Consider the following 55,143-nt stretch of genomic DNA (forward strand, 5'->3'; position numbering starts at 1 on the left):
TCTTCCAGTCGGAAGTTCTGTTTCCCGTTGGTGGTGCCGATCTCGATGAGGCGGGCCGCGCTGAAATGGACAAGCTTGCCTCTGCCATTATCGAGCTGTCGCAGGAAATTCCGCCGGAAATCAATTGGGTTCTGCGTGTGGATGGTCATACGGACAATGCACCGCTGTCGGGCACTGGCCGTTATCGCGACAACTGGGAGCTTTCCTCGGCGCGTGCGACCTCCGTGGTCAAATGGCTGATCCAGCGCGGCGTGCCGGCCAACCGGCTTGTGGCTGCGGGCTTTGGCGAGTTCCAGCCGATTGCCGATGGCGACACGCCAGAGGTGCGCGCGCAGAACCGCCGCATCGAGTTGAAGCTGACAGAGCGCTAGGACCGATCGACATTCACGGTTTGGGGATGCAGCCTTTTTCGGTGCCGGATCGCCGGACGCGATGTCGTAACGTCCTGATGCGCCAAACACATCCCCCTTCGCCGGGAAGGGGGATGCAAGGTCAAACAAGGATCAATCCATCTGCACGTTGGCGTTTTTCACCACGGGCGTCCATTTGGCGATTTCGACCTTCACATGCGTGGCGAGCTCTTCCGGTGAGGAGGCGACGATGGTGGCGCTGAATTCCTTCATGCGTTCGGCCACGACCGGATCGGCCATCGCCACCTTGGCGGCGGCATTCAGCCGGGCCACGATCGGCTGCGGTGTCTTGGCCGGCGCAAACAGGGCGTTCCACGTATAGGTCTCATAGCCCGGAATGCCGGATTCGGCGATGGTCGGCACATCCGGGAAGGACGGTGCGCGTTGCGGCGTGGTGACGGCCAGTGCCCGCAGCGTGCCGGCCTTGATATGGCCGGAGGAGGAGGGCAGGTTATCGAACATGATCGGCACCTGGTTGCCGATCACATCGTTCAGCGCCGGGCCGGAGCCCTTGTACGGCACGTGCTGCATGCTGACGCCGGCCATGATCTTGAACAATTCGCCCGACAGATGCAGCGGTGTGCCATTGCCGGATGAGGCATAGGCATATTTATCCGGATTGGCCTTCAGAAGCGCCAGAAGTTCTGCCACGTTCTTTGCCGGCAATTGCGGATTGACGACCAGCACATTCGGCACGACGACGAGCAGCGACACCGGAGCGAAATCCTTTTCCGCATCATAGGGCTTCTGCTTCAGAATCAGCGGATTGAGCGCATGGGTGGCAACCGTGCCCATGAGGATCGTATAGCCATCGGGCTGCGCATTCGCCACATTTCCAGCCCCCAGGCTGCCGCCGGCACCGGCGACATTCTGCACGATGACCTGCTGGCCAAGATCGGTGGACATGCGCTGTGCGATGATGCGCGCCACGACATCGGTGGAGCCGCCGGCGGCAAAGGGCACGACGAGCGTGATCATCCGCTCGGGAAATTCCGCGCGCGCGGCACCGGCAGTCAGAAGGCCGGCAAAGACGGCGGCTGCGGCAATGGATTTAAACGGTGACATGAAAACTCCTCCCAGAGATGACGACATGCTGTCATCTCACAATGGAGGTAAAATGCGCCGCGCACAACGTCTCGATGCCGAGAAGCACGCCAAGATTGTCCGGCGATGTGTCTGGCTTAGCCTGTTACTGCGCCGCCATGAAGCCTTGCGTGCCCGGTTCGAACTGCAGGCGGGCAAGGCTGGCATAAAGCCCGCCGCGCGCCACCAGCTGCGCATGTGTGCCTTCTTCGACGATGCGGCCGGCATCGACCACCAGAATGCGGTCGGCCTTCAGCACGGTTGCCAGACGGTGGGCAATCACGATTGTCGTGCGATCCTGCATCAGCCCATCGAGTGCCGTCTGCACCAGCGTTTCGCTTTCGGCATCGAGCGCCGAGGTTGCCTCGTCGAGCAGCAGCACCGGTGCATTCTTCAGGATGGCGCGGGCAATGGCGATGCGCTGGCGCTGACCGCCCGAAAGTGTCACGCCGCGTTCGCCGGCCAGCGTGTCATAGCCCTTGTCGAGGCGGGAAATGAACTCATCGGCCTGGGCGGCAATCGCCGCCTGGCGCACCTGTTCGCGGCTGGCATGCGGCATGCTGAAGGCGATATTGTCATGGATCGAGGCGGCGAAGATCGTTACATCCTGCGGCACGATGGCAAGCCGGGCGCGCAGATCCGCCACCCGCACCTGGCGCAGATCGACGCCATCCAGCAGGATTGCGCCGGCTGTCGGATCATAAAAGCGCATCAGCAGCGACAGAACCGTGCTTTTGCCGGCCCCCGATGGGCCGACAATGGCCACGGTCTCACCGGCCTTGACGGTGAAAGACAGGCTATCGAGCGTTACGGCGCTTGTGCGTGACGGATAGACGAAGGAGACAGCATCGAAGCTCACCTCGCCACGGGCGGGAGAGGGCAGGGCGACGGGATGTTCCGGATCGCGGATGGCCGGCACTTCGCGCAGCAGTTCGGTCAGGCGCTCTGCAGCGCCGCCGGCCTGCGACAGCTCACCCCAGACTTCCGAGAGCTGGCCGAGTGAGCTTGCGGCAATGACGGAGTAGAGCACGAATTGGCTGAGCGTGCCGGCGCTGATCGTGCCGGCGAGAACGCCCTGCGCGCCATACCAGAGAACGCCGACAATGCTGCCGAAGACCATCAGAATGGCAAAGCCGGTCAGAAATGCGCGCGAGCGGATGGCGGATTTGGCTGCCATATAGGCGGTTTCCACCGTTGCGCCATAGCGGGCTTCTGCCGCCTTTTCGCCGCCAAAGGCCTGCACGGTGCGGCTTGCACCAATGGTTTCGGAGGCAAAGGCCGAGGTTGCCGCCAGCGTATCCTGGGCGGCGCGGGCACGGGCACGCACGGAGCGGCCAAAGCCCACCAGCGGAAAGACGATGAGCGGGATGGCGCCCAGCACCAAAGCCGAAAGCTTAGGGCTTGTGAGGATCATCATGCCCATGGCGCCGAAACAGAGAATGAGGTTGCGCAGCGCCTGCGATGCGGCCGAGCCGAAGGCGGATTTGATCTGCGTCGTATCGGCCGTCAGCCGCGAGACGATCTCGCCCGACTGGTTCACATCAAAGAAGGCCGGCGAAAGAGAGGTGACGCGGGCAAACACTTCGCGCCTGAGATCTGCGACGACCCGCTCGCCAATAGTGATGACATAGAAATAGCGCATAGCGCTGGAGACGGCCAGAAGTCCGGCAAGCGCCAGCAACATGGCGAAATAGGTGTTGATGAAACTGCCATCGGCTGCGGCAAAGCCATGGTCTATCATCCGGCGCACGGCCAGTGGCAGTGCAAGCGTCGTGGCAGCCGCGAGCGAGAGAAAACAGATGGCGGCAGCCACCAGACGCTTGTAGCGCAACACATAGGGCATCAGGCGCAAGAGGGGCTGCGGCGAGCGGCGGGTCTTTTCGGTCGTCATTTGGCTGTCTGTCACGCTTGCACCGTTTTGAAGCCCCGTTTGAGCCCGTGGAACTCTCGGGCGCGGGTACTTGTGCTTTCAGAGACCTTCCTGTATAGGCTCCGCATCGAATTGGGAAGCCGTGGCCGGGTCCGGTGCACGGCTTCATTTACGGACTAGGGTCGCTCGCTGCAATTGCGACAAAAAGACCCCGCACAGCAGGAAGAGTTGTCATGAAGGCCAGCATCCATCCCGACTATCACATGATCAAAGTCGTCATGACCGACGGCACCGAATACGAAACCTTCTCGACCTGGGGTTCGGAAGGTGCAGTCATGAACCTGGAAATCGATTCCAAGTCGCACCCGGCCTGGACCGGCGGCAACCAGCAGCTGATGGACCGTGGCGGCCGCGTTTCCAAGTTCAACAAGCGCTTCGGCGGCCTCGGCCTCTGATCGTTTGGGGCTTGCGCCCGGCGACCGTGTCGTTATGAATTCAAACCGCTCGTGACCTTGGGTCACGGGCGGTTTTCTGTTGCGTTGTTTTCCAGCGTTTCCATCATCCGTTTCCCCGAGTGCTGCATGTCTAGTCTCTCCCGCTCCGTTTCTCGCCTGGTCCTTGCCGCCGGCCTCATCGCCATGACTGCGCTGCCCGCCTGGTCCGGCCATGCCACCTTCCTGATCGATGCCCGCACCGGCAAGGTGCTGGAGGCCGAGAGCCCGCAGGAGCTGAATTTTCCCGCATCGCTCACCAAGATGATGACGCTCTATATGACCTTCGAGGCGCTGCATGATGGCCGCTTCACCTGGGACAAGCGTCTGACAATCTCGGAAAATGCCAATGGCAAGGAGCCTTTCAAATTCGCCATCGGTGCCGGAAACACGATCAGCGTGCGCGAGGCCGTCACCGGCATGATCGTGCTATCGACCAATGATGCAGCGACCGCCGTTGCCGAAACGCTCGGCGGTTCGGAAGCCCGCTTCGGCGAAATGATGACGGCAAAGGCACATGCGCTGGGCATGTCGCGCACGGTGTTTCGCAATCCAGCTGGCCTTCCCGACCCTGCGCAGGTGACGACGGCGGAAGATATGGCCGTGCTCGGGCTGGCGCTGATGCGCGACTTCCCGGAAGAGTTCAAGCTTTTCTCGCAAAAGAGCATGGTGTTTCGCGGCATGAAACTGCGCGGCCACAATGGCGTGCTGAATTCCTATCCCGGAGCAACCGGCCTTAAGACCGGCTTTACCAATGCATCCGGCTATAATCTCGTGACCTCGGTGGACCGTGACGGCCACCGGCTGGTCGGTGTCGTGCTCGGCGGCAAGAGCGGCCATGAACGCGACGAGGAAATGAAGGCGATGCTCGACCGCCACCTGCCGGCGGCAAAGCCCGTGGTGAAGGCGCAGCCGGCCAAGGCCGCCGGCATGGCTGCCAATCCGTGAGGGGGGAGGGGCAATCCACAATGGGTTGCCTCTGCCGCGCCATCTGCTACAGCGCAGGTCCAAATCCAGATTTTTAAAAGTGACGCCCAGAAAGCGACAGGAGTGACCCATGAGCGAACCGACCGTAGCCGAGGCGACAGACCATATCTACCAGTCACTCCAGGCCAATAATGCCGATATCGACCTGCATATCGCCACGCTGAAGTCAGCGCTTGCTCGCGCCGGCCAGAAGCAAGCCGTGTTTGACCCGGCAAAGCTCGTGCAGAACAACCGCTCCGGCCGAAAGCTGATGCAGGCCTATTTCCGCCAGCGCGGCGTGACGGTGGTGTTTGAGGGGTGATGGGGGCGAGGGGGCAAAGGTCGCTCACTCCTCTAGGTTTCGCTGGAAGAATGCGACGACCTCAGTATTAAACTCCCTGTGAAAGGCGGCGCGGTCGAAGCCCGGAGCGTCGAGACACACTTCCGAAGACCGTCGGCTTTCAGGGCACATCGTCAAAAAAGACATATGGACAGCGTTGGGGACAACCCGAAACTCGGGCTTTCCCAGCAAGACATGCGCAAGTGTTGCAACATCTTTCGGCGATGCGCCGCTGGCCCCTCCCAGTTCCGATCCCCAGAGCTGAAGCGGAATAGTGACATTTTCCACGCTCTCTGTCGTTTGAAAGAAGATGCTCAGTGGATCGGCGAGCACCATCGCCCTGATGCGGGGGTCGTGCGTTAGAGTCTGAGGCAATGGTGAGTTCTGCGTCGGGCGGGTTTGATCCGCCAGCGAGCAGCCGGCTGATTTCGGGTCGGCACAGCGCGGCGGCAATTTGTTGAAATCGGGATTGGCACCAGCAATAACTAGCCCCGTATAGCCGCCCTGAGAGAAACCATAGAAACCGATCCGTTCTGGGGCGATCTTGGCGGAATCCGGGAAGTCTGTGAGCATCAAATCAAGAGTTCGTTTGATATCGGTGGGTCGCCCGACAAGGGCAGCCAGCCCATTTGCGCGGCTCATATCGGCATAGTTCGCGTGTGGATGATTAATGGCGACCACGAGGAAGCCGGAATCGGCCAGTGCTTCAGCCGTGTCGTGATGGCCAAGATACCAACCGCCATAGCCGTGCGAAATGATCACGAGTGGCAACCTTTCTCCCGCAATCGGGCAATCCAGAACCGCTGGAATCGTGAACGCTTTGACCTGTATGTCTTCAGGCGCTTCTGCACAGGGCGACCACATCGCCGCATCGATTGCCGGTCCATCCTGCCCGCCGGGGATGTGAAGGAATTTCAGGCCTGCGGCCTGTACGGGCGACATTGCGAAGCAGAAAGCGGCTGCGAGAGCCAAGTGTAGGCGTGTCATGGTGAATGCTCCAGCTGGTTAGAAATACCTGGCAGCAGTCTTGCTCTGCTACCTTGCAATAACAGGTAGCGTGCTATAAACAGTTTGTAAACATGAGGAATGGAATGGCCGAATCGATCCAGATCCAACTGAGAAAAGGCGCTCTTGATCTATGCGTCTTGGCCGTGCTGTCACGGGGTGAGAGCTATGGCTATGAGATTGCCAGCACCTTGGTCGCGGCAGTGGGAATGGGTGAGGGCACGATCTATCCCCTGATGCGCCGCATGCAGAATGATGGTCTTGTGGCCACACGCCTTGTCGAATCCAGCAGCGGTCCACCCCGCAAATACTATCGGCTCACGCCGCTCGGCCAAACCGTTTTCGAGACACATCGCAGCGACTGGCGTTCCTTCGCGGCCGCGGTCGATAAACTTCTTAAGGATTTATCATGAGCAAGGATGCCTTTCTGAAGACGTTGCGGGGCGGGCTTGGCGGTCTTCCAAATGAAGAGATCGAAGAAATCATATCCGACTATTCGGCCCACTTTGCCGAATCGGTGAGCCGGGGACGCAGTGAAGCTGAGGTCGTGCTGGCACTCGGTGACCCCGGCAGGATTGCGCGGGAATTGCTGGCAGACATAGGCCTGAAGCGTTTTGAAACGCATGGGAGCCTCTCGAACCTTGTCGCTGCGACCATTGCGCTTGCCGGGCTGGCCATCGTCGATCTCTTTCTTCTGCTGCCCTTGTTGATACTCACAATTCTGTTGGCGCTGGGATTTGCGACTGGACTGGTGGCGATTGGTGCGGCCGGATTGAATGTCATTGTTACGGCTTTGCTCTTTAACCCAGGTGATACGTTGAGGGTGCTGCTGGCCCGCTTGTGTATCGGTGCGGGACTTGTGAGCGGCTTTCTCGGAGGTGGGGCTTTGCTTCTGCTGGGCCTCGGAGGCGGTATCCGCATTCTTGGCAATTATGCACGACTGCATTTCCGCCTGGTCGGGCCGGATCGGCTCGGCAACTGAGAATTTCAACCAAATCTATCGAAGGGATGAGACATGAACCGCAAACTGGCATTCATGGCGACAGCAGGATTAATCGGCGCTGCTGGCCTCCTGACGCTCGGAACCGCTCTTTCCGGGTCTGGTTGGGCGAGCGCAGCCTATGTATGGAACAGAGGATCGACTTGCGAGCCTGCAAGCGGTACGCAGCAGCAGATTACGTTGCCTTTCGTTTCGGGCGACAGGCTGGTGATCGACTTGCCCGGCTCCGTACACTATCGGCCGGGTGAAAAGGCAGAGGTTATCGTCAGCGGAGACCCGGCACTGGTCAGTCACGTGCGTATTGAATCCGGCCGACTGGGCCTGGATTGCGCGCCTGGTTGGTCTGCAACGCCGCTTGATGTCAAGATATCGGGTCCATCCATCACCCGATGGGATTTGCTCGGTAACAGCGACCTGAGCCTTTCGCACATCAACCAGCCGGAGCTTTATGTGGACATCAAGGGCAGTGGAAATGCCACGGCAACCGGAGTTGTCGGTACGGTGACCCTCGGCATATTCGGCTCTGGCGAAGCCCGGTTTAAGGACCTCACTGCGCAATCGGCGTCAGTCCAAATTCGTGGGAGCGGCGATGCGACGTTAACCGCAAAGGTTGACGCGGATGTTTCTATTGCCGGGAGCGGCAATGTCGAATTGTCGGGGCATCCGGCGATGCGGCGCGCAGAGATCAATGGTAACGGTCGCATCGTTCAGGTGCCGTGAAACGCGAGGCCGCTATTCTGGCTGAGCATTTCAACGGTGGCAACATCCTGCAACATGCATCTGCCCGTCACGCCATATCGGCGCACCGCCACAATCGCGCCCCACCACCCCCACCAACGAAAAAAGCGGGCACATGGCCCGCTTTCCCAATTCTACAATGATCGTGTCGCTCAGTTGCCGGTAAAGGCCGTGCGCAACAGGTCGAGCTGGGCGCGCACGCCGTTCTCGTTGTCGGGCACGATGGTTTCCTGTGGGCGGTAGATTTCCCGGTCCAGCAGCGCCACGCGGTTCTGCAGACGCAACGAGCGTTCGACCAGTTCGCGGAAGGCTTCCGGCAGGTCGCCCCAGCCCGGTGCCATGCGGTCGACATTGAAGCCGTCGAGGCGCACCTTGTTCTTTTCCGCCAGCACCTGATCGTAGCTCATCTCGCCATTGTTGACGGCGCGCTGCAGCAGCAGCCAGGAGGCCATCTGCATCAGGCGGGTGGTGAGCCGCATGGATTCAGCCGCGTAAAGCACGGTGGCAAGGCGCGGCAACACTTTGGCAGCCGTGCGACCGGGACCATCGAGATAGGCAGCTGTTTCTTCCACGAGAGACATGCCCTCGGTATAGAGTGCCTTGAACTGCGACGAGTTAGCGGCGCGGCCGGCGAAACTGACGGTATTCAATACCTGTTCTGACATCGAGATTATCCTGCTAACGCACCAACTTGATCAGGCAATCGCGGAGCCAAGGAAAAGTTCCTGTCTCCGCAGTTCATGTCTGAGAAGATGGTACCACTAGACGAATTCCGCAAGGCAATTCTTAAAGAAGGGTTAATTCCCACAGTTTACACAGGGGTCGAAAAAAAAGAGCCGCAAAAGCGGCTCTCAAGGTAAAACAGGGAGAAATCAGACCAAAATCGCCGACTGGAGAAGCCGTCTGAGCCCGGAAGACCGGACAAATTCATCATTACCGAAAATGCCTAACGTAAGGTTAACTCTTGCTCGCGAAGTATAAAATCTGCGCGATCTTGTGTTTCATTTCGATTTTCAGCTCTTGAACAGGCTTTCTGCTGCCTTACGACCGGCGTTCTTTGCTACGCGCTCGTCCTGAAGGCGCTGAATTTCCGCCTCCAGCAGAGTGATTCGCTGGTCGATTTCGGCCACCGAAATCATCGAAAGATCGCAGCCGATCTCGTGTGCCACCGGCTTTTTCGGTCTGTCATCGTCAAACAGGCTCATGCCGGCCCTCTCCCTATCAGCGCCAGAATTCGGGAATTGTTTCAGAAAGGCGCGGGCCGATGCGCAAAGGCGCGATCTTTTCGGCAAGACCCGTTGCATCGGAAATCTCCACGCCGACGCCGCAGATCGTGGCCGGCCCGCTGGCAGCCTCGAAACGGCCCTTCGGCATTTTGGAAATGAAGCGGTTGAGCGGCTCTTCCTTTTCCATGCCGAGCGAGGAATCATAATCTCCGCACATGCCGGCATCTGACATATAGGCCGTGCCGCCATTGAGGATCTGGTGATCGGCGGTCGGTACATGCGTGTGGGTGCCCACGACAAAGCTTGCGCGCCCATCCACGAAATGGCCAAAGCACTGCTTTTCGCTGGTGGCTTCGGCGTGGAAATCGAAGATGATCGCGTCAGCCTGTTCCTTCAGCGGACAGGCGCCGAGAATGGCCTCGGCGCTCTTGAAGGGGTCGTCGAGTTCCGGATGCATGAAGACGCGGCCCATGATATTGGCCACCAGAATGCGGGCGCCATTGCGGGCATAGAAGAGGCCCGATCCGCGACCTGGCGTGCCGGCGGGATAGTTTGCCGGGCGCAGGAACTGGTCGTGGCGGCTGGCGAATGTCACCGCTTCCTTCTGGTCCCACACATGGTTGCCGGTGGTCACCACATCGGCGCCGGCATTGATGGTTTCGAGGAAAATGTCTTCGGTAATGCCAAAGCCGCCGGCGGCGTTTTCACCATTGACGATGACGAAGTCGAGCTTGAGGTCGGAGATGAGGCCCGGCAGTTTGTCCCAGACGGTGGTCCGTCCCGTCTTGCCTACCATGTCGCCGAGAAACAGAAGTCGCATGCCTATCCGATCAAGTGTTAGAAACGCCTGAAGCCGCTTTCCGTCAGGATGGCATGCAGGCGCATATCGTGGATTTCTGCCGGCACAGATGCCACCTCCTGGCAATCGAAGGCAATGCCGATGAGCTGCGGTGCCGAGCCTTTTTTGTGCATTCGGTCAATGGCGCGGTCATAATAGCCGCCGCCATAGCCGATCCGCTGGCCGTGTGCATCAAAGGCTGCCAGCGGCATCAGCATCAGATCGGGTTCCAGCACCTGCGCCTCAGGGCCCGGGCCGAAGGTGCCAAAGCCCATGGGCACGAGCTCGGCGCCGGCGACCAGTTCGCGAAACACGATGGTTTCCTTGTCGAGAATGACGGGAAGGCATAGGCGCGCGCCGCGTGCCTTGAGCGCGGCCATCAGCGGCCTGATATCGGCTTCGGAGCGGATGGGCGAAAAGCCGGAGACCACGGCGCCGGGCGGACATGTCAGCGCCTCTTGCCCGTGCTCGGCCATCAATAGGCTTTTCTCAATGCGGTCTGCGGGGGGAATGGCATCGCGCGCGGCCAGTCGTTCGGCCCTCAGCCGGGCCTTTTCAACCGCCGCCCCGCTCATGCCCTGTCGGCCAGCTTGTGCACGAGAAGCTTGTCAATGCGCCGGCCGTCCAGATCTATGACCTCGAAATTCCAGCCGTTCCAGACAAAGCTTTCGCCAAGTTCCGGCAGGCGCTTCAATTCATCCAGCACGAAACCGGCGACAGTTTCGTAATCCGGGTCTTCCTTCATGGTAAAGCCCATCTGATGGCCGAATTCATCGACAGGCATCCAGCCCGCCACCAGATAGCTGCCATCGTCCCGCAGCACGATGGCCGGTTCATCGACATTGTCCTCCTCGAACACGCCGGTGATCGCTTCAAGAATATCGCCGGAGGTGATGACGCCTTCGAAATGGCCGTATTCATCATAGACCAGCACCATCTGGGCCGAGGTGCGGCGCAGGCCCTGGATGACGTCAATGGCGCCGGTGAGGTCGGATACGACGGGCGCTTCGCGCATGCGGTTGCGGATATCGAGATCGAGGCCCTGGACGATGGCCTCATAGGCATCTTTCACGAAGAGAACGCCGAGGATTTCATCGGAAGCGCCATTGCGCACCGGCAGGCGAGAGCGCTGCGTATTGCGCAGCTGCTCGCGGATTTCTGCAAAATCGTCTTCGATATCGATGACTTCGACATCGCGTCGCGGCGTCATAAGGCCACGCGCCGTGCGATCGGCCAGCCGCATGACGCCGGAGATCATCGCCGATTCTTCCGATTCGATCACGCCGGCGCTATGGGCTTCGGCCAGAACGCTGCGGATTTCCTCATCCGTGACGCGCTCTTCCGATTGACCCTGCTGGCCCAGCAGGCGCAGGACCGCACGCCCGGATGCATCGAGCAGCCAGACAAGCGGCAGCGAGACTTTGGAGAGAACCACCATGGCCGGCGCCACTCGCGCTGCAACAGCTTCGGGGGCCTTCAGGGCGATCTGCTTGGGAACCAGTTCGCCGACAATCAGCGACAGATAGGTAATGGCCACAACGACGGTGCCGACGCCGAAGCCGTCCGCCATGGCTGGCGACAGGCCCTGCAGTTCCAGCCACTCGGCCAGGCGCGCACCCAGCGTTGCGCCGGAAAAGGCGCCGGACAGCACGCCGACAAGGGTAATGCCGATCTGGACCGTGGACAGGAAACGACCGGGATGTTCGGCCAGGCGCATGGCAAGCGCTGCGCCTCTGCTGCCCTGATCGGCCATCATTTTCAAACGGATGGGACGCGACGAGACAACCGCCAGCTCTGACATGGCAAGAACGCCGTTCAGAATGGTGAAGGAGACGACAATCAGAATTTCGATTAACAAAACAATCTCATGAGTTGCCGTCAGGGAAAGGCGCTCGCGCGTTTCCAAGCGAGCATTCCCGGACCCGCACGACCTGCCGGCAGATCCTGCCGCACCACATCGCAGGCGGAATCGGGTTCCATTCGACGGGACGGCTGACGTTGAGGGGCATGATAATGTCAGGCCGCACCGTTTGCAACAGCCGCATTCTTCCAGATTGACAGCCGGTGTCTGTCGCAGACCTTTTCAGGGCTGACAAAATGTCTGCAATCCGGGCGAGCTGCTGCATAGTTGAGGGGAAGGGTGCGATCCACGACGACCGATGGATGTTTACGATCCTGGGTGCCTACAAACGTAGGTGGGCGCCATATGTCCAAGCCCACGGGCCTGGTCAGGGACAGCTCCCTTTGGATCGAGTATGGCCCCAGGGATTGTGGTTCCTGTCGGGAAGCGCAGACCGCATTTCATATATAGGATAGCTTGCCGCCTGCCGCCAGTGGGAAAACGCTAATTGGTTTCGACCTTCGGACGCGCGGTAAGTTTTGCGGTAATGCCGTTGAGGCGCGATGCCAACTGGCTAAGCGCATCGACGACAGCTTCCTCTGAGCGCTGGTGTTCCTGCACGGCACCATCGCGCCGGCTGCGCAGCGTTTCGATTTCACCTTCCAGGCTTGCGGCCTTGCGGGTGACCTCGGCCAGTTCGTCCATCACCATGATGCCGGCCATGACCGTGACGCGCAGATCGCCGATCTCGCCGAACTGGCTCTTCAGGTGTCCGACATAGCGGTCGAAGCGGGAGGCGAGTTCCTCCAGATGTCCTTGCTGGCCTTCTTCGCAGGCCATGCGGTAGGCCTTGCCGTCGATCGTTACCGTTACCTGCGCCATGCGCTCACTGATCCCTTCGTGTCCGCTTGGACTACCGGTCGAGCACGGCGCGGATGGTCTCCATCGCCGTGACCAGTCGGCGCGAAACCTCCCGGTTGACTTCTTCCAGGCGGTTGGCGCGGAATTCCGACTGGTCGAGCTCCTGTGCCAAGCGCTGCCTGTCGGCATGCACCCGTCGAACCTCGCCCTCCACGTCGGCTGCCTCGCGCTGCCGCTCTATCCGCATATCAATGGCGTTCTCCAGGCTGGTCATTGAAGCCCAGAGATCGGATATGGCTGCGTCTAAGGTTTTTTCCACCGGCATCCTGCTGGCACTCGGTCTGCAAGGGCATGTGCGAATCGCGCTTGCCCTTTTTCTCATATGCCCGGTACCCTATGCGGGGCCGTGTGGCCGGTCAATAAAGCGACCCCTGCCGAAGGTTGCCTAAGCTGTGGATCGCGCTGCAGCATGCCCCTTTACCTAGCCTGTGAAAGGTCTATGTGAGGGTAACAGCAAAGACATCGACAGCAACCTTGCGGCGGTCCATTTTGTTGACTTGGCCGTCGCAGCTGATAAGGATCAGCCGCGCCTCATTTGGTCCCGCCAGGGACCGTGATTGACACTGCAAACCAGCGGACCCGCCATGACCTCTCCCGAAAAACATAACCGGATGGCGAATGCGATCCGTTTCCTCTCCATGGATGCCGTCGAGAAGGCCAATTCCGGCCATCCCGGCCTGCCGATGGGGGCAGCCGACATTGCGACAGTGCTTTTCAGCCGCTATTTGAAGTTCGATCCGAAGAACCCGCTCTGGCCTGACCGCGACCGCTTCGTGCTGTCGGCCGGCCATGGCTCCATGCTTCTCTATTCGCTTCTCTATCTAACCGGATATGAGGACATCTCGATCGAGGACATCAAGCAGTTCCGCCAGCTGGGATCCAAGACCGCCGGACATCCGGAATACGGCCATATTTCCGGCATCGAAACGACCACCGGTCCGCTCGGCCAGGGCATTGCCAATGCCGTCGGCATGGCAATTGCGGAAAAGAAGCTCGCTACGGAATTCGGTTCCGAGTTGCAGAGCCACTTCACCTATGCGCTGGTCGGTGACGGTTGCCTGATGGAGGGCATCAGCCAGGAAGCCATTGCGCTGGCCGGTCACCTGAAACTGAACAAGCTGATCGTCTTCTGGGACGATAACAAGATCACTATCGACGGTGCGGTATCGCTGTCGGATTCGACGGATCAGATCGCCCGCTTCAAGGCGGTACACTGGAACACGATCGAAGTGGACGGCCACGATCAGGACGCGATTGCCGCGGCCATCGAGGCTGCACAGAAATCCGACCGCCCGACCCTGATTGCCGCCAAGACCATCATCGGCTTTGGCGCGCCCAACAAGCAGGGGACGCACAAGGTACACGGCTCGCCGCTGGGTGCCGAAGAAATCGCCGCGGCCCGCAAGTCGCTCAACTGGGAATCGGAAGCCTTCGTGGTTCCAGCCGACGTGCTGGACGCCTGGCGTCTGGCCGGCCTGCGCTCCACCAAGGCCCGCAAGGAATGGGAAGAGCGCCTGGCCGCAGCCCCGGCCGAGCAGCGCGCCGAATTCGTGCGTCGTTTCGCCGGTGACCTGCCGGGTGGATTCGATAGCGCCATCGATGCCTTCAAGCAGAAGATTGCCGCCAACCCACCGACCGTTGCCACCCGCAAGGCTTCGGAAGATACGCTGGAAGTGATCAATGGCCTGTTGCCGGAAACCCTTGGCGGTTCGGCCGATCTGACGCCGTCCAACAATACCAAGACCAGCCAGATGACGTCGATCACCCCGACGGATTTCTCCGGTCGCTATATGCACTGGGGCATTCGCGAGCATGCAACGGCAGCCGCCATGAACGGCATTGCGCTGCATGGCGGCCTGATCCCGTATTCCGGCGGCTTCCTGATCTTCTCGGATTACTGCCGCCCGTCGGTGCGTCTCGCGGCCCTCATGGGCATCCGCGTCGTGCATGTCTGGACGCATGACTCCATCGGTGTTGGCGAAGACGGCCCGACCCACCAGCCGGTCGAGCATGTGGCCTCCCTGCGCGCCATTCCGAATCTTCTGGTCTTCCGCCCGGCGGACGAGACCGAAACGGCGGAATGCTGGCAACTGGCTCTCAACGAAAAGCATCGCCCCTCTGGTCTGGCGCTGACCCGCCAGAACCTGATGCCGGTGCGCACCGAATACGAAGAGAAGAACCTGTGTGCCCAGGGTGCCTATGAGCTGATCTCGTCGAGCGATGCCAAGGTCACGATCTTTGCCTCCGGTTCGGAAGTCGAGATTGCGGTGAAATCGGCGCAGGCGCTGGAAGCCAAGGGTATCGCCACCCGCGTCGTGTCCGTGCCCTGCTTCGAACTGTTCTTCGAACAGTCCGACGATTACCGCGAAGCCATTATCGGTACTTCGCCGGTCAAGATCGGCGTCGAAGCCGCCATCCGCCAGGGCTGGGATGCGTTTATCGGCAATGACGGCGCCTTTATCGGCATGAAGTCCTTCGGTGCATCCGGCCAGGCCAAGGACCTCTACAAACATTTCGGCATCACCGTGGAAGCGGTCGTTGCTGCGGCGGAAGCCAAGCTCTGAACGGCTTGGGGCGCTTTTGGGCGCCCCATCTGACCATCAAAAGCCCAATTTCCAAGGGAGTGAATGCACATGACTGTCAAGGTTGCCATCAATGGCTTCGGTCGTATCGGCCGTAACGTTCTGCGAGCCATCGTCGAATCGGGTCGCACCGATATCGAAGTGGTTGCGATCAACGATCTCGGCCCGGTCGAGACGAACGCGCATCTGCTGCGCTACGATTCGATCCACGGCAAGTTCCCGGCCAGCGTCAAGGTCGAGGGCGACACCATCATCGTGGGCGGCGGCAAGCCGATCAAGGTGACGGCGGTGCGCAACCCCGCTGAACTGCCGCATGCCGAACTCGGCATCGACATCGCCATGGAATGCACAGGCATCTTCACTTCGCGTGACAAGGCTGCCGCCCACCTGACGGCTGGCGCCAAGCGCGTCATCGTTTCGGCTCCGGCCGATGGCGCTGATCTGACCGTCGTTTTCGGCGTCAACCACGATCAGCTGACCAAGGACCACCTGGTCATCTCGAATGCATCCTGCACGACCAATTGCCTGGTTCCGGTCGTCAAGGTGCTGAACGATGCGATCGGCATCGATCATGGCTTTATGACCACGATCCATTCCTACACGGGCGACCAGCCGACGCTCGACACCATGCACAAGGATCTCTACCGCGCCCGCGCGGCAGCGCTTTCCATGATCCCGACCTCGACCGGTGCTGCAAAGGCCGTTGGCCTCGTCCTGCCGGAACTGAAGGGCAAGCTGGACGGCACCTCGATCCGCGTGCCGACCCCGAATGTCTCGGTTGTCGATTTCAAGTTCGTTGCCAAGAAGAACACCACGGTTCAGGAAGTCAACGATGCCATCATCGCCGCCTCCAATGGCGCGCTGAAGGGCATTCTGGGCTATACGGATGAGCCGCTGGTCAGCCGCGACTTCAACCACGACAGCCATTCGTCGATCTTCGCGCTCGACCAGACCAAGGTTCTGGAGGGCAATTTCGTGCGCATCCTGACCTGGTACGACAATGAATGGGGCTTCTCCAACCGCATGTCGGACACGGCTGTTGCCATGGCAAAGCTCATCTGATCTCGCCTAACGCGACAGATCTGTAAGACAGAAGGGCGGTCGGGATATATCCCGGTCGCCCTTTTTTTATGTGTGATGAACGGGCTTTGCATCAGCGCAGCAGGCGCACCGATTGCGTGCTGGTTTGGTTGGAGCCGGCGCCGCCCGCCAAGGGTTCCACGTTCCAGTTGGCCGAGTTCATGATCATCGTGTTGACGACCATGCTGATCCGGCTCGTCTGGTTGGTGGTGGAATTGTAGGTCACATCGCGGTTCGGCAAGTAGATAATGCCTTCCAGCGTCTCGCCCATTGATCCATTGAACACATACTGGCGTTTTGCCCCATTGCTGTCGGTCGGCTCAAACATCAGGATGCCCTTGTAGGGACCGTTGGTCGGTGCCGTTGCCGTCAAGCTCAGCCCGCCATTGGCACGCAGTTCGCTATCCACGTCAGGGAAGTAAAAGGTCACGCCATTGGCGATGATCGTCGAACCGGAATTGGCGATCATCCGGCCTTTAATGATGTGCAGGCCAGGTTTGAAGGTGATTGTCGGGCTGCCGTTGAAGGTCAGGTTGCAGTGGATGCCGGGCTCCAGTGTGATGTTCTTGCCATCGCGCGTTCCGGAATTGGCGCAGACGCCGGATGTGTTCGGCTGCGGCAGGTTGCCCGCATAGGGATCGGGAGGGACCAAGCATCCGACTTCCAGATTCGCCAGCGTGCCGCCATTCTTGATATAACTCGTGCCCCGCACGCAGAACTTCGCGGTCTCGATGTGGGCGCCGGCATTCATGATGAAGGCGGGTGCGGCTGTCGATTCGACATTGATGCGACAGGCCTTCGACCTGAGGTTTGCGCCTGAATTGATCAACACCGCTTGGTTCTGTTTGCCAAGCACATGGATGCAAGCGGGGGCTTCGGCTGTCCCTTCGGTGCCATTGGCAATGGCCGTCGCGCGCACCTCGATCGGGATGGTGGAAATGCCGATCAAGCCTAGAAAATCCGTATTGTGTTTCTGTTGGTATTCCGCACTCAGACTTCCGTCGCTGTTTGTCTCGACGGCAAGCCGCAGTTTGAGAGCATCTTCCGCCTGCGGCGCTGTTGTCGAGTCGTAAGTGCTGATGAAACTTGTCACGGTATTAGAACGTACCGTCTCATCCTTCTGGTGAGCCGCTGCCAGCACGGCCGCATCCAGTGTTGCCTGCATGTCGAGCTTCTGGCTATAGGCAGCGTAGAGATCGACTGTGCCGCCAGCTGCTGCCAAGAGCACAGGCAAAAGTATTGCGGTGATGATGCCGAAATTTCCGCCGCAATCATGCATGATTCGGCCTATAGGCGATTCAGTGTTACGTTGACTGGAATGCTCCAACATCTTTCCCTCGATGTTTCAGTTTCTTCTACTTTAGGTGCCATAGGCGCACTCCTGTCCGGTTAAGGAAACAGTTCAAATGCCGCGGAGTCTCCGAATCAATCACTTGAGGCGCGGCTGCATTGCGTGAAAATGCAGCCGGGAGAGGGTAATGCTGGGTCATTGCCGGTATTTGCCCTTCTCTTGCCGGATTTGATGCGGCCTAATAGCTCGTCGTCTGATTCCTGCCGGTGAAACGCCGGACCTGCATTGTTTTCCTGCTTTCCGCTCAAAGATGAGCGGTCGCGCGGCACGCTTTCCAGCGGGTGCCGCGACGGGAAAGCCGTCTGCAATCAGCGACATGAATAGTGGCCGCCGGCTGACGCTTGCCGGTTGGTGTCGAAGTTGAAAAGGGGACACGCAAATTGGATGCGTTCTACATCATTTTGCTGGTCGGTACGATTTTGGTGCTGGCGGCAGCGTTTTCCAGTCTGCTGGCCTTTCGCTTCGGCGCGCCTCTGCTTCTCGTCTTCCTGCTGATCGGCCTGGTGGCCGGTGTCGATGGCATCGGCATCAATTTCAGCAACTATCCCATGGCCTATATGTTAGGCTCGCTGGCACTTGCGGTAATCCTGTTTGATAGCGGCTTTGGCACCTCGCTGCATTCCTTCCGCATTGCCGCTGCACCGGCGCTGACCATGGCTTCGCTTGGCGTTCTGCTGACTGCCTCGATCTTTGCCTTTGCCGCCTCGCTGTTTCTCGGCGTCAGCTGGATGGAAGGCCTCCTGCTCGGCTCCATCGTCGCCTCCACCGATGCGGCGGCTGTGTTCTTCTTGCTGCGCATCGGTGGCATCCATATCCGTGACAAGGTGCGATCCTCACTTGAGGTGGAATCCGGCACCAATGATCCGATGGCGGTTTTCCTCACCATCGCGCTTGTCGAACTGATCTCGTCAGGGCAAGGGGCGTCCGGTTTCAACCTTGATCTGCTGGCCATGTTCGTCAAGCAGATGGGCCTTGGCGGCCTGATGGGTGCGCTTGGCGGCATCATGATCGTCACAGTGCTGAACCGCCTGCCGGTTGATCGGGGGCTTGCGCCCATCTTCGTGCTGGCACTGGCCATGCTGGTTTTTTCCTTCACCGGTGCCGTTGGCGGTAGCGGTTTTCTCGCCGTCTATGTGGCGGGCATCTATGCCGGCAACCGCAAGATTTACGGTAAGGAAGCGATCAAGCGCTTTCAGGATGGCCTGACCTGGTTGGCGCAGATCATCATGTTTCTGCTGCTGGGGCTTCTTGCCACGCCCTCGCAATTTCCCTCGATTCTGCTGCCGGCGGTGGGGCTGGCCCTGTTCCTCATCTTCGTTGCGCGGCCCATTGCCGTGTGGCTGAGCCTTCTGCCCTTTGATTTCACCCAGCAGGAAATCGGCTTCGTTGCCTGGGTGGGACTGCGCGGCGCTGTCTCCATTCTGCTCGGCATCATGCCGATCCTCGGCGGGATCGACGCGAACCATGTCTATTTCAACACGGCCTTCATCATCGTGCTGGTCTCGCTTTTGCTTCAGGGCTGGACGATCCGGCCGGTGGCGGAAAAGCTCGGCCTGATCACGCCGCCGCGCATGGGCGAGGTGGACAAGGTGGAACTCGACCTGCCCGGCCGCGCCAATCACGAGTTGATCTCCTACCGAGTCATCAAGGACAGCCCAGTGCTGCGCGGTGAGCGCATTCCGCGCTGGGCAACGCCGTCGCTGGTGGTGCGTGATGGCCGCAGCATGCGCTATCAATATGCCGGGCGGCTGCGCGAGAAGGATTACGTCTACCTGTTTGTCGCGCCAAACTATTCGAGACTGCTCGACCGGCTGTTTGCCTCGCGCGTGCCGGTGGATGAAGACGACGCGGATTTCTTCGGCGCCTTTGCCATCTCGCCCTCGCGTCCAGCCAAGGAACTGGATGCCGCCTATGGGCCGGGGCTTCTGTCTGTAGCCGAGCAGGCCATGACGATTGGCGACATGATGGCCTATCGGCTGGGTGGCAAGGCGGATTTTGCCGACCGGGTGCGTCTGGGCTCAATCATCCTCATCGTGCGCGAACTTGACGAGCACGAGCATATCCGCTCGGTCGGCATTTCGCTGGAGCCTGTCGAGCCGGCGATCTCGCTGCCGATCTTCATCAATATGCGCGAAATCGCCCATCGCCTGCGCGATACGCTGCGTCGTTACCGTGGACGCGGCCAGCCTCCCATCGCGCCGGCCACGGTCGCTGCGCCGTCGCTTCCAGCTTCCGAAGCCGCAGCCGGGAAGGGCGAAAATCAGGTGTGACTGCCTTGCGTCCCCGGTCAGGTCGGCTATGGTCCGCTTCAAAATTCAACGAGCAGAACGGATACCTATCATGCCGGCATTCAAGACCCTTGACGACCTTTCCGATATTGCGGGCAAGCGCGTTCTCGTGCGCGTCGATCTCAATGTTCCGGTTTCGGACGGGAAGGTCACCGATGCGACCCGCATAGAGCGCGTCGCGCCTACCATTCTGGAACTGTCGGGCAAGGGCGCCAAGGTGATCCTGCTCGCCCATTTCGGTCGCCCGAAGGGTGCGCCGGTTGCAGATATGTCGTTGAAGCTGATTGTACCTTCCGTGGAAGACGTGCTGGATCATGCGGTGCTGTTTGCCGATGACTGCATCGGCGAGGTGGCAGGCTCTGCCATTGCCGGCATGGCCAATGGCGATATCCTGCTTCTGGAAAATACCCGTTTCCACAAGGGCGAAGAAAAGAACGATCCGGATTTCACCAAGGCGCTGGCCGCCAATGGCGATATCTATGTGAATGATGCCTTCTCTGCCGCCCACCGCGCGCATGCCTCGACGGAAGGTCTTGCCCATCACATGCCGGCCTATGCCGGGCGCACCATGCAGCAGGAACTCGAGGCTCTGGAAAAGGGTCTCGGCAAGCCGAACCGCCCGGTGGTCGCCATTGTCGGTGGCGCCAAGGTTTCCACCAAGATCGATCTCCTGATGAACCTCGTCAAGAAGGTCGATGCGCTGGTGATCGGCGGCGGCATGGCCAATACGTTTATTGCAGCCCGCGGCACCGATGTCGGCAAGTCGCTTTGCGAACATGATCTTGCCGAAACCGCCAAGCAGATCATGATCGAGGCGGCCAGCGCCCAATGCGCCATCGTGCTGCCGATCGACGGCGTGATTGCCCGCGAATTCAAGGCTGGTGCCGCAAACGAGGTTGTCGATATCGAGGCAATCCCGGCCGATGCCATGGTGCTTGACGTGGGCCCGAAGTCGATCGAGGCGATCAATGGCTGGATCAGCCGCGCCCAGACGCTGGTGTGGAACGGTCCGCTCGGCGCGTTTGAAATCTCGCCCTTCGATACGGCAACCGTGGCAGTTGCCAAGCATGCCGCCGAACAGACCAAGGCCGGCAAACTAGTATCGGTCGCCGGTGGCGGCGATACGGTCTCGGCGCTCAACCATGCCGGCGTTGCCGATGACTTTTCCTATATCTCGACTGCCGGCGGCGCCTTCCTGGAATGGATGGAAGGTAAGGAACTGCCGGGCGTTGCCGTCCTGATCCACGGCTGATCGATCACAACCAGATAGCGCATGCGGAGTTTTCGCCAAGGGCTCCGCATGCGGATACGAACAGATTTAAATTATTTTAGATATTTTAAACGATTGAAATGAATTCAATCGTTTCAATGATTTAGCCAAGGATTTCCCCGCCAAAAAACTTCTGTTATCCGCGAATGCTATAGAACGCGATAGCAACGCGTTGTGCACCGACTTTAGGGACAGGAGTGAAAGCATGGGGTACGCCAAGATGTTGGACAAGATGAGTTCCGCGCCCGGATTTATTGCGGCGCTGGATCAGAGCGGCGGTTCAACGCCTACAGCCTTGAGCCTCTATGGTGTGTCTGAAGCCGATTATCAGGGCGACGAGGAAATGTTCCGCCTGATGCATGCTATGCGCGTGCGCATCATGCGGGCACCGGCCTTTTCGGGTGACAAGGTTATCGGTGCAATCCTGTTCGAACGCACGATGGACGGCGATGTCGACGGTCAGGCTGTTCCCTCCTATCTCTGGGAAAAGCGCGGCGTTGTGCCCTTCCTGAAGGTCGACAAGGGGCTGAACGGCGAGGACAACGGCGTTCAGACCATGAAGCCGATGCCCGATCTTGACGCTTTGCTGATCCGTGCTCGCGAAAAAGGTATTTTCGGCACCAAGATGCGCTCCGTGATTGCCCATGCCGACAGAGCCGGCATAGCTGCTGTCGTTGAGCAGCAGTTCGCGGTTGCGCGCCAGATCATTGGCCAGGGTCTCATGCCCATCATCGAGCCGGAAGTGTCGATCAAGAGCCCGACCAAAGTAGAAGCAGAAGCCATTCTGCGCGACGAGATCGCCCAGCAGCTCGACAAGCTTCCCGCCGGCGTGACCGTCATGCTCAAATTGACGATCCCGACGGTTGCCGATTTCTACGCGCCATTGATTGCCCATAGCTCGGTCGTGCGCGTCGTCGCCCTGTCCGGCGGCTACAGCACCGCACATGCCTGCGAAAAACTGACGCATAACCATGGCATGATCGCCAGTTTTTCACGCGGACTGACGGAAGGCCTGCGCGTTTCGATGAGTGACGCCGAGTTCAATGCCAGCCTGGGCACAACGATCGATCAGATCTACGCGGCCAGCGTCAACAAGGCTTGATCCAACCGATTTTCGCAGAAGATGAAGGGTCGCACTGTTGCTGGGCGGCCCTTCACAGTTTCTGATGGTTTGCGTCAAAACCTTTGGCTGGTGGCGAAGGCCGGGCTGCGATAGCCGTGTTGCTTCAAACTCTGGAGGAGCAGGCATGCGCAAAGCAGAATTCGTTACAGTGGATGTCTTTACGCAGGAGCGTTTCACCGGCAATCCGCTTGCGGTTTTTCCCGATGCGCGCGGCATCAGCGACGCGGCCATGCAGAAGATTGCCGCTGAGTTCGGCTATTCTGAAATCACCTTCGTGCTTCCGCCGGAAAATCCGGCTCATCATGCGCAAGTGCGGATCTTCACCCCCGTGGCGGAAGTCCCGTTTGCCGGCCATCCGAATGTCGGCACGGCCTATGTGATCGGCCAGATGGCCGAGATTTTCGGCAAAAGCGTCGATGACCGGCTGATCTTCGAGGAGAAGGCGGGATTGGTCGAAGTCCTGCTGCAAAGGCATGAGGGGCGCGTCACGGGTGCGGCCATCCGCGCGCCGCGCGCGCTTGAGCTTGGCCCTGTCATCCCGCTGGAACTTGCCGCCGCCTGTGTCTCGCTCGATCCGGCGCAGATCCGCACCACCGGACATATGCCCTGCACTGCCTCCGTCGGGCTTGCCTTTGTCATGGTGGAACTGGCCGATCTGGCAGCGCTTGCCGCAGCGCGCACGGATATTGCGCTGTTTCGACAGGCGCGCGACGGTTATGCGACGCCTGAGAATGATTTTCCGATGTTCCTCTATGTGCGCGATACCGCCGATCCATCCAAGCTTCGGGCACGCATGTTTGCGCCGCTCGACAATGTGGCCGAAGATCCAGCCACCGGCAGCGCCTCGGGCGCGTTGTCGGCGCTGCTTGCTCGTCTCGATCCGCGCCGCGATGGCGTGTTCGACATGACAATCGAGCAGGGTGTGGAAATGGGCCGCCGCAGCCTCATCCATGTGCGTGTGGAAAAGCAGGCGAGCGAGCCGGTCTCGGTTACCATTGCAGGCGCCAGCGCGCCGGTGATGCAAGGATCGATCCTCTACTGAGGCATGCTTTGTTGTTGTCGCTCAGGTGAAATCGCGCGCGAGCAGCGTGATGGCCCAGAGCACGAAGGCGAGCACCGCCAGCTTCCAGAAATCGGCACGCAGCTGCAAGCCGGGAAGCCCGATGGGCTTGATGATCTGCACGATCATGGCCAGGAGGAGCAGTAGGCCGATCAGTTTGGTCATGATTTTCCTGCAGGCATCGGACGGTCAGCCACAGGCTGGACATGATTTCCCTGCACTACAGATAGGCCGCCGGGCTCAGATTCGGAACCATTTCTTTTGCAGGTTTCGGGCCGATCCCCACGACCGAGGCCATTGAGACGCGAAATATTCGCAGATCCTGCGCTTTCTGGGCGGAGCAATTAACGATTGTCGTGCTTTCCTGTGCGGCGAAACCTGAACCGGAACGCCCACGGTCCATCATCATGCCGCGCAATCTCCTGCCTGTCCTCAGCCTCCTTCTCGGCACCCTCTTCCTGTTCCTCGGCAATGGCCTGCAAGGCCTGCTTTTGCCCGTGCGTGGAACGATGGAAGGCTATTCCAACGAGGTGCTCGGTCTTCTCGGCACCACCTGGGCCGGCGGTTTCGTGCTGGGCTGCTTCGTTGCGCCGCAGTTGGTGCGCCGCATCGGCCATGTGCGCGCCTTTTCCGGCTTCGGTGCCGTTATCTGCCTCAATGTCCTGGTGACGGGCATCGTAGTGGATGATGTGGCCTGGTTGACGCTGCGGGCCGTGACCGGATTCTGCACGGCCGGCACCTCGATGATTATCGAAAGCTGGCTCAACGAGCGCGCGACGAATGAGAGCCGCGGGGCGATCTTCTCGCTTTATATTTCCATCACGCTGATGGGCGTCGTCGGTGGTCAGTTGCTGGTCGGCGTCATCGATGTGTCGACGCCGCTGCTCTTCATGGTTTGCGGCATACTCTATTGCGTCGCCATCCTGCCGACCACGCTGTCGACGGCGGCTTCCCCGCAACCGCTCAAACGCGTCAGTCTGGATCTGCCGGCGCTGTACCGGAATTCACCCGTCTCCTTTGTCGGCATCCTGATGATCGGTATCGCAAATGGCGCCTATGGCACACTGGTTGCGGTGTTTGCCGCGCAGGCCGGCATGCATCAGGCGACGATTGCCGTCATGGTGTCGATCACCCTCTTTGCCGGTGCCATCATGCAGTTTCCCGCCGGCCGCCTGTCCGATCGCATGGATCGCCGCTATGTGCTGGCGGCACTTTCGGGCTTGTCTGCGGTGGCGGGCCTGGCACTGGTGCTGTTTGAGCCGCTGAATGTCTATGTCATCATCGCTCTGGTTGCCGTCTATGGCGCGGCCGCCAATGCGCTCTATCCGATCGCCGTTGCGCATGCCAATGACTTTGCCTCCTCGGAGGACTTCGTGAAGATCTCGGGCGGTCTGCTTTTGCTGTTTGGTATCGGCACGATTATCGGCCCGACGCTGGGTGGTCCGGTGATGACGCATTTCGGCCCCTATGCGCTGTTCGGCGTCACGGCATTCGCACATGTGGTGGTGGTGGCGCATGCCATTTTCCGCAGCCGCCGCCGCGCACCGATTTCCAGTGCGCAAAAGGACAATTACACCACGGCACCATCGGCCATGGCGCCGCTTGCCACGCCGGAAAGCCTGATGCTCGATCCGCGTGCGCCGGCCGATGGCGAGGCGCGCTGACGGCGCCCCTGTGGGCTCGTGATGACAAGATTGTGAGGCCGGCTGTCATAGTTCCGGCTGGACGGCATTTGGTGCATGGCTCATCTTCGTCCGCAGAACGGTCGAGGGAGTGGCATGATGCTGCGGACTATCGCATTCGCTCTGTTATCTGCGGTGGCGACCGCGTCGAGCGCCTGGGCGCAGGGTGCGCAAATGCCTGCCAGCCAGTGCCAGGCAATTGCCGAGGCCATTCCCAAGGTGACATTCGCCAGTTTCAAGCCGTTTGAGACGGCGCAGAGCAAAACCCTTTCGGAACGCGAAGAGGTGAAGATCACCTTTGTCGGCCATTCCACCTACCAGATCGAGAGCCCGGACGGTGTGGTGATCGCCACCGACTACAGCGGCGTCTACCGCCCGCCGCTTTCACCCGATGTGGTGACGATGAACAAGGCGCATTCCACCCATTACACACTGTCGCCCGATCCCGGCATAGAGCATGTCCTGCCGGGCTGGAGCGATGTGCCCGGCCAGAAGGCCGAGCATCGGGTGATGGTCGGTGACAGCTATATCCGCAATGTGGCGACCGATATCCGCGCCTATGGCGGCTTTGAGGAAAACGGCAATTCCATCTTCATCTTCGAGATTGCCGGTCTGTGCATCGGGCATCTGGGCCATCTGCATCATGAACTGACCGATGGGCATTATGCCGAGATTGGCCGGCTGGACGTGCTGATGGTACCGACCGATGGCGGGTTGACCATGGGGGCGGACAGTATGAGCCGGGTGGTGCAGCGGCTGCGCTCATCGTTGATCCTGCCGATGCATCGCGGCGGGCCGCCGCTTGAGCGGTTCCTTGCCATGTTCGACGGTCGCTTCGAGATCGCCTATGCGCAGGAGCCAGTGATTACCGTGACCATGCGCAACCTGCCGAAAAAGCCGCGCATTCTCGTGCCGCTCGGGCTTTGACTGCCCCTACCATGTCGCTTTGGTCTTGGAACGATGAGCTGCCTGTGGCCGGAAAGCGGGTCAGGCAAGCCGGGCGTACGGCTGCACCGGTCTGCCGGTTCAGCGCTGGTCTGCTTTTTTCTTGAACATCTGCCGCTTTCGTGGCTATAAGCCGGCCATTCCAGACATTTTACGCGATGAAGGGGTGCCATGGCCGGCCATTCACAGTTCAAGAACATCATGCACCGCAAAGGCCGGCAGGATTCCATCCGCTCGAAGATGTTCTCCAAGCTCGCACGCGAAATCACCGTTGCCGCTAAAACCGGTCTGCCTGATCCCTCGATGAACGCTGCCCTGCGTCTGGCGATCCAGAACGCCAAGGCACAATCCATGCCGAAGGACAATATCGACCGGGCCATCAAGAAGGCTTCCGGCGCCGATGCCGAAAGCTATGACGCAATCCGCTACGAAGGCTATGGCCCCGGCGGCACGGCTGTTATCGTTGAAGCGCTGACCGACAATCGCAATCGCACCGCCTCGAACGTGCGCTCGATCTTCGCCAAGGCCGGCGGTGCGCTGGGCGAAACCGGTTCGGTGTCCTTCTCCTTCGATCACCTGGGCGAAATCGTCTACAAGCTCTCGGTCGGCAATGCCGATGCGGTGATGGAAGCAGCCATCGAAGCCGGTGCCGATGATGTGATTTCCGATGAAGACGGTCACACGATCCTGTGCGCCTTTGAAAGCATGGGCGAAGTATCGAAGGCGCTGGAAGCAGCGCTTGGCGAAGCGGAAACCGTGAAAGCCATCTGGAAGCCGCAGAACACGGTGCCGGTGGACGAGGAAAAAGCCCAATCGCTGATGAAGCTTATCGACAATCTGGAAGATGACGACGACGTGCAGACCGTCTATTCCAATTTTGAAATGTCGGACGAGATCATGGCGAAACTTTCTGCCTGATTGATCCTTGACTGCAATGCGGATGTTGCGCCGACCCTGTGATAAGGGTCGGCGTTTTCCGTTCTGCGATGCAAAAATAGGTTTCCTTTTCTTTTGCCGGTCTGACATTTCTTGTAGCTCTTGCCGCAACAGCGACGGAGCGCACTGAATGTTTGATTTTGTCTGGACCGATTTTCTAACCTTCGTCGCAATCGGGTTTTTCGCGCAGATCGTCGATGGGGCGCTCGGCATGGCGTTTGGCGTATTGTGTACCACGGCACTGTTGTCGATTGGCATGCCGCCGGCCGTTGCCAGCGCCATGACGCATCTCACGGAATGTTTTACCTCTGCCGCGTCCGGGATCTCGCATGCCTATCACCGCAATGTCGATTGGCGTCTGGTGGCGCGGCTTGCGCCGGCCGGCATGCTGGGTGGCGCGATTGGCGCTTATCTCCTGTCCAGTATCGATGGCAGCGTGATCTCGCCGTTCATTTCGGTCTATCTGATCTGTATCGGTCTGTTCATTCTCTACAAGGCGTTTCGCCCGGTCTGGCCGCGTGACGTGCGTGACTGGATCGTGCCCTATGTCGGCGGCTTCGGTGGCTTGATGGATGCCATTGGCGGCGGCGGCTGGGGCCCGGTTGTCACCAGCACGCTGCTCGGTCGCGGTCATGATGCCAAGAAGGTCATCGGCTCAACGAATTTCACCGAATTCTCGGTCACCTTCGTCATTTCGCTGACCTTCATCGTGACGCTGGGCTGGACACAGCTGAGCGCTGCGGCGGGCCTCATCGTCGGTGGCGTGCTGGCCGCACCTGTCGGCGCCATCATCGTCAAGAACGTGCCGGTTCGGCCACTGATGGTGGCCGTGTCAATTGTCATCGTCGCCAGTGCCGTTATCCGGCTGATCTGAGACGGCGGCGGTATCAGGCGGCCATGTTCTCGCGGATTGGCTGCATTAGGGGCAGGGCGGCAAACAGTTCCGCAGAGCGCAACCGTGCCTCGATATCATGGATTGGCATGGAGATGATCAGTTCGTCGGCGCCTGTTTCGGCAAGGAAGCCAGCGAGCTTGCGCTCCACTGTTTGCGGCGAGCCGACGGCGGCAAACCGCAGCGTATGCTCCACATTCACGCGCTCCATATCATTCCAGATACTCTCCATGCTTTTTGCGGGCTTGGGGAACTGCGTGCGGACATTGCGGCGCAGGTTGACGAATTGCTGCTGGGCCGAGGTAAACAGGTAATCGGCCTCCTCATCCGTCGGAGCCGCGACCCCCATGACGCCGACCATGACATAGGGTTTGGCCAGCGTTGCCGACGGCTGGAACCTTTCGCGGTAGATGGCTAGCGCGTCCATCAGCATGTCTGGGGCGAAATGCGAGGCAAAGGCGTAAGGCAGTCCGAGCGCTGCGGCCAGATGCGCGCTGTAATGGCTGGAGCCCAGGAGCCAGATCGGTACCTGCGCATTCATGCCCGGTACCGCAAGAATGGCCTGGTCCTGGCGCGGGTGGCCAAGCAGGTGATGAAGCTCGATCACGTCATTGGGAAAATTCTCGGCGCCGGCATCCAGATTGCGACGCAGCGCGCGTGCGGTGCGCATATCCGTTCCCGGTGCCCGCCCAAGCCCGAGATCAACGCGGCCGGGAAACAGCGCTTCCAGCGTGCCGAACTGTTCGGCAATCACCAGCGGTGAATGATTGGGCAGCATGATACCGCCCGAACCGATGCGGATGCGCTTTGTTGCCGCACCAATATGGCCGATGACGACGGCGGTGGCCGCACTGGCAATGCCCGGCATGCCATGGTGCTCGGCAAGCCAGATCCGGTGATAGCCGAGCTCCTCCGCCTTCTGCGCCAGCCGCCGTGACTGGTTGAGTGCTTCGCGGGCATTGCCACCTTCGGCGATCGGGGAGAGGTCGAGAATGGAAAAATGTATCATGGCGCAATGCTCTACATGGATCGGATCCTGTCAATACATGTAGGTCTCTGGCGGCCGGTTTCGAAGGGCAGGGCCGCGATTTCTCGATCGTCGGCCCTACCGGCACTTGCTTTGTCCTGATGTGGAGCGATCTTTTCAGGTGACGCAGCGCAGATGGGACTTGGCGCTAGCTGCGGTGCGCGCCGGCTCTTCATGGGCCTTTTGCGCAAATAGCGATAGTCTGGTCTCCATCAGCGAGGCCTCTCCCATCATGCGGATCATTGCACCTTCCGTGGCAGCAACGATATCGCGGCTGCGCTCCAGCACGCCTTCGGTTTCCGTGGTCGCAAGATGCGCCAGAGAAATGCGTTGCAGTTCCAGCTCGCTGCTGCGGGCCATGCGCTCTGCGGGTTCCGTCAGCAATTGGAAGGTCGAGCCGAGGCTGCCGGCTTCCAGGGCAAGACCGCGTGCCGCCCGTGTGCCATCGGAAAGGCTGTTTTCCGCCTCCCGGCACTGCGCGAGAAAGGATCGAGCTGCAGCCATGCATTCATCGGCCAGTTCGCGGCACAGCCGGCTTGCCTCGGTGCTGTCGCTGCGTCTGCTATCGGCGCCATTGCCGGACGAGGCCGCCTGCGCATTTTGCAGGCTCACCGACAGATGCTCGGCCTTGATGGCGAGGCTGCCGATGGTGTGCCCAAGCGTCGACAATGCGTCCAGAGACAGGTTCGCCGCGTCATTGGCGGCAATGATCCGTTCGGCGCGATCTTTTAGACGCAGGTCGCAGCCCTCGGCGCTTTTCAGCCGGTGTGTCACCAATTGCGCATCTTCGCTGCGCAGCCGTGCCGAGCGATATAGGACATCGATGGCGCCAGCCGCCTTGTGCGCGGTTGGCAGTGCCGCCGTCAGCCGCTCGCCGATGACGGCAAGATCCGCCTGGCTGCTGCGGGCCTGTTCGCGCAGATTGGCAATACTGCCATGCGAAGCCGTGATGTTGACGCTCAGCATCGACACCAGCCGATTGAATTGGGCGCGTACACCTTGCAGTTGAGGCGGAAAGTCCTGCGTGACGAGGCAGTTCATGTCGCCGTTCGACAGCCGCCGCATGGAATCTTCCAGGCCTGCAACGCTTGCTGCCTGCTCGCTGCCACGGGCACGGATATCATCCTTCATCTGCGTCATGCCACGCGCGATCACGCCAATATCATCGTGCCGCTGCTGGTCGGCAATGTCGAAGGCGCTGACGAAGGCTTCCGTGTCGGAGGATTGATAGGCGAGCCTTGCAAGCGGTTCGCCGATTTTGGTTGCGATCTTGATGACCGCCAGGATGGCGGCCAGGGCCGCCGCGATGCTGAAGCCCAGGATCTCCGGCGAAATCCGAGCCGCCTTGATGGCGATCAGGATGACGGCGACGAGATTGAACGTCACGAAAAGCAGGATCGCCTCGATCGGTCTGTGCTTCAAGCGGGTGAACATCATCATGATGGACCTCCAGTCTTGGGTTCCCGCTCCCTTTAGAGCGATTCGAGCCAGTGAGCTGCCTATGTTTAACGGTACGCGTCAGGATCGAAATCCTAAGCTTAACTCTTGGTTAACGTCATTCGATATCTGTTTCTATTTCGTTCACATTGCGACTGGTGGATGCCAGGCCAAAGGGAGTACAATTTTTCCCATGAGCAACACGATTCGTATTATTGGCATTGATCCGGGCCTGCGCCGCACCGGCTGGGGCGTCATCGAGACCATCGGCAACAGCCTGCGGTTCGTGGCCTCCGGCACCGTGACATCCGATGGGGATATGGATCTCGCCTCGCGTCTGTGCCAGTTGCATGACGGACTGGCCGAGGTGGTGCACAGCTATCAGCCGGATGAGGCAGCCGTGGAGCAGACCTTCGTCAACAAGGATGCGGTGGCGACGCTGAAGCTCGGCCAGGCGCGTGGCGTGGTGATGTTGGTGCCGGCACGTGCCGGCCTGCCTGTTTCCGAATACGCCCCGAATGCGGTGAAGAAAGCCGTCATCGGCGTGGGCCATGGCGAGAAACAGCAGATCCACATGATGCTGAAGATCCTCATGCCGAAGGCCGAGTTCAAGGGCAATGATGCCGCCGATGCTTTGGCCATCGCCATTTGCCATGCGCACAACCGGGGCGGTCACCGGATGCGCCAGATCCTTGCCAGCGCCTGATTTGTTCTTGACTTGTTCTCTTGAGCTCGATAAGTAATACCTCGGAGGTATTACTTATGCGAGTCACTGAAAAAGGCCAGGTCACCATTCCAAAGGACATACGCGATCGCCTGGGCATCACGCCCGGATCGGATGTGGAGTTCGTCGTGGCCGATGAAGGCGTCATGCTCGTCAAGGTCGGCGATGCCAGGGATGCGTTCCAGAGCTTTGATGACTGGGCGAAAAGCGTCGAGGGACGCTTCGATCTGAACGGACTGTCGGTCGATGAGCATATGGACTGGTTGCGAGGGCCGCGTGATGACCTCGACCGTCATTGACACGAATGTCCTGATCGATGTGCTCGGTCCCGCCAGCCCGTCTCGGATCTGGTCGCTTGCTGCGTTGAAGCAGTGCTTTCATGATGGGGAGCTGGTTCTCAATCCTGTCATCTGGTCTGAATTGTCGGCATCGTCGCTTAGTGAACAGGAGATCAGCCTCGCTTTCGGCTGGCTTGATCTGAAGCGGGAGCAACTGTCGTATGACGTCGCGTTTCGTGCCGGAAAAGCGCATTTTGCCTATCGAAAGGCAGGTGGATTGCGGGAGCGGACTTTGCCGGATTTCCTGATCGGCGCGCATGCTACTGTTCGAGGCCATCGTCTGCTGACCCGAGATCCGCAGCGTTACCGCAACTACTTCCCCGATATCGTTCTCATCTCTCCCGAAACCCATCCCTGACGGACCCCATTCATGATCGGCAAGCTCAAAGGCACCATTGACGAGATCGGCGACGATTATGTGCTCGTGGATGTGCATGGCGTCTGTTACGTCGTCTATTGCGCATCCCGCACGCTGGGCCGCCTCGGTTCCGCGGGTGAAGCTATCGTGCTGTTCATCGAGACCTATGTGCGAGAAGACCAGCTGAAACTCTTCGGCTTCATGAGCGCGCTGGAGCGCGAATGGTTCAACCTGCTGCAGAGCGTGCAAGGGGTCGGTGCCAAGGTGGCGCTTGGGGTATTGTCGACCCTGACCCCGTCTGAGCTTGCCAATGCGATTGCCCTGCAGGACAAGGCCGCCGTTTCACGCGCGCCGGGCGTTGGCCCTAAGGTTGCGGTGCGCATCGTCACGGAGTTGAAGAACAAGGCGCCAGCTTTTGCCGGTGATGCTAGCGCCAATATCGGCCTCAAGCAGGAACTGGGCGAGGGCGTTGCCGCAGCGCCTGTGGCCGATGCAGTCTCCGCCCTCACCAATCTCGGTTATTCGCGCGACCAGGCGGCCAATGCTGTGGCTGCCGCGCTGAAGAATGGCGGCGAGGGGGCCGACAGCGCTAAGCTGATCCGGTTGGGGCTGAGGGAGCTTTCGCAGTAATTCCGCTATTTTTGCATATTTCCATCCAGACTGGTAGAGTTTGCCAAATTGAAAAACGGAGGAAGACAATGACGATGTGGGAAGTCACGCTTTCGCCGAAGGGCCAGGTCACGATACCGAAAGAGATGCGTGAGGCGCTCGATCTGCGGCCAGGCGATCAATTGATATATAGCGTGGTGGATGGCGAGGTTGTCGTCACTCCGAAGAATGTCGATCTGAAGGATCTGGCCGGTTTTTTGGGAAATCCGCCGAACGGGCAGGCAAGCCTTGAAGACATTGAGTCGGCCGCAGTCAAGGCGGCTGGCGCAAACGTCTTCGACAGCCTGTCTGACAATCATTCCGATGTCGCCGCATGATGCTCTATGGCCTCGATACAAATATCCTGGTTCGATTGCTGGTGAATGATGACCCGCAGCAAAGGCGGGCCGCTCTTGAATTTGCAGAGGGTCTCGGGCGTGACTACAGCGCATTTGTGTCACTCCTGACGATCGTGGAGCTGGATTGGGCGTTGCGGTCACAACTTGGGTTTGGGCGCCAGGATACGGTCAGAGCGCTTGGACAGTTGCTGCGGTCTCGGGGTTTGATCTTCGAGCATCATGCGCTGGTCGTGAAGGCTTTGCGCCTGGTGGCCGAGGACAATGCGGATCTGGCCGATGCGCTGATCGCCGCCCGTGCGCTTGAAGCGGGGTGCATCTGTGTGAAAACCTTTGATAAGAAAGCCGCGGCGCGTGTGCCCGGAATGGAACTCCTGGCATGACCTTACCCAATCCCATTCTGTCGCCGGTCAAGAAGGGCGAAGACCTTGATGCGGCGCTGCGCCCGCAGACGCTGGATGAGTTTACCGGCCAGGCGGATGCGCGCGCCAATCTGAAAATCTTCATCGAGGCGGCGAAGAACCGGGGCGAGGCGCTGGATCATGTGCTGTTCGTCGGGCCGCCGGGTCTTGGCAAGACGACGCTGGCGCAGATCATGGCGAAGGAACTGGGCGTCAATTTCCGCTCGACCTCCGGCCCGGTGATTGCCAAGGCCGGCGATCTTGCAGCGCTCCTCACCAATCTGGAAGAACGCGACGTGCTGTTCATCGATGAGATCCATCGCTTGAGCCCGGCGGTGGAAGAAATTCTCTATCCGGCCATGGAGGATTTCCAGCTGGATCTCATCATCGGCGAGGGGCCGGCGGCGCGTTCCGTGAAGATCGACCTGTCGAAGTTCACGCTGGTGGCGGCGACAACCCGCCTTGGGCTTCTGACGACGCCGCTGCGCGATCGTTTCGGCATTCCTGTGCGCCTGAACTTCTATACCGTCGAGGAACTGGAGCTGATCGTGCGGCGCGGTGCGCGGCTGATGAGCCTTGGCATTACCGATGACGGCGCGCGCGAAATAGCGCGCCGCGCGCGCGGCACGCCGCGTATCGCCGGGCGCCTGCTGCGCCGTGTACGTGATTTCGCCGAAGTCGCACGCGCCGAAGCCGTGACCCGCCAGATCGCCGATGAGGCGCTGACGCGTCTCAATGTCGATAATATGGGTCTCGACCAGCTCGACAAGCGCTATCTCAGCATGATTGCGGTGAATTTCGCCGGTGGCCCGGTCGGCATCGAGACGATCGCGGCGGGCCTGTCGGAGCCGCGCGATGCGATCGAAGACATTATCGAGCCCTACATGATCCAGCAGGGTTTCATCCAGCGCACGCCGCGCGGCCGGGTGCTGACGGCAACCGCCTGGAAGCATCTGGGCCTGCAGCCGCCGAAGGATATGGAAGCGGCGCAGTTCCGCCTGACCCTCGAGGATGACTGACTGATGAAGGACCCCAACCGCATCCGCATCAAATACAAGGGCAAGCGCACATTCCAGATGCGCATTGCCGGCCTTGGCTTTCGCAATGGCCATGTGCTGGTGCACCGCGCCACGCATGAGACCTTCTGGACCTTTCCCGGCGGCGGTGCGGAAATGGGCGAGACCTCGCAGCAGACGCTTGAGCGCGAAATGGTCGAAGAGCTTGGGGCCAAGGTGGTCGTTCAGCGTCTTCTCTGGATGGTGGAGAACTTCTTCCACTATGAGGGCCGCGATTGCCACGAGCTGGGGCTTTATTACCTGATGGACCTGCCGGAGGATTTTCCCTTCGAACCGGAAGTCATCATCCACCGCATCGTGGACGGCGGCAATGAGCTGGAATTCAAATGGGTTCCCGCAACAGTCGAACGCCTGAAGCAGCTCGACATCCCGCCCTATTTCATTGCCGATGAGATCGAGACCCTGCCGGATGTGCCGCGCCATCTGGTCTGGCACGATTACGATCTTGATCAGAAGCCATAGGCAAGCCACACCGTCTGCTGATTAGGCGTCGAGTGTTCGGCTTTGCAAGCGGCACCAGACTGGCTAAAGACGACATTACAAGCTCATTTTCGCTCGGAAAACCTGCAAACACCATGTCAGACCTGTTTCATCATCTCTCGGGCCAGCTGGTCGATGGCGGACATCGGCTAGTCCAGCGCGTTTATTACGAGGACACGGATTTTTCCGGTCTGGTCTATCATGCGCGCTATCTGCATTTCCTGGAGCGCGGGCGTACGGATTACCTGCGCTGTCTGGGCTGCGAGCAGAGCGCGCTTTTGCAGGTCGATGAGGAGGGGCTTGTCTTCGTCGTCCACCGCATGGAGATTGATTTCAAGGCGCCGGCGCGTATGGACGATGTGCTCACCATCCTGACCAGGACCGAAAAGGCCGGAGGGGCAAAAATGGTGCTGGTCCAGGAAATCCGTCGTGATGACACGCTTTTGATCGCAGCCAAGGTCATCATCGCCGTGATCAACCGTAATGGCCGGCCGCGCCGGCTTCCCGAGACGCTTGCGCAGTCCTTTTCGCCGGCCTCGCGGCTCGTGTGATCATCTCCCGGTAATACATTGTTAACGATAATATAGTCTTACTGACGCTAGAGGAATTTGTGCGGCGCACGCCTTCCTTTGACCAAATTTGAAGGCGAGAAGGCCAGCTGCAATCTCAGCACCATGGGCAATCAGCGCGGTCGCGCCTTCAACGTCAGCGCTTGCGAACCGGCCCGTATTTGCGTGCCGGGCGATTCGATTCGGGGATAGGGTAAGATGGAACAGGCAGATCTGGCAGCGGCCGTGCATTCGGTGAGCCTCTGGGCGCTTTTCATGCAGGCTGGCTTGATCGTCAAGCTGGTGATGATCGGCCTGATGGGTGCATCCGTCTGGACCTGGGCCATCATCATCGACAAGTCCATGAGTTTCACCAAGGCAAGGCGCCAGTTCGACCAGTTCGAGCAGGTCTTCTGGTCGGGGCAGTCGCTTGAAGACCTCTACCGGACACTGGCCGAGCGGCAGAACACCGGTCTTGCGGCAATCTTCGTGGCGGCCATGCGCGAGTGGAAGAAGAGCTTCGAGCGCGGTGCACGTTCGCCCATCGGGTTGCAGATGCGTATCGACCGCGCCATGGACGTAACAATGTCGCGCGAGAGCGAGCATTTCGAGGCTCGCCTCGGCTCGCTGGCCACTATCGGTTCCGCCGGTCCCTTCATCGGCCTGTTCGGCACGGTTGTCGGCATTATGACCTCGTTCCAGGCCATTGCCGGTTCGAAATCCACCAATCTCGCGGTCGTTGCGCCGGGTATTGCCGAAGCGCTGCTGGCCACCGCCATCGGCCTTGTCGCCGCTATCCCGGCCGTCATGGCCTACAACAAGTTCATGGGCGATGCCGGCAAGCTGTCGGCGCGCATGGAAGGCTTCGCAGACGAGTTTTCCGCCATTCTGTCTCGTCAGATTGACGAAAAGCTGCAGCCGCGTCAGGCGGCCCAGTAAACCGTCGGATCAGGGAGTTCACTCATGGGTATGTCGGCTGGCGGATCAAAGGGTTCGGGTGGCGGTCGTCGCGGTCGTCGCGGCCGCAGCCGTGGCGGCGCGATCAGCGAAATCAACGTTACACCGCTGGTGGACGTCATGCTCGTGCTGCTGATCATCTTCATGGTCGCTGCACCGATGATGACGGTCGGCGTGCCTGTCGACCTGCCGCAATCCAGTGCCAATCCGATGAATTCGGAAACGCAGCCGATCACCATTTCCGTGGATGCGCAGGGGAAAATCTTCCTCCAGGAAACCCCCATCACGCTGGAAGAGATCGTGCCTAAGCTGCAGGCGATCGCCACCACTGGCTATAATGAACGCATCATGGTGCGCGGCGATACGGCTGCGGCCTATGGCATCGTCATCCAGGTCATGGGCCAGATCAGCGGGGCCGGCTTCAAGAATATCGGCCTGCCAACCCTGCCCAAGCAGGGGACGTGATCGTTCGCAATGAAGACGAGCATCGGCACATCGCTGGTTCTGCATACCGTCCTCATGGCATGGGCGCTGGTGTCCTTGACGCCGCCTGCGCCGCTTGAGGTGTCGCAGGCAGAATCGATTTCCGTCGATCTGGTGCCGGTCGATTCCATCACGCAGACGCAGCAGGGCGAAAAATCCGCACCCAAGGCGGAAAAGGCGGCCCCGAAGCCGACCAAGAAGCCCAATATCGTTGAGAATGCCGAAAACGCCGGCGATAATGATGTGGACCTTAAGACCCCGCCGACACCGGTGACCAAACCGCTCAAGACGGAAACGGCGGCCGCGCCGAAACAGAACGAGCAGCCGGTTCCCAATCCGAGCCAGGAAAACAATGAGGTCAAGGATATCGTGCCGGAAGAAACGGCACCCAAGCCCGTTGAGACCGCCGCACTGCCGACGCCGCGCCCGGAGGTGACACCGCCGACGCCGAAGCCCGAACCCGCCCCGACGCCGACGCCTGCCGAACAGCCACCGGCCGAAATTCCGCTGCCGACCAGCGTGCCGCTTCCGGCTGCCCGGCCACGGCCTGAACCGCCAAAGCCGCAGGAAGCAAAGCCCGCTGAAAAGCCGGCGGAACAGAAGCCCGATACGGCAACGCCGGCTGAAAAGCCGTCCGACAAGAAGATCGCCGACAAGAAGCAGGAGACCGCCAAGTCCTCGGCCTCGCAGAAGAGCGATTTCAATGCCGACGAGATCGCCTCGATCCTCAATAAGCAGGAAGCCGCCGGCGGTGGTGCCAAGCGCTCGCAGGCACCGGCTGCGGCGGGCGATAAGAAAACCATTGGAGTCGGTCTCAGCGCCAGTGAAGTCGATGCCGTCAAGGGACAGATCCAGGCCAACTGGTCGATGGTATCCGGTCTGACCGGTGTCCAGGAAGTCCGCGTGCGCATTCGCGTGGAACTGGACGTGTCCGGCAACATTGTGGGTCAGCCCGAGGTCACGGCAACCGGGGGGCCGGAATCCACACGGCGTGCCGTGGAAGGCAGCACGCGCCGCGCGCTCATGAAATCGGCCCCGCTCAAAAATCTGCCTGTCGAGAAATACGAAGGCGAAAAGGGATGGAATGTTCTGGTGCTCAATTTCGATCCGTCCGAGTTTGCGCTGTGAGCGCCCGGATCGAGGCCGCAGGGCTCATGTCTTCGCCAAACCTATTGTGCCAAAAGCTGAAAGGCTTGTCTGAATGATCAAATTTTCCCTCTTCCGCGCCCTGATGCTGGCGGCCGGCCTGTTGAGTGCCGTGGTCGCCGCGTCACCGGCCAATGCCGTCGTCGAAATCAACATCAACAAGGGCAATGTTCAGCCGCTGCCGATTGCGATTACCGATTTCATTTCCGGCAACGAACTGGGTGCGCAGATTTCCGCGGTGATTGCTGCTGATTTGCAGCGGTCCGGCCTGTTTGCGCCCATCAACAAGAGCGCCTTCATCGAAAAGATCAGCGATCCGGGCAAGATGCCGCGCTTTGACGACTGGAAGGTCATCAATGCCCAGGCACTGGTGACCGGTCGGGTGACGCGTGAGGCCGATGGCCGTCTGCGCGCTGAATTCCGCCTGTGGGATACCTATGCCGGTCAGCAGATGACTGGCCAGCAATTCTTCACCCAGCCGGAAAACTGGCGCCGCGTGGCGCATATCATTGCCGATGCGATCTACAAGCAGATCACTGGCGAGGAAGGCTATTTCGATACGCGTGTCGTATTCGTCTCGGAAAGCGGCCCGAAGACTGCCCGTCAGCGCCAATTGGCGATCATGGACCAGGACGGGTTCAACGTCCGCATGCTGACCAATAGCAAGGATATCGTTCTGACGCCGCGCTTCTCGCCGAACCGTCAGGAAGTCACCTATATGTCTTTCGAGGGCCAGCAGCCGCGTGTCTATCTGTTGCAACTGGAAACCGGACAGCGTGAAGTGGTCGGCAATTTCCCTGGCATGACCTTTGCCCCGCGCTTTTCGCCGGATGGCCAGAAGGTCATCATGAGCCTTCAGCAGGAAGGCAATGCCAATATCTATACGATGGACCTGCGTTCGCGCACCACGACGCGGCTGACCAATACGTCGGCCATCGATACATCACCCTCCTATTCTCCGGACGGTGCGCGCATCGTGTTCGAAAGTGACCGCGGCGGACGCCAGCAGCTCTATGTGATGGGTGCCGATGGTTCCGGCCAGACGCGCATTTCCTTCGGCGATGGATCCTATTCCACGCCGGTCTGGTCGCCACGCGGCGATCTCATCGCCTTCACCAAACAGTCGGGCGGCAAGTTCTCCATCGGCGTGATGAAGCCGGACGGTTCGGGTGAGCGCATCCTGACGACGGGCTTCCACAATGAAGGTCCGACTTGGGCTCCGAACGGCCGCGTGCTGATGTTCTTCCGCCAGAATGCCGGTGCCGGTGGGCCGCAGCTCTATTCCATCGACCTGACCGGCTTCAACGAGCAGCAGGTCAAGACGCCGGCTTTCGGTTCGGACCCGGCCTGGTCGCCACTTCTCGAATAGTGGCGCGAGCTTTGGCTGACCGCGACATCTAACCGCGATCGGTCCTGACATGTCGTCACCTTGCTGCCGCAATCTGCTGAAATTGCGGGGTGAAGTGATACCGGTAGTGGTTTGTTAACCATGATTGTTGAAATAGGGTTAACCAGGAACGGTTAGACTCTGGCAACGCTAAAATCTGATCAAGGAGAAACCCGGCCATGAGCCGCACTTTTACCCCGGCTACGAGCCGCATGCAGAGACTCGCACGCAACCCCGCCATTCTCGCGCTGACGCTTGCGCTGGCTCTGGCTGGTTGCGCCAACAAGAAGAACCTGCCCAACAGTGCCGGTGAACTCGGCCTTGGCGCCGGTGGTGCCGGTTCCGCAACTCCGGGCTCCAGCCAGGACTTCACGGTCAATGTTGGCGATCGCATCTTCTTCGATACGGATTCGACCTCCATCCGCGCCGATGCCCAGCAGACGCTCGACCGTCAGGCTCAGTGGCTGATGCGTTACCCGAACTATGCCATCACGGTTGAAGGCCATGCCGACGAACGCGGCACGCGCGAATACAACCTGGCGCTCGGTGCACGCCGTGCAGCCGCCACCAAGCAGTATCTCGCTTCGCGTGGCGTGCCTGCCAACCGCATGCGCACCATCTCCTACGGCAAGGAACGTCCGGTTGCCGTCTGCGACGATATTTCGTGCTGGTCGCAGAACCGCCGCGCCGTCACGGTATTGGGTGGCGCTGGCTCCTGAACACGCCTCTGGGCTGAAGGAAAGGCGGCCAAACGGTCGCCTTTTTCTTTTCTCCTTAGTTTAGCCGAAGTTCAGCATTCTTTTCGCGTCTGACGCGATTGCTTTTGGGTATTAATTGTAAAAACCTACGCTGGCGTCGTCATGGCGCAGCTTTACGAAAAGCGGGACGGGCACAATGAATAAACTTGTCTTGGCTGCAACGCTGGGGCTTGCGGCAATGGGTGGTCAGGCTTCGGCCTTCTCTCTGCCGAACCTTTTGCCGCGGGCAGAGCAGCAGGCCGTGAAGCCTTCGGTGGTGCTGGTACAGAGCGCCGGTGATGCCGTACGCATTCAGCAGATGGAGGAAACCATCCGCCAGCTGAACGGTCGTGTCGAGGAAATGAGCTTCCAGTTGCTGCAGATGCAGGAGCAGATCCGCAAGGCGCAGGAAGATAATGAGTTCCGCTTCCAGGAGCTCGAAAAGGGCCATTCCGGTGGAGGTTCTGCTCCCTCTGTCGCTGCCGCTCCGGCAGCTGGCTCAAAAAAAAACAGTAGCGACGAGGTAGCCCGGATCATCGAGAGCCCGCCGTCGAACACGGCGGGCTCTTCCGGCGCACCGCAGACGGCGCCCGGCGAAACCACGCTGGGCTCCATCGAGCTTGACGCGAAGGGGGCGCCGACCCGCGCGACCGCTAACCCCACGGCACGCAATTCCGCAGCGCTTCCGGGCGTCGATACCGGCAGCGCGCCGGCCCAGTCGCAGACGGCATCCCTTGCCAATGAAGGCGATGCCTATCGCGCTGCCTATAACCACGTTCTCTCCGGTGATTACAAACTCGCCGAAGGCGAATTCACGAGCTATATCGCCTCATTCCCCAAGAGCAGCCGCGCCGCCGATGCGCGCTTCTGGCTGGGAGAAGCGCAGTATTCGCAGGCCAAGTACAACGAGGCCGCCAAGACCTTCCTCGACGCTCACCAGAGCTATGGCACCTCTGCCAAGGCGCCTGAAATGCTGTTGAAGCTTGGCATGTCGCTGGCCGCACTCGACAATCGCGACACTGCTTGTGCGACCCTGCGCGAGGTTCCGCGCCGCTATCCCAATGCCGCCCGCCCCGTTCTGGCCAAGGTGACGAGCGAACAGAAGCGCCTGGGCTGCTGACCATGCGGCCGCTGGCCGATGGCGATAGGCTTCTGGCGCCGATTGCGGCTGCCGAGCACCTGCTGACACAACTGACATCGCCCGCCCGCCTGCTGCTGGCCGTTTCCGGCGGAAGCGATTCGACCGGCCTTCTCTTAGCCCTCACCGATGTGATAAAGCGGCATTCCGGTCCGCCTGTGACGCTTTCAGCCGTCACGATCGATCACGGTCTGCGCGCACAGGCCGCAGATGAGGCGCAGCGTGTCGCTGAATTTTGCGCAGATCTGGCGATCACCCATGTCATTCGCCGCTGGGAGGGACCCAAGCCCGACACCGGCCTGTCTGCCGCCGCGCGCGCGGCGCGCTACGATCTCCTGTCGAGCCTGGCCGATGAAACCTCTGCGACCGCGATCCTGACGGGCCATACGCTCGATGACCAATTCGAGACGCTGTTCATGCGTGGAGCGCGCATCGCGTCAGACCAGAGGGCAGAATCACAGTCCGCTTATTCGGGGCTTGGCCTTGCCGGCATGGCGCCGGCGGTGCTGCTCAACCGCCGGCATCTTCTTCTGCGGCCTTTCCTGCAAACGCGGCGCCATGCGATCCGCTCTTATCTGGCAGAGCGCGGCCTTGGCTGGATCGATGATCCCTCCAATACCGATGCCCGTTTCGAGCGGGCGCGCACCCGCGCAAACCTTGCGCCCATCGATGATGCGCAGGCGGCCTTGCAGCTTTTGAAGATTTCGCTGGCCGGTAAGGCGCGCGAAAAGCTCGCCTCTCATGCAGCCGAACTCTTGGACCGGCATCTTGTGGTGGTAGAGAGTGTCGTCGCCCGGCTCGATGCGGCAGCCTTGTCGGTAGATCCGGCGGTTCTTCTGCATGCGCTGGCAACGCTTACGGCGGTGCTGGGCGGTCGGGTGCATCTTCCCGCCGCAGACAGCCTGCAACGGCTCGGTGCCTTTCTGGCCGGGGAGGCCTCTGGTCGCCTCACCATCGGGCGCGTGCTCATCGATCGGCGGCGCGATGCGCTCTATCTCGTGCGCGAAAGCCGCGATCTTCCGCAGCAGGTGCTGCAAGCCGGCGAGAGCTGTTTGTGGGATGGCCGCATGCGCATTCGCAACCACAGCAACGGGCCTGTCGTCATCGGGCCGCATGATGGCGACCGCAAGGCTGCCGGTCAGCGCTTCCCGAACATACCGTCCGGCGTGGCAATGGCGGGCTTTCGCGCATTGCCGCAGGTTCTGAGGGAAGGGGACAGACAGCGTCAGAAGGTCACGATTGACCCTGTGCTTCGGCCATTCGATCACTTTGCCGGGCAATTTGATTGGAAACTTGTGAATTCACTTGCAATGCACATGGGATTGGCCTGATTTCCGCCATCGCCGTTTAACGTTTTCGCGCGTAAATCATGTTCCTTCGCTGCCGTTGCCTTGGCAAGGCCCCGGTGCGATCCTATGTTAAGCGACAAGAAAGGCGGCTGCCAGAGAGCGGGCCGTCATTGTCCGGGGAGTTCGATGAACCCAAACTTTCGTAATTTCGCCCTTTGGGCGATAATCGCCCTTCTGCTGATCGCACTGTTCAGCATGTTCCAGACGGCGCCAGCGCAGACGAGTTCACGGGAAATCCCGTATTCTCAATTCCTGCGTGAGGTGGATTCGGGACGTGTTCGCGACGTGGTGGTAACGGGCAACCGTGTTCTTGGCACCTATACCGAGAACGGAACCGGTTTCCAGACTTACTCGCCGGTGATCGACGATTCGCTGATGGAGCGCCTCCAGTCGAAGAATGTCACGATCGTGGCACGTCCGGAAACGGACGGTTCTTCCGGCTTCCTGAGCTATATCGGAACGCTGCTGCCGATGCTGCTTATCCTTGGTGTCTGGCTGTTCTTCATGCGGCAGATGCAAGGCGGCTCGCGCGGCGCAATGGGCTTTGGCAAGTCCAAGGCCAAGCTTCTGACCGAGGCACATGGCCGCGTCACCTTCGAGGATGTCGCAGGTGTTGACGAGGCGAAGGCCGATCTCGAGGAAATCGTTGAATTCCTGCGCGATCCGCAGAAGTTCCAGCGGCTCGGCGGTCGTATTCCGCGCGGCGTGCTGCTCGTTGGTCCTCCGGGTACCGGCAAGACCTTGCTCGCCCGCTCGGTTGCCGGTGAAGCCAATGTGCCCTTCTTCACCATTTCCGGTTCCGACTTTGTCGAAATGTTCGTTGGTGTCGGCGCAAGCCGCGTCCGTGACATGTTCGAACAGGCCAAGAAGAATGCGCCCTGCATCATCTTCATCGACGAAATCGACGCGGTCGGCCGTCACCGTGGCGCAGGCCTTGGCGGTGGCAATGACGAGCGCGAGCAGACGCTGAACCAGCTTCTGGTGGAGATGGACGGTTTCGAGGCAAACGAAGGCATCATCCTGATTGCCGCGACCAACCGCCCCGACGTTCTGGACCCGGCGCTTCTGCGTCCAGGCCGTTTCGACCGCCAGGTCGTGGTGCCGAACCCGGATATCGTTGGTCGTGAGCGCATCCTGAAGGTTCATGCCCGCAATGTTCCGCTCGCCCCCAATGTCGATCTGAAGGTTCTGGCGCGTGGTACGCCCGGTTTCTCCGGTGCTGACCTTATGAACCTCGTCAACGAAGCGGCTCTCATGGCGGCGCGGCGCAACAAGCGCCTCGTCACCATGGCCGAATTCGAAGACGCCAAGGACAAGATCATGATGGGCGCCGAACGTCGTTCGTCCGCCATGACCGAGGCCGAAAAGAAGCTGACCGCCTACCATGAAGCTGGCCATGCCATCACGGCAATCAGCGTTCCGGTGGCCGATCCGCTGCACAAGGCAACGATCATTCCGCGTGGCCGTGCGCTTGGCATGGTCATGCAGCTTCCCGAGGGCGACCGCTACTCGATGAGCTACAAGTGGATGGTGTCGCGCCTTGTCATCATGATGGGCGGACGCGTGGCCGAAGAACTGACCTTCGGCAAGGAAAACATCACCTCTGGCGCATCTTCGGATATCGAACAGGCCACAAAGCTTGCCCGCGCCATGGTAACCCAGTGGGGCTTCTCCGATATCCTCGGCCAGGTTGCCTATGGGGAAAACCAGCAGGAAGTCTTCCTCGGTCACTCTGTATCGCAGTCGAAGAATGTCTCGGAAGCAACAGCCCAGAAGATCGACGTCGAAGTGCGCCGCCTGATCGACGAAGCCTATACCGAGGCACGCCGCATCCTGACCGACCGTCACGATGAATTCGTCGCGATTGCCGAAGGGCTTCTCGAATATGAGACGCTGTCTGGCGAAGAGATCAAGGGTCTGATCAAGGGCCAGAAGCCGTCGCGCGATCAGGGCGATGATTCACCCACGGCCCGCAACTCGGCGGTTCCGAAGGCTGGAGCCAAGAAGGATGAGCCCAAGGGTGATGGCGAGCCGGAAAGCGGCCTGGAACCCCAGCCGCATTAAGCTACAGACCCATTGTTCTGAAGGCCGTCCGGTATACGGGCGGCCTTTTTGCATTTTGGGACCTGCTGGTTGTTTTCGGTAACGAGATGTAATCGTTTTTGTCGGTAATTTAGATGCTCATTGCCCAAATCTGTGGCAAAAGCCGGCTTTGGGCTGCGTGCGGACAGGATCTGCCGGCTCAGACAGACACCAAGATGCGCAAGTGAAATGCGCGCGAGCACCAAGGAGCCTCCATGGCACGTCGTTACTTTGGCACTGATGGCATTCGCGGACAGTCGAACGTCTTCCCGATGACCCCTGACCTGGCGATGCGCGTCGGGATTGCCGTCGGCACGCTGTTTCGTCGTGGCAACCATCGCCACCGGGTGGTGATCGGCAAGGATACCCGTCTTTCGGGCTATATGCTGGAAAACGCGCTGGTGGCGGGTTTCACAGCCGCCGGGCTCGACGTCTTCTTGCTCGGACCGATCCCGACGCCGGCGGTTGCCATGCTGACGCGCTCGCTGCGTGCCGATATCGGCGTGATGATCTCGGCCTCGCACAATCCGTTTGCCGATAACGGCATTAAGCTGTTTGGCCCGGATGGCTACAAGCTCTCCGACGAGCTGGAGATGGAAATCGAGGAACTGCTCGATAAGGATCTCTATTCGCAGCTGGCAAAGCCGGCGGAAATCGGTCGCGCCAAGCGCGTCGATGGCGATATCTATCGCTATATCGAATTCGTGAAGCGCACGCTTCCGCGCGATGTGACGCTGCATGGGCTGCGCATTGCCATCGATTGCGCCAATGGCGCCGCCTATAAGGTTGCTCCCACAGCGCTCTGGGAACTCGGCGCCGATGTCGTAACCATCGGCAATGAGCCGAACGGCACGAATATCAATCTCGACTGTGGCTCCACGAGCCCGCAGGCCTTGCAGAAAAAGGTGCATGAAGTGCGGGCCGATATCGGCATCGCGCTCGATGGCGATGCCGACCGGGTCATCATCGTCGATGAAAATGGCGCCATTATCGATGGCGACCAACTGATGGCCGTGATCGGCGAGAGCTGGGCGGAAGATCAGCTGCTGCGCGGCGGCGGCATTGTTGCCACCATCATGTCCAATCTCGGTCTTGAGCGCTATCTCGACAGCAAGGGCCTGACGCTGGCGCGCACCAAGGTGGGAGACCGTTATGTGGTCGAACACATGCGCCATCATGATTTCAACGTCGGCGGCGAACAGTCCGGCCATATCGTCCTGTCGGATTTCGGCACGACGGGTGATGGTCTGGTGGCCGCTCTGCAGATTCTCGCCCGCGTCAAGCGGCTGGGCATTCCGGTGAGCGAAGTCTGCCGCCGGTTCGAGCCGGTGCCGCAGCTCTTGCGCAATGTACGCTTTATCGGCGGCAAGCCGCTGGACGATATCATCGTGCGTCAGGCGATCGAGAGTGCCGAGGCGGAACTGCGCGGCAAGGGTCGGCTTGTCATTCGCCCCTCCGGCACCGAGCCTTTGATCCGCGTCATGGCGGAAGGCGATGACCGGGCCCAGATCGAACGCATCGTCGCTGATCTCTGCGGTGTCATTGGCAATGTGCGTACCGCCGCCTGATCCTCTGCACTAGAATTTCGTGTGAAAACGGCTCGTATCTTTCCGATGCGGGCCGTTTTTCATGCCGGCCATGGGCCCCGTTGTTGTCACTTTGCAATGCCGGTGCAGCAACTGACAGACTATAGCAGTTCAACCCTAGCGTTACGTTATGCTTAATTGCTCCTTAACCTTTATCGTTAATGATCCATTCCAGTTTGAAAGACCGACCCTATTGCGGCTGAGACAACTGGAACGCGGAGTGGAAACCATGAAGAAGAGCATAATCGGCGCGCTTGCTCTCGCGCTTGCAGCAAGTGCTGCGCATTCGGCCGATCTCTATCAGCCGCAGGAGCCGCTGATGAGCGCTCCGGAAGTGACCGTTCAGGAAGCATCGGGTGGCTGGTATCTGCGCGGCGATGTCGGTTACAGCTTCAACGATCTGAAGGGCGCTGATTTCTACCAGGGCAACAATACCAGCGCCAAAGCCAATTTCGACCGATCGGAACTGCGCGACGCCTTCACGCTCGGTGCTGGTGTCGGCTATCAGGTCAATAGCTATCTGCGCACCGATCTGACCTTCGATTATCTTTCCAAGAGCAAGTTCGAAGGATCGACAAAGGGCGGCGGCGCTGCCTTCGGCGCCTGCGTTGGCCCTTGCACCTCGAACGATCGTTCCAGTCTGCACGCCTATAGCCTGTTGGCCAATGCCTATGTTGATCTGGGCACCTATGGCTATGTCACGCCTTACGTCGGTGCCGGTATCGGTGGCACTTATGTGAAGTGGGACAAGCTGCGCAACACGTCCTGCGCCGACAATGGCAGCGGTTGCGATACAACCGTTGAACACGGCGGCAAGGGCAGCTGGCGCTTCACCTATGCTCTGATGGCCGGTGCAACGATCGACGTCACCTGCAATATCAAGGCTGATGTCGGTTATCGCTATCGCCATGTCGATGGCGGCGATATGTTCGGCTATGCCCAGAATGGTGGCCCCGGCTATGACAAGGGCTTTGGCTCTCACGAAGCCCGCGTTGGCGCCCGCTATTCCTTCGGCGGCTGCGAGCAGCCCTATGTGCCAGAAGAGCCGGCACCGCCGCTGGTCTACAAGTAAGCTTGCAGCGTCCTATCTGCATCACATCAAAGGCCGTCCCAGGTGGGCGGCCTTTTGCTATGGGCCAAATCGCCCGGGCAAAAACCCGGCGCCGCTTTGGACGGGCCGGGTTTGATGCAGTCTTGAAGGTTTTCGGGCGAACGGTGTTCGGCTTAGAATTCGCGCTTGATGAACAGCTTGTCCACCGACCAGTAGCCGCCGCCGAAGGCTGCGAAGAAGAAGGCGCCACCCATCCAGAACAGAGAAGCAAGTTCCGCCTTGGTCTGCACCGTTTCCAGGAAGACCACGCCGCCATCGCTGAGGCGCTTGACGCCGGCGGGGGTGAAGAACTCGCTGCCTGTCTTCAATGCGGCAATGCCCGGTTCCGTGAGGAAGGCGTGGCCGAACGGAAAGGCGAAGTGGAACCACAGGGTGATCGCCAGCATCACGGCATTGGCCAGTGCGGCCGGCCGGGTAAACAGACCGAGAGCGATCAGCATGCCGCCGAAGAACTGCATGGCAGCCAGCATGGGCGAAAACAGCCAGCCGGGATGGAAGCCGAGATTTTCGACAAAGCCGATCTGCGCCATCGGCGCCATGATCTTGGGATAGCCTTCGATCACCAGCATGCCGCCGATGACAACACGAAATGCGGTCCAGGCGAGCGGCTGTGCAAATTTTTCATAGAAGCTGGAGAGAACCGGGAAGATATAATGGCTCTTCTCTTGCTTCAGTTCTGTCGGAAACGCGCTTTGGATTGCCATGGCTGTTCTCTTTCAAAATATAGTCGGTTTATCGGACTGTCTGCCATGCAGGGTCATTTATGTGACAAAGAACTAATGAATCTTTGTCTTGCCTTTCTGCCCGGCTGATAGTGATAGACTATCCCGTTTACTTTTGCGGTCGTTGATCCAGGTCAACGGACGTTGTTGATCTCGCTTGCCGGAAAAAAGACATTTGCTAACCTACATGCGACTTGACGACCCCCGCGGCTTCCACTAACACCAGCGGCGGGACACCTCTCCCCAACGAGAGGCTTTCTATCTGGAAGGATAGCCAAGATGGCGACACTCGCGAAGCCGGACACCCGTCCGAATAATACCCATTTCTCTTCTGGTCCTTGCTCGAAGCGCCCCGGTTGGTCGCTCGATGCTCTCTCCGACGCACCGCTCGGTCGTTCGCACCGCGCCAAGGTCGGCAAGACGAAGCTGAAGCAGGCCATCGACCTTACCCGTGAAATTTTGAATGTGCCGGCGGATTACCGTATCGGCATCGTGCCGGCTTCCGATACCGGCGCTGTGGAAATGGCCATGTGGTCACTGCTCGGCGAGCGCGGCGTGGACATGCTGTCCTGGGAAAGCTTTGGCGCCGGCTGGGTCACCGATGTGGTGAAGCAGCTGAAGCTTGCCGATGTGCGCAAGTTCAATGCCGATTACGGCCTGTTGCCGAACCTCTCCGAAGTCGATTTTGACCGCGACGTCGTGTTCACCTGGAATGGTACGACATCTGGCGTGCGCGTGCCGAATGCCGATTTCATTCCGGCAGACCGCAAGGGCCTGACGATCTGCGACGCAACCTCGGCTGCTTTCGCGCAGGACATGGACTTCGCAAAGCTCGATGTCGTGACCTTCTCCTGGCAGAAGGTTCTCGGCGGCGAGGGCGGTCACGGCGTGATCATTCTCAGCCCCCGCGCTGTCGAGCGTCTGACGAGCTATGTGCCGGCCTGGCCGCTGCCGAAGATCTTCCGCATGACCTCCGGTGGCAAGCTGATCGAAGGCATTTTCGTTGGCGAGACCATCAACACGCCCTCCATGCTCTGCGTCGAGGATTATATCGATGCGCTCAACTGGGCAAAGTCGATCGGTGGCCTTGATGCGCTGATGGCGCGTGCCGATGCCAATGCCAAAGTCATCTTCGATTTCGTCGATGCCAATGACTGGATTGCCAATCTGGCCGTCGATCCGGCAACCCGTTCCAACACGTCGGTATGCCTGAAGATCGTTGATGCTGACGTGCTGGCGCTCGACGCCGACAGCCAAGCAGCCTTTGCCAAGGGCGTTGTGGCGCTCCTGGAAAAGGAAAATGTCGCGCTCGATATCGGCGCCTATCGCGATGCGCCGTCCGGCCTTCGCATCTGGGCCGGTGCCACGATCGAGACTGCCGATATGCAGGTCGTCATGCCCTGGCTGACCTGGGCCTATGAGACCCAGAAGGCAGCGATGGCCAAGGCCGCCGCCTGAAGCATTTGTTTGCTTTCGGCTTCGCCTTACGTGGCGAAGCCGCTTTTCCCGATACAGACTGAACCCTTTTTGCTTGAACCCTTCTGAAGGAGGCCTCTCGTGGCACCTCGCGTTCTCGTATCCGACGAACTGTCGGAAACCGCCGTCCAGATTTTCCGCGACCGTGGCGTGGAAGTCGATTTCCAGCCGCAACTCGGCAAGGATAAGGACAAGCTTGCCGAAATCATTGGCAATTACGATGGTCTCGCCATCCGTTCGGCCACCAAGGCGACGGAAAAGCTGATTGCTGCGGCGACCAATCTCAAGGTCATCGGTCGCGCCGGCATCGGCGTCGACAATGTCGATATCCCGGCTGCATCGCGCCGCGGTATCATCGTCATGAACACGCCCTTCGGCAATTCCATCACGACGGCGGAACACGCCATCGCCCTGATGTTTGCCGTTGCCCGCCAGCTGCCGCAGGCCGATGCCTCGACCCAGGCCGGCAAGTGGGAAAAGTCGAAGTTCATGGGTGTCGAAATCACCGGCAAGGTGCTTGGCGTCATCGGCGCCGGCAATATCGGTTCGATCGTCTGCTCGCGTGCGCTTGGTCTCAAGATGCATGTTCTGGCCTATGACCCCTTCCTCTCGGCTGAACGCGCCCAGGAAATGGGCGTCACCAAGGTCGAGCTGGACGAACTGCTCGCCAAGGCCGATTTCATCACGCTGCATGTGCCGATGACCGACAAGACGCGCGGCATCCTCAATAAGGAAGCGCTCGCCAAGACCAAGCCCGGCGTGCGCATCATCAACTGCGCCCGTGGTGGCCTGGTGGATGAGGCAGCGCTTGCCGATGCCATCAAGTCCGGCCATGTGGCAGGCGCCGGTTTCGACGTGTTCGAAGTGGAGCCCGCCAAGGAAAGCCCGCTGTTTGGCCTGCCGAACGTGGTCTGCACGCCGCATCTGGGCGCATCCACCACGGAAGCCCAGGAAAATGTCGCACTTCAGGTGGCCGAGCAGATGTCGGACTATCTGGTGAAGGGTGCGGTTTCCAACGCCATCAACATGCCGTCGATCACGGCGGAAGAAGCGCCGATTCTGAAGCCGTTCATTCGGCTTGCCGATGTGATCGGCTCGTTTGCCGGTCAGGTCACCGAGAGCCCGATCAAGGCGATCGAGATCCTCTATGATGGCATCACTGCCAACATGAACACCAAGGCGCTGACCTCAGCACTTCTGGCTGGTCTCATCCGCAACCAGGTGTCGGACGTCAACATGGTTTCGGCGCCGATCATGATCAAGGAAAAGGGCATCGTGCTCTCCGAGGTCAAGCGCGACAAGACCGGCGTCTATGATGGATACATCAAGCTGACGGTGACCACCGAACGCCAGACCCGCTCTGTTGCCGGCACCGTGTTCTCGGATGGCAAGCCGCGCTTCATCCAGATCAAGGGTATCAATCTCGACGCCGATGTCGGCACGGACATGATCTACATTTCCAACACCGACGTTCCCGGCATGATCGGCTTCATGGGTACGACGCTCGGCAATGCCGGCGTCAATATTGCCAACTTCCAGCTCGGCCGCGAGAAGGAAAGTGGCGATGCCATCGCGCTTCTTTACGTGGACGGCCCGGTGCAAAAGGCCGTTCTCGACCAGCTGCTCGCCAACCCGGCCATCAAGCAGGCCAAGCCCCTGACCTTCAACGTGGAATGATCTGATCGACCTTCCAGGACTATGGAGCCCGGCCGGATGTTTCCGCGCCGGGCCTTTTCATGCGCCGTTAACTGAAAATAGTCTGTTCTCACTTCTGTTTGATCGAAAAAGCGTCAAAAGTGTAAGGCGGGATCTAAAACCTGCGCGGAACCTCTCTATATTCATGCCATGGTCCGCCATCGCGGATGGATGAGGAGAGAGAGATGTTTTCTACACTTCGGCGCTTCAAGCACGTTCTGTCCGTGCTGGCCGTGGGGATGGTTGTTTCACTGGCTGCTGTCGATTTTGCCGAAGCGCGCCGCGCGGGTAGCAGTGGCGTTGGCAGCCGGGGCACGCGCACCTTTGCTGCGCCGCCTTCGACAAACACCGCGCCCGCACCGGCCGCGCCGATTCAGCGTACCATGACGCCGAACCAGGCCACCAGTCCGGCAACGCCCAATGCGGCTGCCTCGCAGGCTGCAGCTCCCCAGCGTCGCGGTCTGTTCGGCGGCTTTGGCGGCGGTATCCTCGGCGGCCTGTTCCTTGGTGGCATGCTCGGCATGCTGATGGGCAATGGCTTTGGCGGCATGGCCGGCATGCTGGGAATGCTGTTCCAGATGCTGCTGATCGGTGGCCTGATTTTCCTCGCCATGCGCTTCTTTGCCCGTCGCCAGCAGCCGGCAACCAGCACGCCGTCTGGCCGTTCCAACTATGATGCGCCCCAGCAGGGCGGTCAGCCGGGTGGCTTCAAGATCCCGCAAATGGGTTCGCTGGGTGGCAGTGTAGCTGCGGCGCCGGCAAAGCCGCGCGTGGCATCTGCGGCAACCGATGAAATCGGCATTACCGGCCGCGACCTCGACCTGTTCGAAAAGCTGCTGACCGATGTCCAGACCGCCTATGGCAAGGAAGACTATGCCAAGCTGCGTGGTCTGATGACGCCGGAAGCCATGTCCTATATGGCCGAAGAGCTTGGCGAAAATGCCACCAATGGCCAGCGCAACGACGTGTCGGATGTCCAGCTTCTGCAGGGCGATCTGGCGGAATCCTGGCGCGAAAATGGTCAGGAATACGCAACTGTCGCGCTGCGTTACCAGAGCGTCGACGTGATGCGCGACCGCAATACGAATGCCGTTGTTTCAGGTGACGCGTCCAAGCCGTCGGAAGCAACCGAAATCTGGACCTTCGTGCGCAAGCCCGGCATGGAATGGAAGCTTTCCGCCATTCAGGGCACGAACTAAGGCTTCAAAGCCGGGCGCATATGTTTTCGTCCGGCCGACCATCGCAGAACTGATCAAGGGCTCGGCCATAGGCTGAGCCCTTTTTGCTGAGCTGCTGAAACGCGGGCAGGCCGGCTTGTCGGGCTTTGACCCTGTTCCTTGCCGCGATGCACCCTAGTTTCTTCGGCATGGAACAAACTCTCCACCCCTATTTCCGCCTTGCGACTGACTGGATACCCGATTGGCTGCTCAGCATGGCCGTCCTTGTCCTCGCGCTTCTGTTCGCCTGGTTCCTCCACCACATCGTCTTTCGCCTGCTGACGCGCATCGTGGCGGAGCGCGATCTGTTCTGGCGCTCGCTGGTGTCGCGCAATCGCCGCCCCTTGCGGCTGGGCCTTGTGGTCTTGATGCTGGTGCCGGCCGTTTCCATCGCGCCGCTCACCGACCAGCAGGGCGAGATCATCCGCCATCTGCTGCTGCTTGCCTTCATCCTGCTGCTGGGCTGGATGGCGCGGGCGGCGCTGCATATCTGGCTGACGATCTATCTGCGGCGCTTCAAGCTGGATGCGGAAGATAATCTTCTGGCTCGAAAGCATGTCACGCAGTCGCGCATTCTGGAACGGGTGGCGGCCATCCTCATCGTTGCCTTCACGCTGTCGGCCGCCCTGATGAGCTTTCCGGCGGTGCGCCAGTATGGCGTGTCGCTGATGGCCTCTGCCGGCGTGGCCGGCATCGTGCTCGGTCTGGCGCTGCAACCGCTGCTGAAGAACCTGTTTGCCGGTATCCAGCTGGCGATTACCCAGCCGATCCGCATTGATGATGCGCTGATCGTCGAGGGGGAGTGGGGCAAGGTCGAGGAGATCACCGCAACCTATGTCGTGGTCAAGCTCTGGGACTGGCGGCGGATGATCCTGCCGCTCGGCTATTTCATCGAGACGCCCTTCCAAAACTGGACGCGGGAAGGATCGGCCCTCATTGGCACGGTGATGATCTATCTCGATTACACGGTGCCGGTGGAGAGCGTCCGCCGCAAGGTGGAGGAGATTGCCGCGAATTCGCCGCTCTGGGACCGCCAGGTGGTGAATGTGGCGGTGACGGATTTTCGTGAAAACGTCATGGAAATCCGCATTCTCGTCTCCGCCGCCGATGGCGGGCGCACGTTTGATCTGCGCTGCGAGATGCGCGAGAAACTCATCGATTATATTCAGCGCGACTATCCCAATGCGCTGCCCAAGGTGAGGGCGCAATCGCCTGACGGACAGGAATTGCGCAATGCGGCACTTGCTGAGAGCAGCGGACGGGTGGTGCAGGGGTGATGAATACACTGCAAACCTTGCGTTTTGGTCGTTTCCTTTCTATATCCGGGCTTGGCGGCAGGGCGGCGAATGCTAGAGCCGGTAAGCCGATGGCAAATGCGCTGGGGCGCTGAGGCGCCAAAGAGACCTTAAAGAGAGTTCCTGTGAATACGCTGGATTTTGACAAGAGGCCGGAGGATACGCGCGTCGTCGTGGCGATGTCGGGCGGCGTGGATTCTTCCGTGGTCGCGGGCCTGCTGAAGCGCCAGGGCTATGATGTGCTTGGCATCACGTTGCAGCTTTACGATCATGGCGCAGCCGTTCACCGGGCAGGCTCCTGCTGTGCCGGCCAGGATATCGATGATGCGCGCCGTGTGTCGGAGACGCTTGGCATTCCCCATTATGTGCTGGACTATGAAAAGCGCTTTCGCGAAACGGTGATCAACCCGTTTGCCGAAGCCTATGCCATGGGCGAGACGCCGATCCCCTGCGTGGCCTGCAACCAGACGGTCAAGTTCGCCGATCTTCTGGCAACGGCCAAGGAACTGGGCGCCGATGCGCTGGCGACCGGCCATTACATCCGCTCAAGTGCCAATCCATCATTCGACAATCCCAGCCGAAGGGCGCTGTTCCGGCCCATCGATGCCGATCGCGACCAGAGCTGGTTCCTGTTTGCCACCACCCAGGAGCAGATCGATTATCTGCGCTTCCCGCTGGGTGGCATGTCAAAGGCGGATGTGCGCCTCCTGGCCGAAGAGATGGGCCTCGTTGTTGCCAAGAAGGCCGATAGTCAGGACATCTGTTTCGTGCCGCAGGGCAAATACGCCGATATCATCAACAAGGTGCGGCCGAATGCGGCGCTGGTCGGCGATATCGTGCATATGGACGGGCGCGTTCTTGGCCGCCACGAGGGTATTCTGCATTACACGATCGGTCAGCGTAAGGGGCTGGGCGTTGCCACCGGCGAGCCGCTTTACGTAGTCTATCTCGATGCGCGCGGCCGTCGGGTGATCGTCGGTCCGAAGGAAGCGCTCGATACACGGCGCGTCTATCTGCGCGATGTCAACTGGATCGGCGATGGCAGCCTGGCGGAGGATGCGCGGGCGGGATTTGCCTGTTTCGCCAAGGTGCGCTCTACGCGCCCGCCGACACCGGCGACGCTTTTTGCCGACGAGAGAGGCGTATACGTCGATCTGGCGCTGGGCGAGGCGGGCATTGCGCCCGGCCAGGCCTGCGTACTCTATTCGGCAGAAGGGGCAGATGCCCGCGTCTATGGCGGCGGTTTCATCGAGCGCTCGGAACGGGCAGCCGAAGCCGAAGCCTCGCTGAAGGCGCTTCTTGCCGCTCCCGTTGCAGCCTGAGCGGCACTTGCGACAAGGCTATGGAAAACCAGCGGCTTTTTGCAAGAACCGCGCTTGACTTTGCCGGGAGCATCGCCTTATAAGCCCCCCAGCACGCCGGACGGGTCATA

General features: G+C 60.0%; 56 protein-coding genes, 1 other RNA gene and 1 pseudogene (1 of these 58 cut by a window edge). 41 read left to right on the forward strand and 17 right to left on the reverse strand.

The features are described 5' to 3' along the window. Positions 1-371, forward strand: the end of a protein-coding gene (locus tag E8M77_RS15865; RefSeq protein ID WP_137131591.1) for a peptidoglycan -binding protein. It extends 661 nt beyond the left edge of the window; the window shows 371 of its 1,032 coding nt (coding positions 662-1,032); its start codon lies off the left edge, out of view; its stop codon occupies positions 369-371. Positions 372-503: 132 nt separating this feature from the next. Here E8M77_RS15865 and E8M77_RS15870 read toward each other — a convergent pair. After that, positions 504-1,406: pseudogene (locus E8M77_RS15870) on the reverse strand (tripartite tricarboxylate transporter substrate binding protein); the annotation flags it as partial. Positions 1,407-1,599: 193 nt separating this feature from the next. Continuing rightward, positions 1,600-3,384 (reverse strand): ABC transporter transmembrane domain-containing protein, encoded by a 1,785-nt coding sequence (locus tag E8M77_RS15875; RefSeq protein ID WP_137131593.1) that lies wholly within the window; start codon positions 3,382-3,384, stop codon positions 1,600-1,602. Positions 3,385-3,596: 212 nt separating this feature from the next. Between E8M77_RS15875 and rpmE the strand changes: the two genes are divergently transcribed. The 3 genes from rpmE to E8M77_RS15890 all read left to right on the forward strand — a co-directional run bounded on the left by rpmE (position 3,597) and on the right by E8M77_RS15890 (position 5,142). Continuing rightward, positions 3,597-3,818: a 50S ribosomal protein L31 gene (gene rpmE, locus E8M77_RS15880; protein WP_137131594.1), complete on the forward strand. Its 222-nt coding sequence runs from the start codon at positions 3,597-3,599 to the stop codon at positions 3,816-3,818. Between the two features lie 126 nt (positions 3,819-3,944). Then, on the forward strand, positions 3,945-4,802 hold the full coding sequence (locus tag E8M77_RS15885; protein WP_137131595.1) for a D-alanyl-D-alanine carboxypeptidase family protein: 858 nt from the start codon (positions 3,945-3,947) through the stop codon (positions 4,800-4,802). A 109-nt stretch (positions 4,803-4,911) separates the two neighbouring features. Next, on the forward strand, positions 4,912-5,142 hold the full coding sequence (locus E8M77_RS15890; RefSeq protein ID WP_137131596.1) for a hypothetical protein: 231 nt from the start codon (positions 4,912-4,914) through the stop codon (positions 5,140-5,142). A gap of 24 nt (positions 5,143-5,166) precedes the next feature. Here the strand turns inward: E8M77_RS15890 and E8M77_RS15895 are convergent, their stop codons facing one another. Next, on the reverse strand, positions 5,167-6,147 hold the full coding sequence (locus tag E8M77_RS15895; protein WP_137131597.1) for a dienelactone hydrolase: 981 nt from the start codon (positions 6,145-6,147) through the stop codon (positions 5,167-5,169). A gap of 104 nt (positions 6,148-6,251) precedes the next feature. Here E8M77_RS15895 and E8M77_RS15900 point away from each other — a divergent pair, with 104 nt between their 5' ends. From E8M77_RS15900 to E8M77_RS15910, 3 genes are read left to right on the forward strand one after another with little or no spacing between them, the layout of a single operon-like run. After that, positions 6,252-6,578 carry a PadR family transcriptional regulator gene (locus E8M77_RS15900; protein ID WP_137131598.1) on the forward strand — a complete coding sequence of 109 codons (327 nt, stop codon included), beginning with the start codon at positions 6,252-6,254 and terminating at the stop codon, positions 6,576-6,578. After that, on the forward strand, positions 6,575-7,147 hold the full coding sequence (locus E8M77_RS15905; RefSeq protein ID WP_137131599.1) for a DUF1700 domain-containing protein: 573 nt from the start codon (positions 6,575-6,577) through the stop codon (positions 7,145-7,147). The genes E8M77_RS15900 and E8M77_RS15905 overlap by 4 nt, the downstream gene beginning before the upstream one ends. Positions 7,148-7,180: 33 nt before the next feature. Further along, positions 7,181-7,885, forward strand: a complete 705-nt coding sequence (locus E8M77_RS15910; RefSeq protein WP_137131600.1) for a DUF2807 domain-containing protein — start codon at positions 7,181-7,183, stop codon at positions 7,883-7,885. A gap of 170 nt (positions 7,886-8,055) precedes the next feature. Here E8M77_RS15910 and E8M77_RS15915 read toward each other — a convergent pair whose 3' ends face one another. From E8M77_RS15915 to E8M77_RS15950, 8 genes are all read right to left on the reverse strand, one after another. Further along, positions 8,056-8,568, reverse strand: coding sequence for a DUF1465 family protein (locus E8M77_RS15915; RefSeq protein ID WP_137131601.1), 513 nt, complete (start codon positions 8,566-8,568; stop codon positions 8,056-8,058). Positions 8,569-8,916: 348 nt separating this feature from the next. Continuing rightward, positions 8,917-9,108, reverse strand: coding sequence for a DUF1192 domain-containing protein (locus E8M77_RS15920; RefSeq protein WP_137131602.1), 192 nt, complete (start codon positions 9,106-9,108; stop codon positions 8,917-8,919). A gap of 16 nt (positions 9,109-9,124) precedes the next feature. Then, positions 9,125-9,949, reverse strand: coding sequence for a TIGR00282 family metallophosphoesterase (locus E8M77_RS15925; protein ID WP_137131603.1), 825 nt, complete (start codon positions 9,947-9,949; stop codon positions 9,125-9,127). Between the two features lie 17 nt (positions 9,950-9,966). After that, entirely contained in the window at positions 9,967-10,542 is a 576-nt protein-coding gene (locus E8M77_RS15930; protein WP_137131604.1) for a 5-formyltetrahydrofolate cyclo-ligase, read from the reverse strand. Next, positions 10,539-11,810: a hemolysin family protein gene (locus E8M77_RS15935; RefSeq protein ID WP_170975911.1), complete on the reverse strand. Its 1,272-nt coding sequence runs from the start codon at positions 11,808-11,810 to the stop codon at positions 10,539-10,541. Before E8M77_RS15935 ends, E8M77_RS15930 begins: the two co-directional genes overlap by 4 nt. A gap of 297 nt (positions 11,811-12,107) precedes the next feature. After that, positions 12,108-12,266: non-coding RNA, 6S RNA (ssrS, locus tag E8M77_RS15940), on the reverse strand. Between the two features lie 45 nt (positions 12,267-12,311). Next, the gene (locus tag E8M77_RS15945) at positions 12,312-12,689 is read right to left on the reverse strand and encodes a cell division protein ZapA (protein ID WP_137131606.1); all 378 of its coding nucleotides are present in this window, start codon (positions 12,687-12,689) and stop codon (positions 12,312-12,314) included. A gap of 31 nt (positions 12,690-12,720) precedes the next feature. Further along, positions 12,721-12,993, reverse strand: a complete 273-nt coding sequence (locus E8M77_RS15950) for a DUF4164 domain-containing protein (protein WP_137131607.1) — start codon at positions 12,991-12,993, stop codon at positions 12,721-12,723. A gap of 319 nt (positions 12,994-13,312) precedes the next feature. Between E8M77_RS15950 and tkt the strand changes: the two genes are divergently transcribed. Together tkt and gap are read left to right on the forward strand one after the other, a co-directional pair. Then, positions 13,313-15,292, forward strand: coding sequence for a transketolase (gene tkt, locus E8M77_RS15955; RefSeq protein ID WP_137131608.1), 1,980 nt, complete (start codon positions 13,313-13,315; stop codon positions 15,290-15,292). A 69-nt stretch (positions 15,293-15,361) separates the two neighbouring features. After that, positions 15,362-16,372, forward strand: coding sequence for a type I glyceraldehyde-3-phosphate dehydrogenase (gap, locus tag E8M77_RS15960; protein ID WP_137131609.1), 1,011 nt, complete (start codon positions 15,362-15,364; stop codon positions 16,370-16,372). A 91-nt stretch (positions 16,373-16,463) separates the two neighbouring features. Here gap and E8M77_RS15965 read toward each other — a convergent pair whose 3' ends face one another. Further along, positions 16,464-17,669 (reverse strand): TadE/TadG family type IV pilus assembly protein, encoded by a 1,206-nt coding sequence (locus E8M77_RS15965; protein WP_246659287.1) that lies wholly within the window; start codon positions 17,667-17,669, stop codon positions 16,464-16,466. Between the two features lie 452 nt (positions 17,670-18,121). Between E8M77_RS15965 and E8M77_RS15970 the strand changes: the two genes are divergently transcribed. From E8M77_RS15970 to E8M77_RS15985, 4 genes are all read left to right on the forward strand, one after another. Beyond that, positions 18,122-20,011 (forward strand): potassium/proton antiporter, encoded by a 1,890-nt coding sequence (locus tag E8M77_RS15970; protein ID WP_137131611.1) that lies wholly within the window; start codon positions 18,122-18,124, stop codon positions 20,009-20,011. Between the two features lie 70 nt (positions 20,012-20,081). After that, a complete protein-coding gene (locus tag E8M77_RS15975; protein ID WP_137131612.1) occupies positions 20,082-21,281 on the forward strand; it encodes a phosphoglycerate kinase in 1,200 nt (399 codons plus the stop codon). Positions 21,282-21,504: 223 nt separating this feature from the next. Next, entirely contained in the window at positions 21,505-22,401 is an 897-nt protein-coding gene (locus E8M77_RS15980; RefSeq protein ID WP_137131613.1) for a fructose bisphosphate aldolase, read from the forward strand. Between the two features lie 145 nt (positions 22,402-22,546). Further along, the gene (locus tag E8M77_RS15985) at positions 22,547-23,464 is read left to right on the forward strand and encodes a PhzF family phenazine biosynthesis protein (protein WP_137131614.1); all 918 of its coding nucleotides are present in this window, start codon (positions 22,547-22,549) and stop codon (positions 23,462-23,464) included. A gap of 21 nt (positions 23,465-23,485) precedes the next feature. Here E8M77_RS15985 and E8M77_RS23920 read toward each other — a convergent pair whose 3' ends face one another. Beyond that, the gene (locus E8M77_RS23920) at positions 23,486-23,647 is read right to left on the reverse strand and encodes a hypothetical protein (protein ID WP_170975899.1); all 162 of its coding nucleotides are present in this window, start codon (positions 23,645-23,647) and stop codon (positions 23,486-23,488) included. 55 nt (positions 23,648-23,702) lie between these two features. Then, the gene (locus tag E8M77_RS15990) at positions 23,703-23,891 is read right to left on the reverse strand and encodes a hypothetical protein (protein WP_137131615.1); all 189 of its coding nucleotides are present in this window, start codon (positions 23,889-23,891) and stop codon (positions 23,703-23,705) included. Here E8M77_RS15990 and E8M77_RS15995 point away from each other — a divergent pair. From E8M77_RS15995 to E8M77_RS16010, 4 genes are all read left to right on the forward strand, one after another. After that, positions 23,890-25,146, forward strand: a complete 1,257-nt coding sequence (locus E8M77_RS15995) for an MFS transporter (RefSeq protein WP_137131616.1) — start codon at positions 23,890-23,892, stop codon at positions 25,144-25,146. The genes E8M77_RS15990 and E8M77_RS15995 overlap by 2 nt on opposite strands. Positions 25,147-25,260: 114 nt before the next feature. Further along, positions 25,261-26,091 (forward strand): MBL fold metallo-hydrolase, encoded by an 831-nt coding sequence (locus tag E8M77_RS16000; protein ID WP_137131617.1) that lies wholly within the window; start codon positions 25,261-25,263, stop codon positions 26,089-26,091. Between the two features lie 189 nt (positions 26,092-26,280). Continuing rightward, entirely contained in the window at positions 26,281-27,027 is a 747-nt protein-coding gene (locus E8M77_RS16005) for a YebC/PmpR family DNA-binding transcriptional regulator (protein ID WP_137131618.1), read from the forward strand. A gap of 148 nt (positions 27,028-27,175) precedes the next feature. Further along, complete coding sequence (locus tag E8M77_RS16010) at positions 27,176-27,919, forward strand: sulfite exporter TauE/SafE family protein (RefSeq protein WP_137131619.1); 744 nt, start codon at positions 27,176-27,178, stop codon at positions 27,917-27,919. A 13-nt stretch (positions 27,920-27,932) separates the two neighbouring features. On the opposite strand, the gene E8M77_RS16015 is transcribed toward E8M77_RS16010, so the two are convergent. Both E8M77_RS16015 and E8M77_RS16020 read right to left on the reverse strand, forming a co-directional pair. Then, positions 27,933-28,946 carry an LLM class flavin-dependent oxidoreductase gene (locus E8M77_RS16015; RefSeq protein WP_137131620.1) on the reverse strand — a complete coding sequence of 338 codons (1,014 nt, stop codon included), beginning with the start codon at positions 28,944-28,946 and terminating at the stop codon, positions 27,933-27,935. Between the two features lie 135 nt (positions 28,947-29,081). Further along, positions 29,082-30,404 (reverse strand): hypothetical protein, encoded by a 1,323-nt coding sequence (locus E8M77_RS16020; protein WP_137131621.1) that lies wholly within the window; start codon positions 30,402-30,404, stop codon positions 29,082-29,084. A 190-nt stretch (positions 30,405-30,594) separates the two neighbouring features. On the opposite strand from E8M77_RS16020, the gene ruvC reads away from it, so the two are divergent. The 19 genes from ruvC to E8M77_RS16115 all read left to right on the forward strand — a co-directional run bounded on the left by ruvC (position 30,595) and on the right by E8M77_RS16115 (position 47,267). Further along, positions 30,595-31,107, forward strand: a complete 513-nt coding sequence (gene ruvC / locus E8M77_RS16025; protein ID WP_137131622.1) for a crossover junction endodeoxyribonuclease RuvC — start codon at positions 30,595-30,597, stop codon at positions 31,105-31,107. 56 nt (positions 31,108-31,163) lie between these two features. Then, positions 31,164-31,424 carry an AbrB/MazE/SpoVT family DNA-binding domain-containing protein gene (locus E8M77_RS16030; protein WP_137131623.1) on the forward strand — a complete coding sequence of 87 codons (261 nt, stop codon included), beginning with the start codon at positions 31,164-31,166 and terminating at the stop codon, positions 31,422-31,424. After that, on the forward strand, positions 31,405-31,821 hold the full coding sequence (locus E8M77_RS16035; protein ID WP_170975900.1) for a type II toxin-antitoxin system VapC family toxin: 417 nt from the start codon (positions 31,405-31,407) through the stop codon (positions 31,819-31,821). Before E8M77_RS16030 ends, E8M77_RS16035 begins: the two co-directional genes overlap by 20 nt. A gap of 12 nt (positions 31,822-31,833) precedes the next feature. Further along, positions 31,834-32,451, forward strand: coding sequence for a Holliday junction branch migration protein RuvA (gene ruvA / locus E8M77_RS16040; RefSeq protein WP_137131625.1), 618 nt, complete (start codon positions 31,834-31,836; stop codon positions 32,449-32,451). 68 nt (positions 32,452-32,519) lie between these two features. After that, positions 32,520-32,807, forward strand: coding sequence for an AbrB/MazE/SpoVT family DNA-binding domain-containing protein (locus E8M77_RS16045; protein ID WP_246659288.1), 288 nt, complete (start codon positions 32,520-32,522; stop codon positions 32,805-32,807). After that, positions 32,804-33,208, forward strand: coding sequence for a PIN domain-containing protein (locus E8M77_RS16050; protein WP_137131626.1), 405 nt, complete (start codon positions 32,804-32,806; stop codon positions 33,206-33,208). The genes E8M77_RS16045 and E8M77_RS16050 overlap by 4 nt, the downstream gene beginning before the upstream one ends. Then, positions 33,205-34,245 (forward strand): Holliday junction branch migration DNA helicase RuvB, encoded by a 1,041-nt coding sequence (gene ruvB / locus E8M77_RS16055; RefSeq protein WP_137131627.1) that lies wholly within the window; start codon positions 33,205-33,207, stop codon positions 34,243-34,245. Before E8M77_RS16050 ends, ruvB begins: the two co-directional genes overlap by 4 nt. 3 nt (positions 34,246-34,248) lie before the next feature. Further along, positions 34,249-34,764, forward strand: a complete 516-nt coding sequence (locus E8M77_RS16060) for an NUDIX hydrolase (protein ID WP_137131628.1) — start codon at positions 34,249-34,251, stop codon at positions 34,762-34,764. A 113-nt stretch (positions 34,765-34,877) separates the two neighbouring features. Continuing rightward, complete coding sequence (ybgC, locus tag E8M77_RS16065; protein ID WP_137131629.1) at positions 34,878-35,333, forward strand: tol-pal system-associated acyl-CoA thioesterase; 456 nt, start codon at positions 34,878-34,880, stop codon at positions 35,331-35,333. 216 nt (positions 35,334-35,549) lie between these two features. After that, on the forward strand, positions 35,550-36,269 hold the full coding sequence (tolQ, locus tag E8M77_RS16070) for a protein TolQ (protein ID WP_137131630.1): 720 nt from the start codon (positions 35,550-35,552) through the stop codon (positions 36,267-36,269). A gap of 24 nt (positions 36,270-36,293) precedes the next feature. Beyond that, entirely contained in the window at positions 36,294-36,752 is a 459-nt protein-coding gene (gene tolR, locus E8M77_RS16075; protein WP_137131631.1) for a protein TolR, read from the forward strand. A gap of 9 nt (positions 36,753-36,761) precedes the next feature. Beyond that, complete coding sequence (locus tag E8M77_RS16080; RefSeq protein WP_137131632.1) at positions 36,762-37,898, forward strand: hypothetical protein; 1,137 nt, start codon at positions 36,762-36,764, stop codon at positions 37,896-37,898. Between the two features lie 73 nt (positions 37,899-37,971). Then, a complete protein-coding gene (gene tolB, locus E8M77_RS16085; RefSeq protein WP_137131633.1) occupies positions 37,972-39,285 on the forward strand; it encodes a Tol-Pal system beta propeller repeat protein TolB in 1,314 nt (437 codons plus the stop codon). A 197-nt stretch (positions 39,286-39,482) separates the two neighbouring features. Then, positions 39,483-40,022 (forward strand): peptidoglycan-associated lipoprotein Pal, encoded by a 540-nt coding sequence (pal, locus tag E8M77_RS16090; protein WP_137131634.1) that lies wholly within the window; start codon positions 39,483-39,485, stop codon positions 40,020-40,022. Positions 40,023-40,197: 175 nt separating this feature from the next. Beyond that, positions 40,198-41,160, forward strand: coding sequence for a tol-pal system protein YbgF (gene ybgF / locus E8M77_RS16095; protein ID WP_137131635.1), 963 nt, complete (start codon positions 40,198-40,200; stop codon positions 41,158-41,160). 2 nt (positions 41,161-41,162) lie between these two features. After that, a complete protein-coding gene (gene tilS / locus E8M77_RS16100; RefSeq protein ID WP_137131636.1) occupies positions 41,163-42,509 on the forward strand; it encodes a tRNA lysidine(34) synthetase TilS in 1,347 nt (448 codons plus the stop codon). Between the two features lie 144 nt (positions 42,510-42,653). Further along, positions 42,654-44,591 (forward strand): ATP-dependent zinc metalloprotease FtsH, encoded by a 1,938-nt coding sequence (gene ftsH / locus E8M77_RS16105; RefSeq protein ID WP_137131637.1) that lies wholly within the window; start codon positions 42,654-42,656, stop codon positions 44,589-44,591. 233 nt (positions 44,592-44,824) lie between these two features. Continuing rightward, positions 44,825-46,177 carry a phosphoglucosamine mutase gene (gene glmM, locus E8M77_RS16110; protein ID WP_137131638.1) on the forward strand — a complete coding sequence of 451 codons (1,353 nt, stop codon included), beginning with the start codon at positions 44,825-44,827 and terminating at the stop codon, positions 46,175-46,177. A gap of 247 nt (positions 46,178-46,424) precedes the next feature. Beyond that, positions 46,425-47,267, forward strand: a complete 843-nt coding sequence (locus tag E8M77_RS16115) for an outer membrane protein (RefSeq protein ID WP_137131639.1) — start codon at positions 46,425-46,427, stop codon at positions 47,265-47,267. A 152-nt stretch (positions 47,268-47,419) separates the two neighbouring features. On the opposite strand, the gene E8M77_RS16120 is transcribed toward E8M77_RS16115, so the two are convergent. Next, entirely contained in the window at positions 47,420-48,010 is a 591-nt protein-coding gene (locus tag E8M77_RS16120) for a DoxX family protein (RefSeq protein WP_137131640.1), read from the reverse strand. Positions 48,011-48,307: 297 nt separating this feature from the next. On the opposite strand from E8M77_RS16120, the gene E8M77_RS16125 reads away from it, so the two are divergent. The 5 genes from E8M77_RS16125 to mnmA all read left to right on the forward strand — a co-directional run bounded on the left by E8M77_RS16125 (position 48,308) and on the right by mnmA (position 55,033). Then, positions 48,308-49,486 (forward strand): phosphoserine transaminase, encoded by a 1,179-nt coding sequence (locus E8M77_RS16125; protein WP_137131641.1) that lies wholly within the window; start codon positions 48,308-48,310, stop codon positions 49,484-49,486. 99 nt (positions 49,487-49,585) lie between these two features. Beyond that, on the forward strand, positions 49,586-51,181 hold the full coding sequence (serA, locus tag E8M77_RS16130; protein WP_137131642.1) for a phosphoglycerate dehydrogenase: 1,596 nt from the start codon (positions 49,586-49,588) through the stop codon (positions 51,179-51,181). A 203-nt stretch (positions 51,182-51,384) separates the two neighbouring features. Beyond that, the gene (locus E8M77_RS16135; RefSeq protein ID WP_137131643.1) at positions 51,385-52,398 is read left to right on the forward strand and encodes a Tim44 domain-containing protein; all 1,014 of its coding nucleotides are present in this window, start codon (positions 51,385-51,387) and stop codon (positions 52,396-52,398) included. A 167-nt stretch (positions 52,399-52,565) separates the two neighbouring features. Beyond that, positions 52,566-53,693, forward strand: a complete 1,128-nt coding sequence (locus tag E8M77_RS16140; protein ID WP_137131644.1) for a mechanosensitive ion channel domain-containing protein — start codon at positions 52,566-52,568, stop codon at positions 53,691-53,693. A gap of 143 nt (positions 53,694-53,836) precedes the next feature. Beyond that, a complete protein-coding gene (gene mnmA / locus E8M77_RS16145) occupies positions 53,837-55,033 on the forward strand; it encodes a tRNA 2-thiouridine(34) synthase MnmA (protein ID WP_137131645.1) in 1,197 nt (398 codons plus the stop codon). The last annotated feature ends 110 nt before the right edge of the window (positions 55,034-55,143 follow it).

The organism is Rhizobium sp. FY34 (assembly GCF_005222845.1).
Lineage (GTDB): Bacteria > Pseudomonadota > Alphaproteobacteria > Rhizobiales > Rhizobiaceae > Neorhizobium.

Excerpts from the sequence above, each read along its gene's own strand:
- ftsH (WP_137131637.1), top strand. The coding sequence starts at position 42,654 with ATGAACCCAAACTTTCGTAATTTCGCCCTTTGGGCGATAATCGCCCTT.
- tilS (WP_137131636.1), top strand. The coding sequence starts at position 41,163 with ATGCGGCCGCTGGCCGATGGCGATAGGCTTCTGGCGCCGATTGCGGCT.
- tkt (WP_137131608.1), top strand. The coding sequence starts at position 13,313 with ATGACCTCTCCCGAAAAACATAACCGGATGGCGAATGCGATCCGTTTC.
- tolB (WP_137131633.1), top strand. The coding sequence starts at position 37,972 with ATGATCAAATTTTCCCTCTTCCGCGCCCTGATGCTGGCGGCCGGCCTG.
- E8M77_RS15925 (WP_137131603.1), bottom strand. The coding sequence starts at position 9,949 with ATGCGACTTCTGTTTCTCGGCGACATGGTAGGCAAGACGGGACGGACC.
- E8M77_RS15895 (WP_137131597.1), bottom strand. The coding sequence starts at position 6,147 with ATGACACGCCTACACTTGGCTCTCGCAGCCGCTTTCTGCTTCGCAATG.
- ruvA (WP_137131625.1), top strand. The coding sequence starts at position 31,834 with ATGATCGGCAAGCTCAAAGGCACCATTGACGAGATCGGCGACGATTAT.
- ruvB (WP_137131627.1), top strand. The coding sequence starts at position 33,205 with ATGACCTTACCCAATCCCATTCTGTCGCCGGTCAAGAAGGGCGAAGAC.
- E8M77_RS16005 (WP_137131618.1), top strand. The coding sequence starts at position 26,281 with ATGGCCGGCCATTCACAGTTCAAGAACATCATGCACCGCAAAGGCCGG.
- E8M77_RS16125 (WP_137131641.1), top strand. The coding sequence starts at position 48,308 with ATGGCGACACTCGCGAAGCCGGACACCCGTCCGAATAATACCCATTTC.
- E8M77_RS15910 (WP_137131600.1), top strand. The coding sequence starts at position 7,181 with ATGAACCGCAAACTGGCATTCATGGCGACAGCAGGATTAATCGGCGCT.
- E8M77_RS16135 (WP_137131643.1), top strand. The coding sequence starts at position 51,385 with ATGTTTTCTACACTTCGGCGCTTCAAGCACGTTCTGTCCGTGCTGGCC.
- tolR (WP_137131631.1), top strand. The coding sequence starts at position 36,294 with ATGGGTATGTCGGCTGGCGGATCAAAGGGTTCGGGTGGCGGTCGTCGC.
- pal (WP_137131634.1), top strand. The coding sequence starts at position 39,483 with ATGAGCCGCACTTTTACCCCGGCTACGAGCCGCATGCAGAGACTCGCA.
- E8M77_RS16140 (WP_137131644.1), top strand. The coding sequence starts at position 52,566 with ATGGAACAAACTCTCCACCCCTATTTCCGCCTTGCGACTGACTGGATA.
- E8M77_RS15965 (WP_246659287.1), bottom strand. The coding sequence starts at position 17,669 with ATGCATGATTGCGGCGGAAATTTCGGCATCATCACCGCAATACTTTTG.
- E8M77_RS16080 (WP_137131632.1), top strand. The coding sequence starts at position 36,762 with ATGAAGACGAGCATCGGCACATCGCTGGTTCTGCATACCGTCCTCATG.
- tolQ (WP_137131630.1), top strand. The coding sequence starts at position 35,550 with ATGGAACAGGCAGATCTGGCAGCGGCCGTGCATTCGGTGAGCCTCTGG.
- E8M77_RS15875 (WP_137131593.1), bottom strand. The coding sequence starts at position 3,384 with ATGACGACCGAAAAGACCCGCCGCTCGCCGCAGCCCCTCTTGCGCCTG.
- E8M77_RS16035 (WP_170975900.1), top strand. The coding sequence starts at position 31,405 with ATGACCTCGACCGTCATTGACACGAATGTCCTGATCGATGTGCTCGGT.
- E8M77_RS23920 (WP_170975899.1), bottom strand. The coding sequence starts at position 23,647 with ATGACCAAACTGATCGGCCTACTGCTCCTCCTGGCCATGATCGTGCAG.
- E8M77_RS15890 (WP_137131596.1), top strand. The coding sequence starts at position 4,912 with ATGAGCGAACCGACCGTAGCCGAGGCGACAGACCATATCTACCAGTCA.
- E8M77_RS15975 (WP_137131612.1), top strand. The coding sequence starts at position 20,082 with ATGCCGGCATTCAAGACCCTTGACGACCTTTCCGATATTGCGGGCAAG.
- gap (WP_137131609.1), top strand. The coding sequence starts at position 15,362 with ATGACTGTCAAGGTTGCCATCAATGGCTTCGGTCGTATCGGCCGTAAC.
- rpmE (WP_137131594.1), top strand. The coding sequence starts at position 3,597 with ATGAAGGCCAGCATCCATCCCGACTATCACATGATCAAAGTCGTCATG.
- E8M77_RS15930 (WP_137131604.1), bottom strand. The coding sequence starts at position 10,542 with ATGAGCGGGGCGGCGGTTGAAAAGGCCCGGCTGAGGGCCGAACGACTG.
- ybgF (WP_137131635.1), top strand. The coding sequence starts at position 40,198 with ATGAATAAACTTGTCTTGGCTGCAACGCTGGGGCTTGCGGCAATGGGT.
- E8M77_RS15980 (WP_137131613.1), top strand. The coding sequence starts at position 21,505 with ATGGGGTACGCCAAGATGTTGGACAAGATGAGTTCCGCGCCCGGATTT.
- glmM (WP_137131638.1), top strand. The coding sequence starts at position 44,825 with ATGGCACGTCGTTACTTTGGCACTGATGGCATTCGCGGACAGTCGAAC.
- E8M77_RS16060 (WP_137131628.1), top strand. The coding sequence starts at position 34,249 with ATGAAGGACCCCAACCGCATCCGCATCAAATACAAGGGCAAGCGCACA.
- E8M77_RS15905 (WP_137131599.1), top strand. The coding sequence starts at position 6,575 with ATGAGCAAGGATGCCTTTCTGAAGACGTTGCGGGGCGGGCTTGGCGGT.
- ybgC (WP_137131629.1), top strand. The coding sequence starts at position 34,878 with ATGTCAGACCTGTTTCATCATCTCTCGGGCCAGCTGGTCGATGGCGGA.
- E8M77_RS16030 (WP_137131623.1), top strand. The coding sequence starts at position 31,164 with ATGCGAGTCACTGAAAAAGGCCAGGTCACCATTCCAAAGGACATACGC.
- E8M77_RS16120 (WP_137131640.1), bottom strand. The coding sequence starts at position 48,010 with ATGGCAATCCAAAGCGCGTTTCCGACAGAACTGAAGCAAGAGAAGAGC.
- E8M77_RS16015 (WP_137131620.1), bottom strand. The coding sequence starts at position 28,946 with ATGATACATTTTTCCATTCTCGACCTCTCCCCGATCGCCGAAGGTGGC.
- E8M77_RS15945 (WP_137131606.1), bottom strand. The coding sequence starts at position 12,689 with ATGGCGCAGGTAACGGTAACGATCGACGGCAAGGCCTACCGCATGGCC.
- E8M77_RS15990 (WP_137131615.1), bottom strand. The coding sequence starts at position 23,891 with ATGATGATGGACCGTGGGCGTTCCGGTTCAGGTTTCGCCGCACAGGAA.
- E8M77_RS16115 (WP_137131639.1), top strand. The coding sequence starts at position 46,425 with ATGAAGAAGAGCATAATCGGCGCGCTTGCTCTCGCGCTTGCAGCAAGT.
- E8M77_RS15985 (WP_137131614.1), top strand. The coding sequence starts at position 22,547 with ATGCGCAAAGCAGAATTCGTTACAGTGGATGTCTTTACGCAGGAGCGT.
- E8M77_RS15920 (WP_137131602.1), bottom strand. The coding sequence starts at position 9,108 with ATGAGCCTGTTTGACGATGACAGACCGAAAAAGCCGGTGGCACACGAG.
- E8M77_RS15915 (WP_137131601.1), bottom strand. The coding sequence starts at position 8,568 with ATGTCAGAACAGGTATTGAATACCGTCAGTTTCGCCGGCCGCGCCGCT.
- E8M77_RS15885 (WP_137131595.1), top strand. The coding sequence starts at position 3,945 with ATGTCTAGTCTCTCCCGCTCCGTTTCTCGCCTGGTCCTTGCCGCCGGC.
- E8M77_RS16020 (WP_137131621.1), bottom strand. The coding sequence starts at position 30,404 with ATGATGATGTTCACCCGCTTGAAGCACAGACCGATCGAGGCGATCCTG.
- E8M77_RS16010 (WP_137131619.1), top strand. The coding sequence starts at position 27,176 with ATGTTTGATTTTGTCTGGACCGATTTTCTAACCTTCGTCGCAATCGGG.
- E8M77_RS15900 (WP_137131598.1), top strand. The coding sequence starts at position 6,252 with ATGGCCGAATCGATCCAGATCCAACTGAGAAAAGGCGCTCTTGATCTA.
- E8M77_RS16050 (WP_137131626.1), top strand. The coding sequence starts at position 32,804 with ATGATGCTCTATGGCCTCGATACAAATATCCTGGTTCGATTGCTGGTG.
- E8M77_RS15950 (WP_137131607.1), bottom strand. The coding sequence starts at position 12,993 with ATGCCGGTGGAAAAAACCTTAGACGCAGCCATATCCGATCTCTGGGCT.
- E8M77_RS16000 (WP_137131617.1), top strand. The coding sequence starts at position 25,261 with ATGATGCTGCGGACTATCGCATTCGCTCTGTTATCTGCGGTGGCGACC.
- E8M77_RS15995 (WP_137131616.1), top strand. The coding sequence starts at position 23,890 with ATGCCGCGCAATCTCCTGCCTGTCCTCAGCCTCCTTCTCGGCACCCTC.
- E8M77_RS16045 (WP_246659288.1), top strand. The coding sequence starts at position 32,520 with ATGACGATGTGGGAAGTCACGCTTTCGCCGAAGGGCCAGGTCACGATA.
- ruvC (WP_137131622.1), top strand. The coding sequence starts at position 30,595 with ATGAGCAACACGATTCGTATTATTGGCATTGATCCGGGCCTGCGCCGC.